At 70.3% G+C, this 56540-nt stretch carries 49 protein-coding genes (1 of these 49 running past the window's edge); 27 read left to right on the top strand and 22 right to left on the bottom strand.

Annotated elements, in window-relative coordinates:
* Positions 1-1596 carry the 3' portion of a peptide MFS transporter gene (locus Q0R13_RS05935; protein ID WP_293900918.1) on the top strand. Its footprint begins 228 nt before the window's first position, so only the last 1596 of its 1824 coding nucleotides appear in the window; its start codon lies off the left edge, out of view; it ends in the stop codon at positions 1594-1596.
* Positions 1597-1608: 12 nt separating this feature from the next.
* Here the strand turns inward: Q0R13_RS05935 and Q0R13_RS05930 are convergent, their stop codons facing one another.
* The gene (locus Q0R13_RS05930) at positions 1609-3621 is read right to left on the bottom strand and encodes a TonB-dependent receptor (RefSeq protein WP_293900915.1); all 2013 of its coding nucleotides are present in this window, start codon (positions 3619-3621) and stop codon (positions 1609-1611) included.
* Positions 3622-3773: 152 nt separating this feature from the next.
* Between Q0R13_RS05930 and Q0R13_RS05925 the strand changes: the two genes are divergently transcribed.
* A complete protein-coding gene (locus Q0R13_RS05925) occupies positions 3774-5057 on the top strand; it encodes a PQQ-dependent sugar dehydrogenase (protein WP_293900912.1) in 1284 nt (427 codons plus the stop codon).
* 147 nt (positions 5058-5204) lie between these two features.
* Here Q0R13_RS05925 and Q0R13_RS05920 read toward each other — a convergent pair whose 3' ends face one another.
* Together Q0R13_RS05920 and tldD are read right to left on the bottom strand one after the other, a co-directional pair.
* The gene (locus Q0R13_RS05920) at positions 5205-5612 is read right to left on the bottom strand and encodes a GFA family protein (protein ID WP_293900909.1); all 408 of its coding nucleotides are present in this window, start codon (positions 5610-5612) and stop codon (positions 5205-5207) included.
* Positions 5613-5614: 2 nt separating this feature from the next.
* Positions 5615-7045 carry a metalloprotease TldD gene (gene tldD, locus Q0R13_RS05915; protein WP_293900906.1) on the bottom strand — a complete coding sequence of 477 codons (1431 nt, stop codon included), beginning with the start codon at positions 7043-7045 and terminating at the stop codon, positions 5615-5617.
* 344 nt (positions 7046-7389) lie between these two features.
* On the opposite strand from tldD, the gene coxB reads away from it, so the two are divergent.
* From coxB to Q0R13_RS05865, 10 genes are all read left to right on the top strand, one after another.
* Positions 7390-8376, top strand: a complete 987-nt coding sequence (gene coxB / locus Q0R13_RS05910; RefSeq protein WP_293900903.1) for a cytochrome c oxidase subunit II — start codon at positions 7390-7392, stop codon at positions 8374-8376.
* An 18-nt stretch (positions 8377-8394) separates the two neighbouring features.
* Positions 8395-10053, top strand: a complete 1659-nt coding sequence (ctaD, locus tag Q0R13_RS05905; RefSeq protein ID WP_293900900.1) for a cytochrome c oxidase subunit I — start codon at positions 8395-8397, stop codon at positions 10051-10053.
* Between the two features lie 189 nt (positions 10054-10242).
* Complete coding sequence (cyoE, locus tag Q0R13_RS05900; protein WP_293900898.1) at positions 10243-11241, top strand: heme o synthase; 999 nt, start codon at positions 10243-10245, stop codon at positions 11239-11241.
* The gene (locus Q0R13_RS05895) at positions 11238-11387 is read left to right on the top strand and encodes a hypothetical protein (RefSeq protein ID WP_293900895.1); all 150 of its coding nucleotides are present in this window, start codon (positions 11238-11240) and stop codon (positions 11385-11387) included. The genes cyoE and Q0R13_RS05895 overlap by 4 nt, the downstream gene beginning before the upstream one ends.
* Positions 11374-11976 carry a cytochrome c oxidase assembly protein gene (locus Q0R13_RS05890; protein WP_293900893.1) on the top strand — a complete coding sequence of 201 codons (603 nt, stop codon included), beginning with the start codon at positions 11374-11376 and terminating at the stop codon, positions 11974-11976. The genes Q0R13_RS05895 and Q0R13_RS05890 overlap by 14 nt, the downstream gene beginning before the upstream one ends.
* Before the next feature lie 178 nt (positions 11977-12154).
* Positions 12155-13027 carry a cytochrome c oxidase subunit 3 gene (locus Q0R13_RS05885; protein ID WP_293900890.1) on the top strand — a complete coding sequence of 291 codons (873 nt, stop codon included), beginning with the start codon at positions 12155-12157 and terminating at the stop codon, positions 13025-13027.
* Between the two features lie 12 nt (positions 13028-13039).
* On the top strand, positions 13040-13399 hold the full coding sequence (locus Q0R13_RS05880) for a DUF983 domain-containing protein (protein WP_293900887.1): 360 nt from the start codon (positions 13040-13042) through the stop codon (positions 13397-13399).
* The gene (locus Q0R13_RS05875) at positions 13389-14120 is read left to right on the top strand and encodes an SURF1 family cytochrome oxidase biogenesis protein (RefSeq protein WP_293900884.1); all 732 of its coding nucleotides are present in this window, start codon (positions 13389-13391) and stop codon (positions 14118-14120) included. The genes Q0R13_RS05880 and Q0R13_RS05875 overlap by 11 nt, the downstream gene beginning before the upstream one ends.
* On the top strand, positions 14121-15509 hold the full coding sequence (gene thrC / locus Q0R13_RS05870; RefSeq protein WP_293900881.1) for a threonine synthase: 1389 nt from the start codon (positions 14121-14123) through the stop codon (positions 15507-15509).
* 4 nt (positions 15510-15513) lie between these two features.
* Complete coding sequence (locus Q0R13_RS05865; RefSeq protein ID WP_293900878.1) at positions 15514-16776, top strand: pitrilysin family protein; 1263 nt, start codon at positions 15514-15516, stop codon at positions 16774-16776.
* Between the two features lie 13 nt (positions 16777-16789).
* Here Q0R13_RS05865 and Q0R13_RS05860 read toward each other — a convergent pair whose 3' ends face one another.
* Together Q0R13_RS05860 and Q0R13_RS05855 are read right to left on the bottom strand one after the other, a co-directional pair.
* Positions 16790-18826, bottom strand: a complete 2037-nt coding sequence (locus Q0R13_RS05860) for a PAS domain-containing hybrid sensor histidine kinase/response regulator (protein WP_293900875.1) — start codon at positions 18824-18826, stop codon at positions 16790-16792.
* 105 nt (positions 18827-18931) lie between these two features.
* On the bottom strand, positions 18932-21241 hold the full coding sequence (locus Q0R13_RS05855) for an ATP-binding protein (RefSeq protein ID WP_293900872.1): 2310 nt from the start codon (positions 21239-21241) through the stop codon (positions 18932-18934).
* A gap of 164 nt (positions 21242-21405) precedes the next feature.
* Between Q0R13_RS05855 and Q0R13_RS05850 the strand changes: the two genes are divergently transcribed.
* Positions 21406-22017 (top strand): GNAT family protein, encoded by a 612-nt coding sequence (locus Q0R13_RS05850; protein WP_293900869.1) that lies wholly within the window; start codon positions 21406-21408, stop codon positions 22015-22017.
* 40 nt (positions 22018-22057) lie between these two features.
* Complete coding sequence (locus tag Q0R13_RS05845; protein ID WP_293900866.1) at positions 22058-23716, top strand: bifunctional diguanylate cyclase/phosphodiesterase; 1659 nt, start codon at positions 22058-22060, stop codon at positions 23714-23716.
* 86 nt (positions 23717-23802) lie between these two features.
* On the opposite strand, the gene Q0R13_RS05840 is transcribed toward Q0R13_RS05845, so the two are convergent.
* A complete protein-coding gene (locus Q0R13_RS05840; RefSeq protein WP_293900863.1) occupies positions 23803-24366 on the bottom strand; it encodes a YqgE/AlgH family protein in 564 nt (187 codons plus the stop codon).
* A gap of 136 nt (positions 24367-24502) precedes the next feature.
* Between Q0R13_RS05840 and Q0R13_RS05835 the strand changes: the two genes are divergently transcribed.
* Positions 24503-24985: a peroxiredoxin gene (locus Q0R13_RS05835; RefSeq protein ID WP_293900860.1), complete on the top strand. Its 483-nt coding sequence runs from the start codon at positions 24503-24505 to the stop codon at positions 24983-24985.
* Between the two features lie 74 nt (positions 24986-25059).
* On the opposite strand, the gene Q0R13_RS05830 is transcribed toward Q0R13_RS05835, so the two are convergent.
* Positions 25060-25656, bottom strand: coding sequence for a DNA-3-methyladenine glycosylase (locus Q0R13_RS05830; protein ID WP_293900857.1), 597 nt, complete (start codon positions 25654-25656; stop codon positions 25060-25062).
* A 16-nt stretch (positions 25657-25672) separates the two neighbouring features.
* On the opposite strand from Q0R13_RS05830, the gene Q0R13_RS05825 reads away from it, so the two are divergent.
* On the top strand, positions 25673-26854 hold the full coding sequence (locus Q0R13_RS05825) for an amidohydrolase family protein (RefSeq protein WP_293900854.1): 1182 nt from the start codon (positions 25673-25675) through the stop codon (positions 26852-26854).
* Between the two features lie 4 nt (positions 26855-26858).
* Here the strand turns inward: Q0R13_RS05825 and Q0R13_RS05820 are convergent, their stop codons facing one another.
* Positions 26859-28730, bottom strand: a complete 1872-nt coding sequence (locus Q0R13_RS05820; protein ID WP_293900851.1) for an ATP-binding protein — start codon at positions 28728-28730, stop codon at positions 26859-26861.
* A gap of 80 nt (positions 28731-28810) precedes the next feature.
* The gene (locus Q0R13_RS05815; RefSeq protein WP_293900848.1) at positions 28811-30553 is read right to left on the bottom strand and encodes an acyl-CoA dehydrogenase; all 1743 of its coding nucleotides are present in this window, start codon (positions 30551-30553) and stop codon (positions 28811-28813) included.
* A 190-nt stretch (positions 30554-30743) separates the two neighbouring features.
* On the opposite strand from Q0R13_RS05815, the gene Q0R13_RS05810 reads away from it, so the two are divergent.
* The 3 genes from Q0R13_RS05810 to Q0R13_RS05800 are packed head-to-tail and all read left to right on the top strand — an operon-like array spanning position 30744 to position 33553.
* Positions 30744-31367, top strand: a complete 624-nt coding sequence (locus Q0R13_RS05810) for a YceI family protein (protein WP_293900845.1) — start codon at positions 30744-30746, stop codon at positions 31365-31367.
* A gap of 3 nt (positions 31368-31370) precedes the next feature.
* A complete protein-coding gene (locus Q0R13_RS05805; protein WP_293900842.1) occupies positions 31371-32654 on the top strand; it encodes a YceI family protein in 1284 nt (427 codons plus the stop codon).
* Positions 32585-33553, top strand: coding sequence for an L-threonylcarbamoyladenylate synthase (locus tag Q0R13_RS05800; RefSeq protein WP_293900839.1), 969 nt, complete (start codon positions 32585-32587; stop codon positions 33551-33553). Before Q0R13_RS05805 ends, Q0R13_RS05800 begins: the two co-directional genes overlap by 70 nt.
* Positions 33554-33669: 116 nt before the next feature.
* Here the strand turns inward: Q0R13_RS05800 and Q0R13_RS05795 are convergent, their stop codons facing one another.
* From Q0R13_RS05795 to Q0R13_RS05785, 3 genes are all read right to left on the bottom strand, one after another.
* Entirely contained in the window at positions 33670-34167 is a 498-nt protein-coding gene (locus Q0R13_RS05795; protein WP_293900836.1) for an N-acetyltransferase, read from the bottom strand.
* 255 nt (positions 34168-34422) lie between these two features.
* Complete coding sequence (locus tag Q0R13_RS05790; RefSeq protein WP_293900833.1) at positions 34423-34827, bottom strand: type II toxin-antitoxin system VapC family toxin; 405 nt, start codon at positions 34825-34827, stop codon at positions 34423-34425.
* Positions 34824-35099 carry a type II toxin-antitoxin system VapB family antitoxin gene (locus Q0R13_RS05785; RefSeq protein ID WP_293900831.1) on the bottom strand — a complete coding sequence of 92 codons (276 nt, stop codon included), beginning with the start codon at positions 35097-35099 and terminating at the stop codon, positions 34824-34826. The genes Q0R13_RS05790 and Q0R13_RS05785 overlap by 4 nt, the downstream gene beginning before the upstream one ends.
* Before the next feature lie 67 nt (positions 35100-35166).
* On the opposite strand from Q0R13_RS05785, the gene Q0R13_RS05780 reads away from it, so the two are divergent.
* A complete protein-coding gene (locus Q0R13_RS05780) occupies positions 35167-36576 on the top strand; it encodes an FAD-binding oxidoreductase (RefSeq protein ID WP_293900828.1) in 1410 nt (469 codons plus the stop codon).
* A 263-nt stretch (positions 36577-36839) separates the two neighbouring features.
* Here Q0R13_RS05780 and Q0R13_RS05775 read toward each other — a convergent pair whose 3' ends face one another.
* Positions 36840-38696, bottom strand: a complete 1857-nt coding sequence (locus Q0R13_RS05775; RefSeq protein WP_293900825.1) for a CHASE3 domain-containing protein — start codon at positions 38694-38696, stop codon at positions 36840-36842.
* A 100-nt stretch (positions 38697-38796) separates the two neighbouring features.
* Between Q0R13_RS05775 and yaaA the strand changes: the two genes are divergently transcribed.
* The gene (gene yaaA / locus Q0R13_RS05770) at positions 38797-39600 is read left to right on the top strand and encodes a peroxide stress protein YaaA (RefSeq protein WP_293900822.1); all 804 of its coding nucleotides are present in this window, start codon (positions 38797-38799) and stop codon (positions 39598-39600) included.
* A gap of 1 nt (position 39601) precedes the next feature.
* Here the strand turns inward: yaaA and Q0R13_RS05765 are convergent, their stop codons facing one another.
* The 3 genes from Q0R13_RS05765 to Q0R13_RS05755 form a co-directional block, all read right to left on the bottom strand.
* Positions 39602-40459 (bottom strand): pyridoxamine 5'-phosphate oxidase family protein, encoded by an 858-nt coding sequence (locus Q0R13_RS05765; RefSeq protein WP_293900819.1) that lies wholly within the window; start codon positions 40457-40459, stop codon positions 39602-39604.
* Positions 40459-41064 (bottom strand): glutathione S-transferase family protein, encoded by a 606-nt coding sequence (locus Q0R13_RS05760; protein WP_293900816.1) that lies wholly within the window; start codon positions 41062-41064, stop codon positions 40459-40461. The genes Q0R13_RS05765 and Q0R13_RS05760 overlap by 1 nt, the downstream gene beginning before the upstream one ends.
* A 126-nt stretch (positions 41065-41190) precedes the next feature.
* Entirely contained in the window at positions 41191-41964 is a 774-nt protein-coding gene (locus Q0R13_RS05755; protein ID WP_293900813.1) for an SDR family NAD(P)-dependent oxidoreductase, read from the bottom strand.
* A gap of 155 nt (positions 41965-42119) precedes the next feature.
* Here Q0R13_RS05755 and Q0R13_RS05750 point away from each other — a divergent pair, with 155 nt between their 5' ends.
* Complete coding sequence (locus Q0R13_RS05750) at positions 42120-43103, top strand: nitronate monooxygenase family protein (RefSeq protein WP_293900810.1); 984 nt, start codon at positions 42120-42122, stop codon at positions 43101-43103.
* Here the strand turns inward: Q0R13_RS05750 and Q0R13_RS05745 are convergent.
* Together Q0R13_RS05745 and Q0R13_RS05740 are read right to left on the bottom strand one after the other, a co-directional pair.
* The gene (locus tag Q0R13_RS05745; protein WP_293900807.1) at positions 43100-44635 is read right to left on the bottom strand and encodes a DUF1501 domain-containing protein; all 1536 of its coding nucleotides are present in this window, start codon (positions 44633-44635) and stop codon (positions 43100-43102) included. The genes Q0R13_RS05750 and Q0R13_RS05745 overlap by 4 nt on opposite strands.
* A gap of 8 nt (positions 44636-44643) precedes the next feature.
* The gene (locus Q0R13_RS05740) at positions 44644-46335 is read right to left on the bottom strand and encodes a DUF1800 domain-containing protein (RefSeq protein WP_293900804.1); all 1692 of its coding nucleotides are present in this window, start codon (positions 46333-46335) and stop codon (positions 44644-44646) included.
* 192 nt (positions 46336-46527) lie between these two features.
* Here Q0R13_RS05740 and Q0R13_RS05735 point away from each other — a divergent pair, with 192 nt between their 5' ends.
* Positions 46528-47547: a calcium-binding protein gene (locus Q0R13_RS05735; protein WP_293900801.1), complete on the top strand. Its 1020-nt coding sequence runs from the start codon at positions 46528-46530 to the stop codon at positions 47545-47547.
* Positions 47548-47609: 62 nt separating this feature from the next.
* Positions 47610-48191, top strand: coding sequence for an acyloxyacyl hydrolase (locus Q0R13_RS05730; protein ID WP_293900798.1), 582 nt, complete (start codon positions 47610-47612; stop codon positions 48189-48191).
* Here the strand turns inward: Q0R13_RS05730 and Q0R13_RS05725 are convergent.
* Positions 48188-48775: a hypothetical protein gene (locus tag Q0R13_RS05725; RefSeq protein WP_293900795.1), complete on the bottom strand. Its 588-nt coding sequence runs from the start codon at positions 48773-48775 to the stop codon at positions 48188-48190. The genes Q0R13_RS05730 and Q0R13_RS05725 overlap by 4 nt on opposite strands.
* A gap of 317 nt (positions 48776-49092) precedes the next feature.
* Here Q0R13_RS05725 and Q0R13_RS05720 point away from each other — a divergent pair, with 317 nt between their 5' ends.
* Entirely contained in the window at positions 49093-50385 is a 1293-nt protein-coding gene (locus Q0R13_RS05720) for a hypothetical protein (protein ID WP_293900792.1), read from the top strand.
* Between the two features lie 102 nt (positions 50386-50487).
* On the opposite strand, the gene Q0R13_RS05715 is transcribed toward Q0R13_RS05720, so the two are convergent.
* Both Q0R13_RS05715 and Q0R13_RS05710 read right to left on the bottom strand, forming a co-directional pair.
* The gene (locus Q0R13_RS05715; RefSeq protein ID WP_293900789.1) at positions 50488-52029 is read right to left on the bottom strand and encodes an acetolactate synthase large subunit; all 1542 of its coding nucleotides are present in this window, start codon (positions 52027-52029) and stop codon (positions 50488-50490) included.
* Positions 52029-53804 carry an AMP-binding protein gene (locus Q0R13_RS05710; protein WP_293900786.1) on the bottom strand — a complete coding sequence of 592 codons (1776 nt, stop codon included), beginning with the start codon at positions 53802-53804 and terminating at the stop codon, positions 52029-52031. Before Q0R13_RS05710 ends, Q0R13_RS05715 begins: the two co-directional genes overlap by 1 nt.
* 441 nt (positions 53805-54245) lie before the next feature.
* Between Q0R13_RS05710 and Q0R13_RS05705 the strand changes: the two genes are divergently transcribed.
* Positions 54246-54788 (top strand): hypothetical protein, encoded by a 543-nt coding sequence (locus Q0R13_RS05705; protein WP_293900783.1) that lies wholly within the window; start codon positions 54246-54248, stop codon positions 54786-54788.
* 204 nt (positions 54789-54992) lie between these two features.
* Positions 54993-55358 (top strand): helix-turn-helix transcriptional regulator, encoded by a 366-nt coding sequence (locus Q0R13_RS05700; protein ID WP_293900781.1) that lies wholly within the window; start codon positions 54993-54995, stop codon positions 55356-55358.
* Between the two features lie 6 nt (positions 55359-55364).
* Here Q0R13_RS05700 and Q0R13_RS05695 read toward each other — a convergent pair.
* A partial coding sequence (locus Q0R13_RS05695; protein ID WP_293900778.1) for a DUF6596 domain-containing protein occupies positions 55365-56540 on the bottom strand: 1176 nt, incomplete at its 5' end.

Below are 56540 nucleotides of genomic sequence, written 5' to 3'. Positions count from 1 at the left end.
GTGTACCTGCTGCCGCTGGTGGGCGGGTTCCTCGCCGACCGGTTCCTGGGCACCCGCAAGGCGATTGCGTTCGGGGCGCTGCTGCTGGTGGCCGGGCACCTGACCATGGCCTTCGAAGGCAAGCCGGTCACCCAGGTGCTGCAATACCAGAACGCCAAATACGAGTTCGTGGTCACCGGCCGGGGCGCCGCGCGCGACGTGAAGCTGAAATTGGGCGAGGCGACTTACGGCTATGGCCCGTCCGCCGACGGCGGGCTGCAGATCACGGGGTTGCCGCCGGGCGCCGCCCTGCCCTCCGTTCTGCCCAAGGGCTCCTACGCACTGACCACGCGCGACGACACGCCGATCTTCAGGAACGTGCTCTACCTGGCGCTCGCCCTGATCATCATGGGCGTCGGCTTCCTGAAGGCGAACATCTCCTCGCTCGTCGGCCAGCTCTATCCGAAGGGCGACCCGCGGCGCGATCCCGGCTTCACCCTCTATTACTACGGCATCAACCTGGGCTCGTTCTGGGCCGGCATCGCCTGCGGCTGGCTGGGCCAGAACCTGGGCTGGAACTGGGGCTTCGGCGCCGCCGGTGTCGGGATGCTGGCCGGCTACGTGGTCTTCACGATCGGCAAGCCGCTGCTGCAGGGGAAGGGCGAGCCGCCGGATCCGGTAAAGCTGGCGGCGCCCGTGGCCGGGCCGCTCACCCTGGAGCACCTGATCTACGTTGGCGGTCTGGCGGGCGTGGCCCTGGTCTGGTTCCTGGTCCAGCGCAACGCCGTGGTCGGCTACCTGCTGGCCGCCGGTTCGATCGTCACCCTGGGCTACCTTGCCTTCTTCATGGCGACCAAGTGCACCCGGCAGGAGCGCGAGCGGATGATCCTGGCTCTGGTGCTGGTGGCCGGCGCGGTGGTGTTCTGGACCCTGTTCGAACAGGCCGGCTCGTCGCTCAACCAGTTCGCCGAGCGCAACACCGACCTGGCTATCGGCTTCGGCCAGTCGATCACCCCGGCCCAGACCCAGTCGTTCAACCCGGGCTTCATCCTGCTGTTCGCGCCGGTGTTCGCGGCGATCTGGGCGTTCCTGGGCACGCGCCGGCTGGACCCCAACCCGGCGCTGAAGTTCGGTCTGGGCCTGGGCCAGGTGGCGGCCGGTTTCTTCGTCCTGGTGCTCGGCGCCCACTTCGCCGGGCCGGACTTCAAGGTGCCGGTGGTGTTCCTGGTCCTGGCCTATCTGCTGCACACCACGGGCGAGCTCTGCCTGTCGCCGGTGGGCCTGTCGCAGATGACCAAGCTGGCCCCCGCCGCGGTGATCTCAACCATCATGGCCACGTGGTTCCTGGCCTCGTCCTGGGCCCAGTGGATCGGTGGGCTGATCGCCCAGATGACCGCCACCGAGACCGTCGCCGGCCAGGTGCTGGACCCCGGCAAGGCGCTGGCCACCTATGTCGACGTCTTCAAGCTGATCGGCTTCTGGGGCCTGGGCGCCGCCGCGCTGATGCTGGTCGCCTCGCCGATCCTGAAGAAATGGGCCCACGGCGCCAGCGACACCTATCCTCAGGCGACCGTGGAACCCCCGGTCGACGGCCAACGCCAGACCGTGCCGCTGTAGGGCGCGCCGCGGCTACCCGCCGAACGTCTTTCGCAGGCGGAAGTAGAACACCCGGCCGGGCTCGTAGGTGCGGTCGTCAAGGGACGGCGCGCCGCCGGCGCTGCGCGGGCCGGGATAGGACAGGTACTGCTTGTGCAGCTGGCGGGCGGTGACGTTCGGCAGCTCGATGCGCAGGCTGAGGTCTGGTCGGGGCCGCCACTCCGCGAACGGCTTGACGTAGGTCCTGAGCTTGTCGACCTCGATCAGGTTGAAGCGGTAGTAGCGCTCCCGCCAGCCACCGAACATGTCGACGCCATAGCTGAACCGCCACTTCGGGATGTCCTGGGTGAAGTTGAGGTTCCAGTCGGTCGGGTGCAGGCCCGAGATTTCGCGCTTACGTCGCGTGGTCGGGTCGGTGACGCTGGACCAGCGGCGGGTGGCGTCGCCCTTCAGCACCGCGCCCTTCAGGCCCAGGCGGTCCAGCGGCAGGCTGTATTCGACGATCAGCTCGTCCTTGGTCCCGTCGCCGATGTTGGTGGGCTGGTCGAATACCCCGGTGGCGGTGAACACCGGCCCGCGGTCCACCGCGTCGGTGAGCTCCGAGTGGCGGTAGGTCACGGTGACCGAGGCCGAGCCCCAGAACCGCTGCTCCACCGCCGCCTCGCCGACCCAGGCCTGCTGCGGGTTGAGGTCGGGATTGCCGGCGGTGATGCCCGACGCGGTGTTGAGGCCGCCGCTGGCCACGAAGTCGTTGAAATTGAGCTGGCCGACCTCGCGCTCCAGCCGCAGCCGCACCTGGGTGGAGGCCCGCGCATCCCAGCTGACCGCCACGCGGGGCTTCAGATACTGCAGCGTCTTGCCCAGCATGACATCGCCGGCCGAGGTGATCCGGGTGTGCTCGTAGCGCAGGCTCGCATCGACCGTCCAGGCGGTGGCCGGCCGCCAGGTCCCCTTGGCGAACGCCTCGCTGCGACGCTCCTCGACCTGCACATTGGCGGCCGGCAGGGCCACGGCCGCGCCGTCCGACGACAGCCGCGTGGCGCTGTCCTGCCGGTTGATCGCCGTCTCGGCGCCGCCTTCCAGGGAGAGCCGGTCGCCGAACCGGTACTTCGCCACCGAGCGCGCGATCGTCTCGCTGGAATTGCGGTCTAGGTCGAACAGGCTGGATTCCCGGTCGGTGAACAGCGACTCCAGCCGCACGTCGTGGGTCTGGCGAAGCCCGACCACCTCCAGCGAGGCCCGCGGCCCCAGCGCATGGGTGTAGTTGCCGCCTATCTCGCGGTCGTCGGTGTAGAACAGGTCGACCTCGTGCTCGGTGGTGGGGACCGCGCCCATGACGTCCTCGGTCTCCTCGCCCTTGTACTTGTCGCTGTAGGCCCGGACGTTCAGGCGCAGCTTGCCGCCCGCCACCGGGGTCTCGATCCCGCCGGTCAGCTGGCCGTTCAGAATGTCGCCCTCGCCCTGGCTGATGCGTACGGGGGTGATGTGGCCCTGGGCGTCGATCCGCTGGCTGGGACCCGGGCCATAGCCGCCGTCGAGCCCCTTGCCGACCAGGGTCGAGGCCTCCCACTTGGTCTTGCCCAGGGTCCCGGACAGCTCGACCCGGCCGGCCGGCAGCTGGCGGTCGTCGTAGGTGCTCTGGTTGGAGGCGGAGATCAGGGCCTTGAACCCGCCGCCGGCCTTGCGCACCACATTGGCGATCACCGTCTTGCCCTGCATGTCGATGCCGGGGGCGCCGCCGCGGATCACCTCGATGCGGTCGACGCTGCTGGCCTGGATGCGGCGCAGGACCTGCTCCAGGTCGTCGGTCTTGGTGGTCGGACGCTGGCCGTCGATCAGCACATTGCCGGCCGAACTCTCATAGCCGCGCGCGCCTGACCCGCGGTCGAAGGTGAAGCCGGGAATCCGCTCCACCATCTCCGAGGCGTTGCCGGACTGGTAGGGTGCGAAGAACGCCGCCGGATAGCTGGTCACCCCCGGCTGCGGCGGTGCGGCCTGTGGCGTCGCTGCGACGGCGGCCTGCGCCAAGAGGCTGGCGATCAGCATGCAAGAACTCTCCCCAATGTACGCACGTAAACTGCGCTCGGGGCGTCGCGCCAATTAATTGACCGTAACCTGGATTAAATCGCATAACCCGCCCCCTGGCTCCCGGCTGGCGGCGCGCGCTATGGTCCGCGCCAAAGCCGGGGAGAACACGCGTGCGCGCCACCAGAACCACCATGGGCCTTTCGCTGGCCATGGCCCTCACCAGCCTGACCTCAGCCTGGCCGCAGACGCCGCCCGCGCCGGCCTATCCGCCAGGCCCGGGCTACGCCGGCGTCGCCGGGTCGCCCGAGGAGAACGCCCGCATCACCGCGCTCTGCGGCAAGAACCGCAACGCCGCCGACGGCTATGCGCCCGCGCCGGCCTTCCCTGGCCAGACCCGGGCGCCCAAGGCCCCGGCCCGGCAGCCGTTCACCGTCGAGACGGTGGCCAAGATCGACCGCCCCTGGGGCATGGCCATCCTGCCCAACGGCCAGCTGCTGGTGGCCATCCGGGCCGGCGGCATGCGGATCGTGGACCCCGACGGCAAGGTCTCCGAGCCGTTGGCCAATGTGCCGGCGATCCAGAACGCCCGGCTGTCGGCTCTATACGACGTCAGCCTCGACCGCGACTTCGCGAAGACCCGCACGATCTACTTCGGCTACGTGACCAAGGCCGACACCGGGACCGCCGCAGTCGGCCGGATCGCCAAGGCCCGGCTCTCGGCCGACGAGAAGAGCCTGGAGAACGTCACCACCCTGCGCGAAGGCGCCGATATCGTCCCGCGCCGGATCGTCCAGGCGCCCGACGGCACCCTGCTGATCCCCTCGGCGGTGATCGATAGCGGCGGCCCCAATCCCCAGGCGCTCGACAGCCAGCTGGGCAAGATCCTGCGCATCAATACCGACGGGACCATCCCGAAGAACAACCCGTTCCTGAAGGACCCCAAGGCCAATCCGGCGCTCTATGCGCTGGGCTTCCGCGACGTGCACGGCGCGGCCTTCGACCCGAAGACCGGCAAGCTCTGGGTGGCCGAGAACACGCCCATGGGCGGCGACGAGCTGAACCTCATCAGGGCCGGCGGCAACTACGGCTTCCCGATCATCAGCTACGGCCGCGAGAACAGCGGCGCCCTGATCGACGGCGGCAAGACCGCAGAGGCCGGCATGGAGCAGCCGGTCTACTACTGGAACCCGTCGATCGCGCCGTCGGGGATGCTGTTCTACACCGGCGCCGCCCTGCCCGGCTGGAAGGGCAGCGTGTTCATCGGCGGCCTCTCTGGCCAGCAGCTGGTCCGGCTGGAGATGAAGAACGGCAAGGTGACCGGCGAGGAGAAGCTGCTCATGGACACCTGCCACCGCATCAAGACCGTCGCCCAGGGCCCCGACGGCCTGATCTACCTCGCCACCGACGAACCCAAGGGCGCCGAAATCCTGCGCCTCAAGCCGGCGAAGAAATAGGCCCCAATACTCGGCTCATCCCGGCAAATGCCGGGACCCGGATCGTAAAGGGCAGATTGCGCCTGGAAGGGCGCCGCGCTCAGCGAACCCTTCGCTCCGCCATCCGATCTGGGTCCAGGCCTTCGCCGGGATGAGCGGATCAAGCGACTAGCTGGGCCACGCGTCGAACTGCGGGGACCCGTCGGCGATCACCTCCCAGCGCGCCTTGGAGCCCACGAAGATGTGCCCCGAGATCGCCAGGTCCGGGTCGCCGTCCAGCGCGCCGGCCGGGATCAGCACCCGCTGGCCGTCGGACAGGATGTGCGGGACCGGGCAGCCGCAGGTGCGGCAGAACAGGCTCTTCCAGCCGGCGGGGGTGGCGTAGACCTGCACCTGGTCCTCGCCCGACAGCCATTCGAAGCGGTCGCGACGAATGTTCAGCACCGCGTTCGAGCCCGTGCCCGATACCCGCCGGCACCGCGAACAGTGGCAGAAGCCCACGGGCGCGAGCTTCTCCTTCACCCCGAACCGGACCGCCCCGCAGAGGCACCCCCCGACGGCAACGAACTCGGACATGGCTAGACCGCCGTCCCGCCCACCGTCAGGCCGGTGATCTTCAGCGAGGGCTGGCCGACGCCGACCGGCACGCTCTGGCCGGACTTGCCGCAGACGCCGACGCCGGGGTCGAAGTCGAAGTCGTCGCCGATCATGGTCACCCGCGTCAGCGCCGAGGGGCCATCACCGATCAGGGTCGCGCCCTTCACCGGGGTGGTGATCTTGCCGTCCTCGATCAGGTAGGCCTCGGTGCACTGGAACACGAACTTGCCGTTGGTGATGTCCACCTGGCCGCCGCCGAAGTTGGCGCAGTAGAGGCCGCGCTTGGTCGACGCGATCATCTCCTCCGGCTTGTGCGATCCGCCCAGCATGGCGGTGTTGGTCATCCGCGGCATCGGCATGTGGGCGTAGGACTGCCGGCGTGCGTTGCCGGTCGCCGCCATGCCCATCAGCCGCGCGCTCATCCGGTCGTGCATGTAGCCGACCAGGATGCCGTCCTCGATCAGGATGGTCCGTTCGGTCGGCGTCCCCTCGTCGTCGACGGTGAGCGAGCCTCGGCGGCCCGGCAGCGTCCCGTCGTCGAACACGGTCACGCCCTTGGCGGCCACCCGCTCGCCGAGGCGGCCGGAGAACGCCGAGGTGCCCTTGCGGTTGAAGTCGCCCTCCAGGCCGTGGCCTACGGCCTCGTGCAGCAGCACCCCGTTCCAGCCGGGACCCAGCACCACGTCCATCTCGCCGGCCGGGCAGGGCACGGCGTCCAGGTTGACCAGCGCCTGGCGCAGCGCCTCGTCCACCTGGGCCTGCCACTTCTCCGGCGTGATCCAGGCCTCGAAGCCGGCCCGGCCGCCGGCCCCGGTGTAGCCGTTCTCCCGCTTGCCATCGCGCTCGACGGTGACCTGGACGTTGATCCGGCTCAGCGGCCGCACGTCGCGGATCAGCCGTCCGTCGGCGCGCAGGATCTCCACCGTGCGCCGCTCGCCGGCGATCGAGGCCATCACCTGCACGATGCGCGGGTCGCGCGCCCGGGCCCAGGCGTCGATCTCCTGCAGCAGCGCGACCTTGTCGGAGAAGTCGGGCGAGGCCAGCGGGTTCTCCTCGCCATAGAGCTTGGCGTTGGTGGCCCGCGGGCTCTCGGCCGCCACGCCGGAATAGCCGCGCTTGGCCAGCCGCGCCGAATCCGCCGCCCGCCGGATCGCCGCCTCGGAGATCTCCGAGGCATGGGCGTAGCCCGCCGTCTCGCCGGCCACCACCCGCAGGCCGAAACCCTCGGTGGCGTCATAAGCCGCCGACTTCAGCCGCCCGTCGTCGAACAGGAAGCTCTCGCTCTCGGAGCGCTCGACGAACAGCTCCCCGTCGTCGGCCCCGATCAGCGCTTCATTGAGGATTTCCTGGGCGCGGGCGGGATCGACTCCAGAGGCGTCGAGGATCGAGGGAGCGGGGACTGGGGCGTTCATCGCATCAAGATAGGGACTCGGGCGGCGGGCGTCACGTGCGGCATCCTTCCTGTCCTATTCTTCGCCCGCCGCGTTGCAGGGAGCCGCCATTTCACTGGGTCATGCCCCCGGTTCATCTGCCCTGTCTTCGGGGCTCGGGCGCCCGGAAAACGCGCTCGGCGAACCGGGTGTCGTGGCTGCCCGCGGCGTAAGGGCCCCGAACGCCTTGGCAAGCTCCTGGGATGCGCGTATGCACCCGGCGAAGGGGCCGGTCGGGCGTCGCGCAAGCGTGTCCGCGCGGCCAGTTCCGAAGTCGGCGGAGGTGGTCCGAGTTGGGCGCCGTCGGCCTAGCAGACCGAGGGGACATGAAGTCTAGCTTTCACGGATTGCGGACGCGGGCGGCGGGGGCCTTCGCGGGCGCCGGGGCCGCGTTCTGGAGCGCGACCGCCTGGGCCGCCGACAAATACGGCCAACCCACGGACGGCGCGATCGGCATGCAGCCCGGCGTCACGCCGCTGCGAGAGGACGCGATCTGGTTCCATAACGTCATCCTGATGCCGATCATCACGTTCATCGTGGTGTTCGTGGCCGGCCTGCTGGCCTGGGTGGTCATCCGCTACAACAAGAAGTCGAACCCGGTGCCGGCCAAGTGGAGCCACAACACCCTGGTGGAGATCGTCTGGACGGTGGCGCCGGTGATGATCCTGATGGTCATCGCGGTGTTCTCGTTCCGCCTGCTGTTCGCCTACAACGACATGCCCAAGCCGGACGTGACCATCAAGGCCACGGGCTACCAGTGGTACTGGGGCTTCGAATACCCCGACCAGAAGATCGGCGAGTACGTCTCCAACATCCTGCCGGAAGACAAGGCCCAGGCCGCCGGCGTGCCCTACAAGCTGGCCGTCACCGAGCCGCTCTACGCGCCGGTCAACAAGGTGGTCCGCGTCCAGGTGACCGGCGCCGACGTCATTCACGCCTTCGCCATCCCGGCCTTCGGGATCATCACCGACGCCGTCCCGGGCCGCCTGAACGAGACCTGGTTCAAGGCCGACCGCGAAGGCATCTACTACGGCAACTGCCGTGAGCTGTGCGGGGTCAACCACGCCTTCATGCCCCTCGAGGTGCATGTGGTGAGCCAGGCGGCATTCGATGCCTGGGTGGCCAAGAAGGGCGGCCACACCGGCCCGGCCGCCGCTGCGCCAGCCGCTGCGGCTCCGTCCGCCGCCGCCGCCGGTCAGACCGCCGCCGCCATCGCGCCGGCTGCGGCGACCCCGGCCGCCGTCGCTCCGGCGGCTGCGCCCGCGCCTGCCGCCGCAACCCCTGCCGCGCCCAAGGCGCCGGCCGCGAAATAGAGTTGGGACCCGCGTAAGATGGCTCAAGCCGCCGCTCACGATCACCACGATGACGACCACGGCCACGTGCCGGGGTTCTTCACCCGCTGGTTCTTTTCCACCAACCACAAGGACATCGGCACGCTCTACATCCTGTTCGCCATCGTGGCGGGCCTGGTGGGCGGCGCGCTTTCCGGCCTGATCCGCCTGGAACTGGCCGAGCCCGGCATCCAGTACTTCAAGGCCGGCAGCTTCCTGGCCCGGAGCGGGCTCGTGGAGGCCTCGAACCACGGCTACAACGTCGTCGTGACGGCCCACGCCCTGATCATGATCTTCTTCATGGTCATGCCCGCCATGATCGGCGGGTTCGGCAACTGGTTCGTGCCGATCATGATCGGCGCGCCGGACATGGCCTTCCCGCGGATGAACAACATCTCCTTCTGGCTGCTGGTGGCGGCCGGCGGGATGCTGGTGACCTCGATGTTCGTGGACGGCGGGCCGGGCCGCGGCTTCGGCGGCGGCTGGACGCTCTATCCGCCGCTCTCGACCTCAGGCCACACCGGCCCGGCGATGGACTGCGCGATCCTCTCGGTCCACCTGGCCGGCGCCAGCTCGATCCTGGGCGCCATCAACTTCATCACCACGATCTTCAACATGCGCGCGCCGGGCATGACGCTGCACCGCATGCCGCTGTTCGTCTGGTCGATCCTGGTGACCGTGTTCCTGCTGCTGCTCTCGCTGCCCGTGCTTGCCGGCGCGATCACCATGCTGCTCACCGACCGCAACTTCCACACCCACTTCTTCGATGCCGCCGGCGGCGGCGACCCGGTGATGTTCCAGCACCTGTTCTGGTTCTTCGGTCACCCGGAAGTGTACATCCTGATCCTGCCCGGCTTCGGGATGGTCAGCCACATCGTCTCCACCTTCTCGCGCAAGCCGGTGTTCGGCTACCTGGCCATGGCCTACGCCATGGTGGCGATCGGCTTCATCGGCTTCGTGGTGTGGGCGCACCATATGTACACGGTGGGCATGGGCATCCAGCTGCGGGCCTATTTCGTCGCGGCGACCATGGTCATCGCGGTGCCCACCGGGGTGAAGGTGTTCTCCTGGATCGCCACGATGTGGGGCGGGTCGCTGGACTTCAAGACGCCCATGCTGTGGGCGATCGGCTTCATCTTCCTGTTCACCGTGGGCGGGGTGACGGGCGTGGTCCTGGCCAACGCCGGCGTCGACTACAGCGTGCACGACACCTACTACGTGGTCGCCCACTTCCACTATGTGCTCAGCCTGGGGGCCGTGTTCGCGATCTTCGCCGGCTTCTACTACTGGTTCGAAAAGATGTGGGGCGTGAAGTACCGCGAGTGGATGGGCTGCGCCCATTTCTGGATCACCTTCGTCGGCGTGAACCTGATCTTCTTCCCGCAGCACTTCCTGGGCCTGCAGGGCATGCCGCGCCGCTATGTCGACTACCCCGAGGCCTATGCCTACTGGAACAAGATCTCCTCGATCGGCTACGCGGTGACGCTGGTCGGCGTGGGCGTCTTCCTGCTGGTGCTGCTCGACGCCATGGTCTTCCGTCGCAAGGCCGAGGCCAATCCGTGGGGCGAGGGCGCGACGACGCTGGAGTGGACCCTGTCCTCGCCGCCGCCGTTCCACCAGTTCAACGAACTGCCGGTGGTGCAAGCCGACGTCCACTAGCTGCCTAGTTCCTCCCCCGCCCGGCGGGGGAGGGGGACCGCGAAGCGGTGGAGGGGGCGCAAAGCCACAGGCTCCGAGCTTGAGGCCTTGCGCCCCCTCCGTCTCGCGCCAAGGGGCGCGATCCACCTTACCCGTCGTCTTCGCGGCGGCTGAGGCGCGGCGCTTGGGACATTCTGAGAGTATGATCCGATGACCATGGCTACGGTCGATACCCCCGCGCGCCTACCCGCCCGCTGGCAGGATTACGTGCTGCTGATGAAGCCGCGCGTCATGTCGCTGGTGGTGTTCACCGCGCTCACCGGCCTGGTTTGCGCCAAGACCCCGCTGCACCCGGTGCTGGCGGGCGTGGCGATCCTCTGCATCGCGGTCGGCGCCGGGGCCTCGGGCGCGCTCAACATGTGGTACGACGCCGACATCGACGGCCAGATGCGCCGCACGCGCGGCCGGCCGGTGCCCTCGGGCCGGGTGCAGGGTGCCGACGCGCTGACTCTGGGCGTGGTGCTGTCGCTGTTCTCGGTGATGCTGATGGGGATGGCGCTGAACTGGCTGGCGGCCGGCCTGCTGGCCTTCACCATCGTCTTCTACGCCGTGGTCTACACCATGTGGCTGAAGCGCTGGACGGCGCAGAATATCGTCATCGGCGGCCTCGCCGGCGCGCTGCCGCCGGTGATCGGCTGGGCGGCGGCCACCGGGACCGCTCCGGCCAACGCCTGGCTGCTGTGCGCGATGATCTTCATGTGGACCCCGCCGCATTTCTGGGCGCTGTCGCTCTACACCTCGGAGGACTACGCCAAGGCCGGGGTGCCGATGATGCCGGTGGTCAAGGGCGCGGCCTCCACCCGCACCCAGATCCTGGTCTACAGCCTGCTGCTGATCCCGGTCTGCCTGGCGCCGGCCGCCACCGGCCTGGGCGGAGCGATCTACCTGGGCGTGGCCGGCCTTGGCGGGCTGGTGTTCCTGCTGCTGGCCTGGCGGCTCTACCGCAGCAAGTCCGGCGAGGCGCCCGACCTGAGCAACCCCGACCCGCGCCCCGACCCGCGCAATGATGACGGCCTCTACGACGTCCGCGCCGGGGCCCGCGACGCCCGCAATCTTTTCGCCTTCTCGATCCTGTACCTCTCGCTGCTGTTCGCCACCTTGCTGGGCGAGCATGTGGCCGGCCTTGCGCCGCTGGAGTTGTTCCGATGAGCGATCCCACCCACGAGGGCGCCGACTTCGCCAAGGCCCGCCGGGGCCGCAACATCGCCATCGCGCTGGGCCTGGTGGTCTTCGTGATCCTGGTCTTCGTCGTCACCATCGTGCGGTTGGGAGCCAGCGTCGTTGACCGGTTCTGATCGCCTGCCCACCCCCCCCGACCCCGCCGCCAGGCGCAACGCCCGTGTCGCGCTCATCTGCGGCGTGGCCATCGTCGCCGTGGTCGGGGCCGCCTATGCCTCGGTGCCGCTCTACCGGGCCTACTGCCAGGCCACCGGCTTCGACGGCGCCACGGTCCGCGCCCAGGTCGCGCCGGACAAGACCCTGGCCCGCACGGTCACCGTCCGGTTCGACGCCAACGTCAACGGCCTGCCCTGGACCTTCTGGGCCGAGCAGGGCGCCCAGAGCGTCAAGATCGGCGAGACCAAGCTGGCCTTCTTCAAGGTCACCAACCACGCCAACAAGCCGGTGACCGCCCGCGCCGTCTACAACGTCGTCCCCGAACAGGCCGGCGCCTATTTCCAGAAACTGCAGTGCTTCTGTTTCAACGAGCAGACCATTCCGGCCGGCGCCACGGTGGAGATGCCGGTGCTCTATTTCATCGATCCCAAGTTCACCGAGGACGTGAACACCAAGGGCGCCACCGAGGTGACGCTGAGCTACACCTTCTACCCATCGGTAAACGGTGCGAAGCAGGCCCAGGCCGCGCCCCCGAAGCCAAAGGGCTAGAACGCCTCTCCCTCTCCGCTTCGCGGGGGGCGAGGAAATCGGCGCCGTCGCTTCGCGGCGCCATCTTGCCCCTTTCCCCCTTGGCGAAGGGTCCAGCGCGGGGCTATAGCGTCGCGGACTATGCGCGACTCTTTGGGGGGGCCGCGCGCCTACGGAACGGCAAGGGATTGGGACCGCGATGGCCGCTGGCGTGAAGCACGACTACCACCTGGTCAATCCGAGCCCGTATCCGCTGATCGGCTCGATCGCGGCGATCGTCATGGCGCTGGGCGGCGTGGCCTGGATGAAGGGCCTGTTCGGCATCCCGCAGCACAATCCGCTGCTGTTCTTCGCCGGCCTGGCCGGCGTGCTCTACACCATGTTCGGCTGGTGGTCGGAGGTGGTGAAGGAAGCCAACCAGGGCGACCACACCCCGGTGGTGTCGATCGGCCTGCGCTACGGCATGGTCCTGTTCATCGCGTCCGAAGTGATGTTCTTCGTCGCCTGGTTCTGGATCTTCTTCGAGATGGCCCTGTTCCACGGCAACCGCGTGCTGGGCCCGATCCCGGAAGTCCAGCAGGCCTGGGCCACCTTCCCGCCCAAGGGCGTCGAGGCCGTGCCGGCCTTCGAACTGCCGCTGGTCAACACCCTGACCCTGCTGCTCTCGGGCACCACAGTGACCTGGGCCCACCACGCCCTGCAGGTCGGCGACCGCCGGAACGCCAAGATCGGCCTGGTGCTGACCATCATCCTGGGCGTGCTGTTCACCTCGATCCAGGCCTACGAGTACAACCACATCCTGACGCACAAGTACTTCTTCGGCGGCGAGGGCCAGGAGAGCTCCGGCCTCTACGGCTCGTCCTTCTTCATGGCCACCGGCTTCCACGGCTTCCATGTGCTGATCGGCACCATCTTCCTGTCGGTCTGCCTGCTGCGACTGCTGGGCAAGGGCTTCAGCCCCAAGCAGCACTTCGGCTTCGAGGCGGCGGCCTGGTACTGGCACTTTGTGGACGTGGTCTGGCTGTTCCTGTTCGCCTTCATCTACGTGATCTTCGGAGCGCACGGTCACTAGGCTAGGAATGCATTGGGCAAGCCCCATCCGCTTTTGGCGGGCCTGGCGGGCCGCTGCCCGAACTGCGGAGAAGGTCATCTCTTCGAAGGGTTCCTGGAGGTCGCCCCGAGCTGCGCGGCCTGCGGCTACGACCTGTCGAAGGCGGATTCGGGCGATGGGCCGGCGGTGTTCATCACCATGATCGCCGGCTTCCTGGTGGCCTTCGCCGCCCTGATCACCGAGTTCACGATCCATCCGCCGATCTGGGTGCACCTGATCATCTGGCTGCCCCTGACCCTGATCCTGTCGCTGGGCCTGATCCGCCCGCTGAAAGGCCTGATGCTGGCCGCGCAGTTCATGAACCGGGCCTCCGAAGCGCGTCATGACGACTGAGCCGACCCGGGCGCGCGGGCGGTTCCCGATCGGCCTGACGATCGCCACCGCCATCGCCTTCGCCCTGCTGATCGGCCTGGGGACCTGGCAGGTGCAGCGGCTGCACTGGAAACAAGGCCTGCTGGCGCGCATCGCGGCCCTGCAGGCCGCGCCCGCCCAGCCGCTGGGGGCGGTGCTGGACCGCGTCGCGGCCGGCGGCGACGCGGACTACACCCGGGCCAAGGCCGTCTGCCCGGGCCTGGCCAAGGCGCCGGCCGTCCAGTTCTACACGCTGCGCGACGGCCAGGCCGGCGTGCGGCTGATCTCCGCCTGCCGGACCGCCAGCGCCAAGTATCGCTCCGTCCTGGTGGACCGCGGCTTCCTCCCCGACACCGTTGCCGCCCGCCCGGCCGTCAACGCCGCCGACACCACGCCCCTGGAGATCGTCGGCGTGCTGCACAGGCCCGACCGCGGCAACGCCTTCACCCCGCCCGACAGCCCTCGCCTCTGGTATCGTCGCAACCCGGTGACCATGGCCGCGGCCCTGCAGGCGCCCGACCCCGCGCCGCTGTTCCTGATGGCCGAGACCGCGACCAATCCGGAGTTCAAGGCGCTGATCCCGGTCCCGATTCCGATGGATATTCCCAACAACCACCTGGAATACGCCATCACCTGGTACGGCCTTGCCCTGGCATTGCTCGGCGTCTATGCCGCCATGCTCCTTCGCTGGCGGAAATCCTAGATGCGTTACGTCTCGACCCGCGGGCAGTCGCCCGCGGTCGGTTTCACCGATGCGGTGCTGGGCGGGTTGGCCCCGGACGGCGGGCTCTATGTGCCGCAGACCTGGCCGACGATCCCGCCCGACGAGATCGCCGCCTTCGCCGGCCAGCCCTACGCCCAGGTGGCGGCCCGGGTGCTGGGCGCCTTCGCCGGCGATGAGATCGCGCCGGCCGACCTGCGGGCCATGTGCGAGGAGGCCTACGCCACCTTCAGCCACCGGGCCGTGGTCCCGATGGTGCAGATCGGGCCGCAGACTTTCATCGCCGAGCTTTTCCACGGCCCCAGCCTGGCGTTCAAGGACGTGGCCATGCAGATCCTGGCCCGGCTCTACGACCACCTGCTGGGCCTCCAGGGCCGCCGCCAGACCATCCTTTGCGCGACCTCCGGCGACACCGGCGGCGCGGCGGTCGAGGCCTTCCGGGGCGCGAAGAACGTCAAGCTCGTGGCGATGTTTCCCAAGGGTCGCATCTCCGAGGTGCAGCGCCGCTTCATGACCACCGCCACCGAGCCCAACATCGCCTGCGTGGCGGTGGACGGCACCTTCGACGACTGCCAGGCGATCCTCAAGGACGCCTTCCAGGACCAGGTGTTGAAACAGGCCGTGGACCTGGCCGCGGTCAACTCGATCAACTTCGCCCGCATCGCGGCCCAGGCGGTCTACTACTTCACGACCGCCGCGGCCCTGGGCGCGCCGGATCGGGCGGTCAACTTCGTGGTCCCGTCCGGCAACTTCGGCGACGCCTATGCCGGCTATGTGGCGACGCGGCTGGGCCTGCCGATCCGGCGCATCGTGGCGGCGACCAATGCCAACGACATCCTGGCGCGGGCCTTCCAGACCGGCCGTTATGCGCGCGGCGCGGTCCAGGCGACCCTGTCGCCGGCCATGGACATCCAGTCGGCCTCCAACTTCGAGCGGCTCTATTTCGAGGGCGTCGGCCGCGAGCCTGTGGAAACCACCCGCGCCTTCCAAGCCTTCGCCAACGCCGGCGTCGTCGACATCCCGCCCGCCGCGCTCGCCACGATGCAGGCCCTGTTCACCGGCGTGGCGATCGGCGAGGCGGAGACCGCGCGAACCATCCTCGTCACCCTGAACGAGACCGGCGAACTGATCGATCCGCATACCGCCGTCGCGGTGGCCGCCCTGCGCCACGTGGCCCTGGAGGGGCCGGTCGTGGTGCTCTCCACCGCCCACCCGGCCAAGTTCCCACAGGATGTGGCCAAGGCCTGCGGCGTCACGCCCGACCTGCCGCGCGGGGTGGCGACCCTGGCCGGGCGCCCGGAACGGTTCGACCACCTGCCCGGCGAGGCTGCGACGATCAAGGCCTACGTCCGCGCCTTTGCGGAGGCCTGAGCCCGTGACCCCCAAGGTTCATACCCTGTCGAACGGCGTCCGCGTGGTCTGCGATCCGCTGCCGGGCTGGCAGACCACGGCGCTGTCGGTGGTGGCCGGGCGCGGCGCGCGGTTCGAGGACGCCGGCCACTCCGGCTGGTCGCACCTGCTTGAGCACATGGTGTTCAAGGGGGCCGGCGGCCGCTCGGCCAAGCAGATCGTCGAGGCGATCGAGGCCGAGGGCGGGCACATCAACGCCGCCACCGGCTATGAGCGCACCAGCTTCCAGATCCGCGCCCTGAAGGGCGGCCTGGACCTGGGCTCGGCGGTGATCGCCGACCTGGTGCTGCGCCCGGCCATGGACGCCGCCGACCTCACCCGCGAGAAGCAGGTGGTGGGCCAGGAGATCGCCGAGGCCGCCGACACCCCCGACGACCTGGTGTTCGAACTGGCCCAGGAAGCGGCCTTCGCCGGCCAGCCGCTGGGCCGGCCGATCCTGGGGACGCCCAAGTCCATCGGGACCGCGACGCCGGAAACGCTCAGCGCCTGGCGCGCCGCCCTCTATGCGCCGGGGACCCTGGTGGTCAGCGCCGCCGGGGCGGTCGACGAGGAGGAGCTGCTGGCCCTGGCCGAGCGGGATTACGGCGGCGCGGCGGGGGCGGATCTCGCGGCGCCCGAGCCGGCCGCGTTCGCCGGCGGGACCAAGACGGTCGCCAAGAAGCTGGAGCAGGCCAACCTGGTGCTGCTGCTGCCGGCCGTCGGCGTGATGGACCCGGACTATTTCGCGCTGCGCCTGCTGGCCGAGATCCTGGGCGGCGGCATGGCGTCGCGGCTGTTCCAGGAGGCCCGCGAGGTGCGCGGCCTTGCCTACGCGATCGACGCCTATTCCGAGACCTATGCCGACACCGGCGTGCTGGGCGTGTTCGCTGGCTGCGCGGCCGGCGACGCCGTGGAACTGGCCGAGGTCACCGCCAACGAGCTGAAGGGCCTGACCGAGCCGGTCGGCGCGGCCGAGCTGTCGCGCGCCAAGGCCCAGCTCAAGGGCGCGATGTTCATGGGCCGCGAATCCGCCCTGGCCCGCGCCGAACAGGCCGCCGGCCAGGTGCTGCTGTTCGGCCGCACGCTGGACCCGGTCGCCGTGGCCGAGCAGATCGACGCCGTGACCCCGGCCCAGCTCGCGGCCCTGACCGTGCGCATCCTCGAGCCCCGCAAGGCCGCAGTCGCCATCCTCGGCCCCAAGGCCGCCCTCGCCGCCGCCGACCGCTTCGAACGGACCCTGTTCGGGTAGGCAAGAGAGACGCTCAGGCCGCTTCCGCGACCCCCGCCCCGTCCAGGATCGCCTGCAGGGCCCCGAACAGCTCTTCGACCCGGATTGGCTTGGCCACCACGCCGTCCATGCCGGCGGCGAGGTAGTCGGCGACCTGATGGGCCATGGCGTTGGCGGTGAGCGCCAGGATCGGCGTGCGCGGCCGGCCGCCGGCCAGTTCCGCGGCGCGGATCGCTCGGGTGGCGGCGGGGCCGTCCATCACCGGCATCTGGACGTCCATCAGGATCACGTCCCAGTCCTGCGTGCGCCAGGCGGCCACGGCCTCGGCGCCGTCGCTGACGATGTGGGGATCGATGCCCACCCGCTGCAGCAGGGTGCGCAGCACCAGCTGGTTGACGCTGTTGTCTTCGGCCGCCAGCACGCGCAGGCCGCCGCCGGCCTCGAGCGCGACGTCCGCCGGCGCGGGCGCGTCCGCCGCCGTGCCTTCGTCGCCGATCCAGGGCAACGGGACCACCAGCCGGAACTGGCTGCCGACGCCGGGTTGGCTGGCGACCTCGATATCGCCGCCCATCAGGGTGGCCAGGTCGCGGCAGATTGCCAGGCCCAGGCCGGTGCCGCCGAACCGGCGGGTGGTGGATGCGTCGACCTGCTCGAACTTGTTGAACAGCTGCGGCAGGCGGTTGGCGGGAATGCCGATGCCGCTGTCGACCACCGCGAACACCAGGGCCTCGCCGCGGCGGCTGACCTGGAGCCGCACCTCGCCCACCTCGGTAAACTTCAGGGCGTTGGACACCAGGTTGTAGAGCACCTGGCGCAGGCGCCCGCAGTCGCCGCGATACCGGCCGCGCGCGGTGGGGTCGATCTCGGTTACCAAGCCCAGGCCGCGCCCGGCGGCCACGGCGGCGAAGGCGTCGTGGGCGGTCCTGACCAGGCGCGAGAGCTCGAAGTCCACGACCTCGAGCTGCAGCTTGCCCGCCTCGATCTTGGACAGGTCGAGGACGTCGTTGAGCACGGTCAGCAGCACCTCGCCGGACTGGCGGATGGTGTCCAGCCGCGCGCGCTGGCGACCGACCAGCTCGTCGGCGGCCATCGCCTGGGCCATGCCCAGCACGCCGTTCAGCGGGGTGCGGATTTCGTGGCTCATGGTGGCCAGGAAGGCGCTCTTGGCGCGGTTGGCGGCCTCGGCGTCGTCCCGGGCCTGGACCAGCGCCGCCTCGGCAAGCTTGCGCTCGGTGATGTTCTGCATGGCGCCCAGCAGGCGCATCGGCTCGCCCGCCTCGTCGCGCAGCAGCCGGGTCGTACACGCCGCCCAGACTTCCTTGTCGTCGGCCCGGTTGATCCGGTACTCCGGCCGGTAGGGCGTGTCGGTCTCCAGGGACGCCGCCCAGAGGTCGGCGATCCGCGCGCGGTCCTCCGGATGGATGGTGATGTTGAGGTCGGCCGCGATCTCTGCATCGCTGAGCGAGCCGTCGAAGAAGGTCTCGTTGGCGCCCACGGCGATGATCTCGCCGGTGGCGTAGTCCAGCTCCCAGACGTGCAGGTCGGCGATCTCCACCGCCATCTGCAGGCGCTGTTCGGAGCGCTCGCTGGCGCGCAGGGCCTCGGTCATGTCGGTGATGTCCACCGACACCGAGATCGCCCCGGCGATCCGGCCCGCTGAATCGAACCAGGGGCTGATCTGGGTGCGCAGCCAGATATCCGACCCGTCCGGCTCGCGGGCCCGGACCCGGGGTGCGGAGAAGGTCTCGCCGGCCAGGCAGCGGTCGAGGATCGCGCGGTAGGGGCCGAAGTATTCGGGGTCGATGTCGAAGATGCAGCGGCCGGTGAAATCGGCTTCCTCCCCACCCATGCCGCCTGCCGACGACTTGCTCGCGGCCAGGACGCGGGTCGCCCGATCGACCATCAGCACGCGCAGGGGCAGCGAGCCGATCAGGGTGACCAGGGCCGCCTGGCGCGGATCGACCACGGGTCGCGCGGCGGGGTGGGTCCGTCGCGTCAGGCGCGCGAAGCGCGTCGCCGCGTATTGTGCGCCGGCATAGCTGCTCCCCTGGCCACCTTGACGCTGCCGCAAGACACCCCTCCGATATTTGCGACCGATCCTGCGCGACACAGGCTTAAGGCCGATGCAACGGCGTCATGCGGCCCCTTGCGGCATCGTGGCGCAGGAGCCGCCGGCTCAGGCCGCCTGTGAGATCTCCGCCTCGTCGAGGACGGCCTGCAGGGCGCCGAACAGCGCCTCGACGCGGATCGGCTTGGCGATCACCCCGTCCATCCCGTCAGCGGTGTATTCGGCCACCTGGTGGGCCATGGCGTTGGCGGTGACGGCGACGATCGGCGTCCGCGCCCGCCCGGTCTCGGCCTCGAGCGCGCGGATGGTGCGGGTGGCGGTGGGGCCGTCCATCACCGGCATCTGCACGTCCATCAGGATCAGGTCCCAGGCCTGGCCGCGCCAGGCGGCGACCGCGGCGGCGCCGTCGTCGACGATCACCGGCTCGACTCCCATCTGCTGCAGCAGGGTGCGCAGCACCAGCTGGTTGATACTGTTGTCCTCGGCTGCCAGCACCCGCAGCGGCGTCTCCGCTTGGAACCCGGCGGTCTCCGGCGCAGCCTCCGCACAATCGGCGGGCGCCTCGTCGCCGACCCGCGCCAGGGTGACGGAAAGGTGGAACTGGCTGCCCTCGCCCTCGCGGCTCGCCACTGCGATGACGCCCTGCATCATGGCGGCCAGGTCGCGGCTGATCGCCAGGCCCAGGCCCGTGCCGCCGAACCGGCGGGTGGTGGAGGCGTCGGCCTGCTCGAACTTGTCGAACAGCCGCGCCAGCCGGTCGGCGGGGATGCCGATACCGGTGTCGGTGACGCTGAATACCAGCGCCTCGCCCTCACCGCGCGCCTCCACGCGGACCTCGCCGCGCTCGGTGAACTTCAGGCTGTTGGAGACCAGGTTGAACAGGATCTGCCGCAGGCGGGTGGCGTCGCCGCGATAGACCCCTGGCGCATCGGCCCCGGCCTCGACCGTCAGGGCCAGGCCCTTGCTGGCCGCCAGATCGCCGAACGCCGCCTGCACGCTCTCCAGCAGCGGCGTCAGCGCGAAGTCGGCCAGCTCCAGCTCCAGCTTACCGGCCTCGATCTTCGACAGGTCCAGCAGGTCGTTGAGGATCACCAGCAGGGCCTCGCCCGACTGGCGGATGGTCCGCAGGCGGCTGCGCTGCGGGCCGGTGAGGTCGTCGGCGGCCATCGCCTGGGCCATGCCCAGCACGCCGTTCAGCGGCGTGCGGATCTCGTGGCTCATGGTCGCCAGGAACACGCTCTTGGCCCGGTTGGCGGCCTCCGCCTGTTCCAGGGCCCGGACGATCTCGGCCTCGGACTGCTTGCGGTCGGTGATGTTCTGCATCGCGCCGATCAGGCGCAGCGGCTCGCCGGCGGCGTCGCGGATCATGCGGGTGGCGCAGGCCGCCCAGACCTCCTTGCCGTCCGCGCGGTTGATCCGGTACTCGGGACGGAACGGCGTGTCGTTGAGCACGGCCTCCTCCCAGGCGGGTCCGATCCGCGCGCGGTCGTCCGGATGGATGGTGATCTGGGCGTCGGCGACGATCTCCGCGTCGCTCAGCGAGCCGTCGAAGAAGGTGCTGGTCGCCCCGCCCGTGGTCAGCGCCTGGGTGGCGTAGTCCAGCTCCCAGACGTGCAGGTCGGCCAGTTCCAGGGCGATCTTCAGCCGCTGTTCCGACAGCTCCACGCCGCGGATCGCCTCGACCGTCTCGGTGATGTCGACGGCCACCATGATAATCCCGGCGACCCGGCCATTGACGTCGCGCCAGGGGTGGACCTCGGTCTGGAACCAGTGGACCGGCCCGTCGCCGATCTGCGAGCGGAACCGCGGCGTGCGGATGGTCTCCCCGGCCAGGGCGCGGTCGAGCACCTTGCGGAAGCGGCCGAACACCTCGGGCCGAAGCTCGGCAAGCGACCGGCCGATGAACTCGGCCTCGGGCACGCCCATCTCGGCGGCGGAGACCGGGCTCGCGGCCAGCACCCGCAGCTCGCAGTCGGTGAACAGCACGCGCAGCGGGATCGAGCGCACCACCGAGACCAGGGCGGCTCGGCGGGCAGCCGTCTCGTCGGGCGCGGCGGGGGAGAAGCGGGCGAGGCGCGCCAGCCGGGCGAGGCGCTCCAGCACCTCGACCTGCGGCCGGGCGGCGAAACTGACCACCAGCACCGCGGCCACCGCGTCGTCCTCCAGCCGGATCGGCACGGCGGCGGCGTAGCGGTCGCCGACCGCGAGGTCTTGGGGCGCGTCGGCGTCCAGCGCCAGGGTCACCAGGGGATCGCTGCGCAGCGGCGCCACCAGCCGCGCGCTGGCGCCGGGCAGCATGTCCTCGGCCGACCGCCGCACGTCCTCCAGCGCGGCCCAGACGGACTCCATCCAGGCCGTGGTCGCAGACGTGCCGCCGGCCGAGGGACGGTCGCCGGCCGATGGATCGCGAGCTTGCACCGAGACCTCCGGATCTTGCCGATCTTGCCGTCACCGTGGCGGCCGGGCGCTTAACGCAAGGTGACGAGCCGAACAAACGGTATGCGGCCTTCTGGCGCGGGGCTGGTCGCAGCCCCGCGTCGCACCCCCTTGACCCGGCCGCGAATTACGCGACGCTTCGACGCATGGCCCTGCTGGACTGGATTGCGCCGGAGAGCGGACTTCGCGTCGAGGGTGAGGGGGTCTGGCTGCGTCCGCCGCGCGCCTCCGACTTCACCGACTGGCGCGAGCTGCGCGCCCACAGCCGGGCGTTCCTGCAGCCGTGGGAACCCACCTGGCCGGCCGACGACCTGAGCCGCGCCGCCTTTCGCCGCCGCCTCCTGGCCTATGCCCGCGACCGCGAGGCGGGGCTGGCCTATCCGTTTTTCGTGTTCCGCGCCTCGGACGACGCCCTGACCGGCGGCATCACCCTCTCCAACGTCCGCCGCGGCGTCGCCCAGATGGGGTCGGTGGGCTACTGGTGCGGCCGGCCCTTCACCCGCCAGGGCCTGACCCTGGGCGCCGTGCGCGGCTTGAGCGAGTTCGCCTTCCGCACCCTGGCGCTCCACCGGCTGGAGGCGGCCTGCATTCCCGACAACGCACCCTCGCGAAAACTGCTCGCCAGGGCCGGGTTCGCCGAGGAGGGGTTCGCCCAGGCTTATCTGAAAATTAACGGCGCTTGGCGAGACCATGTCCTGTTCGGTCGGCTGTCGCCCTACGGGGGACATGACGGGCCGGACGAGGGGGTATCGGTCTGAGGCCGAACCTCGGTGGTGTGGGCTCGGGCTTCGGGACGGAATGGCCAACGAACGTTGGATCTGGGACGCGACGGCCACGCTTGAGGCCCTCGGCGCGGCGGAAGTCGCCCTGTGGGTCTGGGAGCCTGAGAAGGACCGTCTGCGCCTGACCGGTTCCACCCGGCCGCTCGGCCTGGGTCCGTTGGCCCCCGACTGTTCCTCCGCCGCCTTCCGCGCCCTGGCCCTGCCCCAGGACCGCGCCATCGCCGAGGATATCCTGCGCCTGCAGCCGCCGGGCGGCGAGGTGGCCGTGCGCCTGCGGCTGCGCGGCGGGGCCCCCTGCATCTGGCGCGGCGTCTGGCTGGAGGAGGGCGTGCGCGCCGCCGGCGTGGTCGCCGCCGAGGTGCGGTTCGCGGCCTCCGGCGTCGATACCCTGACCGGACTCGCCAACCGCGAAAGCTTCATCACCCTGGCCCGTGAGCGCCTGCAGACTCCGGGCGAGCACGAGCTGATCGTCGCCGACCTGGACCGCCTGCGCCGGCTCAACGAGGCGCTGGGTCACGAGCGGGCCGACCTGGTGCTGGCCGCCCTGGGCTCGCGCCTGGCCGCCGCCTTCCCGCCCGGGGCCCTGCTGGCGCGGATCGGCGAGGACGAGTTCGCCGCCATGGCGCCCCTGGGCGCCTCGCCCGGCGCCGAGACCCTGCGCCACGCCCTGGAACAGCCGCTGCGGGTGGCCGGCTTCGACATCCACCCGACCCTTTCCATCGGCGCCGTGCGCGCGCCCGGCGGCGAGGAGGCTCCGGAGGCCACCGAACTGCTGCGCCGCGCCGAGCTGGCGGTGGAATCGGCCAAGCGCCACGGTCGCGGCGGCGCCGCCGCTTATGGCCGCGGCCTGGAGACCGACGGCCTGTCCCGCCTGGCCCTGGAAGGCGACCTCAAGGGCGCGCTGCGCCGTGGCGAGCTGATGCCCTTCTACCAGCCGATCGTGCGCCTCTCGACCGGCGCGCTCTCCGGCTTCGAGGCCCTGGTCCGCTGGCGCCACCCGCGCCGCGGCCTGGTGATGCCCGACGACTTCCTGCCGCTCTGCGAAGAGATGGGCCTGATGCCCGAGCTGGGCGCGATGATGATGCGCGAGGCCTCCAAGCAGCTGGCCATCTGGCGCAAGCGCCACCGCGCCGCCGGCGAGCTCACCGTGGCCGTGAACCTCTCCACCGGCGAGCTCGACCGCCCCGACCTGGTCGCCGACGTCAAGGCGATCCGCGCCGAGACCGGCCTGCCGCCGGGCGCGCTGAAGCTGGAAGTTACCGAGGGCGACGTCATGCGCGACCCGGACCGCGCCGCCGTGGTGCTGCACGAACTGCGCCAGGCCGGCGCCGCCCTGGCCCTGGACGACTTCGGCACCGGCTTCTCGTCGCTCAGCTACCTCACCCGCCTGCCGTTCGACACCCTGAAGATCGACCGCTACTTCGTGCGCACCATGGCCAGCAACCCGGGCTCCGTGAAGATCGTCACCTCGGTGGTCAAGCTGGGCCAGGACCTCGATATGGAAGTCGTCGCCGAGGGCGTCGAGAACGCCGGCATGGCCCGCCAGCTCCTCTCGCTGGGCTGCGACTACGGCCAGGGCTTCGGCTATGCCCCCGCCCTCTCGGCTCAGGAAGCCGAAGTCTACCTCAACGAAAGCTACGTCGACGGCGCGGCCCCGGTAAAGGCGCGCGGCTGACCCGCGCCCAGTCGCGAAGGTCCTACCCCCGTTGGGGGAGGAATTGGGCGCCCGCGACTGAGCCCGAGCTCGACCCCGACGACGCCCTACGCCCGCCCACCCTCGGCGCTCAGGAATTTCGGGTCGATGCGCAGCTTGGCCAGCGCACGGGTCCACTTGCTGTGGTAGTCGTCGTCGAACACCAGGGCCTCGTCGGCGTCGCAGGTGAGCCAGACGTTCTCGCGGATCTCGTGCTCCAGCTGCCCGGCGCCCCAGCCTGCGTAGCCCAGCGCCAGGATCGCCCGGCGGGGCTGCGCATTGCGGCGGCCCATGGCCTCCAGCACCTCGCGGGTGGTGGTCAGCGCCAGGCCGCCGTCCACCTCCAGGCTGTGCTCGGCGCGGTAGTCGTCGGTGTGGAGCACGAAGCCGCGCTCGACCTCCACCGGCCCGCCCACCAGCACCAAGTCGTCGTCCAGCTTGCCGCTCGTCCGGATCTTCAGCCGCTCCAGCAGGTCGGGGATGGTCAGGCCCTCGACCGGCCGGTTCACGGCGATGCCCATGGCGTGGTCGCCATCGTGGGCGCAGACCAGGATCAGCGACCGCTCGAAGCGCGGGTCGCCGATCCCCGGCATGGCGATCAGCATCTGGCCGTTGAGGAACGCGCCGTCCATGACCGAAAGATTCCGCCGGATCGTGGCGACATCAAGGGGCTGTGTTCGCCAGCCGGAAATCGAGGTTACCGTCCGGCCGTCCGATCGGCTATCAGCGTCATTTCCTGTTCCCCCCAAAGCCAAGGAATTCACCGCCATGACCATCAAAGTGGGCGACAAGGTCCCCGACGTGACCATCAGCCAGGCGACCGCCGAAGGCCCCAAGCCGGTCCAGACGGGCGCGTTCTTCGCCGGCAAGACCGTGGCCCTGTTCGCCCTGCCGGGCGCCTTCACCCCCACCTGCTCGGCCAAGCACCTGCCGGGCTTCAAGCAGCTCGGCCCCGAGCTGAAGGCCAAGGGCGTCGATGTGATCGCCTGCCTGTCGGTGAACGACGCCTTCGTGATGAAGGCCTGGGGCGAGGACCAGGCGGTCGGCGACGACATCGTCATGCTGGGCGACGGCAACGGCGATTTCACCGCCGCCGTCGGCCTGGAGATGGACGGCAGCCGCTTCGGCCTGGGCAAGCGCTCGCAGCGCTACTCCATGGTGGTCAAGGACGGCGTGGTGACCGAGCTCAACGTCGAGCAGGGCGGCGAGTTCAAGGTCTCCGCCGCCGACTACATGCTGGCCCAGCTGTAGGCGCCATACCCACCCCCGTAGATCGTCATCCCGCGGACAAGCCGCGGGATGACGGTCAGGGTGCTGGCAGGCGCTCACACCTTGGGAAACGGCCGGCTCAGGAACTTCGAGCCGGCCTCTCCGAACCGCCACGGGACCTCTGCCGCCTTGGTCAGGCCGATCCGAGGACCGGCCACGACCGCGCCGGCCCGGCCCTCCCGCAGCGCGAACGGCGGCGCCTCCAGCGACAGGCCATTCTGGGCCTGGGTGACGGCCAGCGCCTGGCACAGCTTGCCCGGGCCGGAGCACAGCGCGCGCGCCGGCTCAAAGCCGCGCCGGGCGCGCATGATCTCCAGCCCGGCGGTCGGCTCCAGCGCCCGGATCAGCACCGCCCCGCCGGGCTCCGCGCCGCAGACGAAGTTCATGCACCAGTGGAGGCCGTACGACCGGTAGACGTATAGGTGCGCCGGCGGCCCGAACATCACCGCGTTGCGCGGCGTCGGCCCCGGGAAGGTGTGCGAGGCGGGATCCTCGGGGTGATAGGCCTCGGTCTCCACGATCCGCCCGCCGACCCCATCCACCAATACCTCCCAGCCGATCAGATCGGGCGCCACCTGCGCCGGATGGCGAGTCCAGAACCCTTGACGCGGCGCTTTCGAAGGTCCGGAATGTCCGGCGCTGAACGAAGTCATCTGGGGAGGATGCGCCATGGCATATGTCGAGGGCCAGACCGTGCACGACGCGGACAGCCACGTCATGGAGCTGCCGGGCACCATCAACCGCTACCTCGACCCCCGGTTCCGCGACGACTTCGTGGCCAAGACCGGCCGCAAGGACGTGCTGCCCGAGTGGTTCGCGAAGGCCGCCGACAAGGCCCGCGACCCCGAATTCCTGGCCGGCGCCGAGGCCAATATCCTGCTGCGCAAGAACTACGAGGCGCTGGGCGCCTTCAGGGCCGACGACCGGCCCCGGACCCTGGACTACCTGGGCTTCGCCAGCCAGCTGGTGTTCACCACCGCCTGCCTGTCGAACTTCGGCCTGGAGCAGATGGGCGAGGTGGAACTGGCCGTCGAGGCCGCCCGCGCCCACAACCGCATGATGACCGAGTTCTGTTCGGTCGACCGCCGGCTGCTGGCCACCGGCTATGTGCCGCTGGTCGACCGCGCTCGCGCGCCGGAAATCGCCCGCGAGGCCATCCGCCTGGGCGCCAAGGGTCTGGTGGTCCCCTCCCGTCACCCGCCAGGCTTCTCAGCCAGCCATCGCGAGCTCGACCCGCTGTGGGCGGTGGCCCAGGAGGCGGGCGTGCCGATCCTGTTCCACGTCGGCGGCGAGGAGAAGATGCACAAGGACTACCTGGAGAACGGCCTGCCGTTCGTGAAGGACTTCCACGGCGGCGACGAGAACTTCACCTCGCTGACCTTCATGGCGATCCCGCTCAGCCTCTGGCAGACGCTCTCGGCCCTGGTCATCGACGGCGTCTTCGACCGCTTCCCGAAGCTGAAGTTCGGCGCCATCGAGCTGGGCGCCTCCTGGCTCCCCAGCCTGATGAAGTTCCTGGATAGCGGCGTCGCGGCGTTCGGCAAGGAGGAGCGCCTACAGACCCTCTCCGGCACGCCCAGCGAGATCCTGCGCCGCCAGCTGCGCGTCACCCCCTATCCGCACGAGGACGTGCGCTGGATCCTGGAGAACTCTGGCGAGGACACGGTGCTGTTCTCTTCCGACTTCCCGCACGTCGAGGGCGGCCGCAACCCGCTGAAGCGGTTCAACGACAACCTGGCCGGCGTGGACGAGGTCCTGAAGCGCAAGTTCTACCGCGACAACTTCATCGACCTGATGGGCGCAGGCCTGGACCGCACCCTGCACGACCTGCCGGCGCTGGCGGCGGCCTAGGCTCTCAGGCCACCCGCTCGGCCCGGTCCGGTCCGTGGGCGGTGGCGCGGTCCATCGCGGCCAGCAGGTCCTGCAGCTGGATGGGCTTGGAGCTGTGGTCGGTGAACCCCTGGTCCAGATAGCGCTGGCGGCCGCCGGAGGTGACGTCGGCGGTCAGGGCGACCACCGGCGTGAACTGGTTGGGGCCAGGCGTGGCGCGCAGCCGCTGCAGCACCTGCAGCCCGGTCATCCGCGGCATCTGGATGTCGGTGAGCACCAGGTCGAAGGCCTCGTCGGCCAGCCTCTCCAGCGCCTCCTCGCCGCCGGACGCCTTGATCACCACCTGGCCCAGGGCGCCGAGCAGCTGTTCCAGGACCATGAGGTTGATGGCGTTGTCGTCGATGGCCAGGATCTTCAGCCGGTCCAGGGCCACGCCCAGCGGCTCGCCGGCCTCTACCCCCGCGGCCGGCGCCTCGGACCGGACGACCGCCAACGGCAACTCGAGGTGGAAGGCGGAGCCTTCGCCGGGCGTGCTCTCCACCCAGACGCGGCCGTCCATCAGCTCCACCAGCTGCTTGACGATCGACAGCCCCAGGCCGGTGCCGCCGAACCGCCGCGCCTCGGTCTCGTCGCCCTGCGAGAAGCGGTCGAACAGGTGCGGCAGGTGCTCGGCGGCGATCCCCGGGCCGGTATCGCGCACCGCCAGATGCACCCGCGCCGTCCCGCCGTCCTGGGCCGTCAGCTCGGCGGCGATGACCACCGCGCCCCGCTCGGTGAACTTCAGCGCGTTGCCGACCAGGTTGAACAGCACCTGGCGCAGCCGCAGCGCATCGAACATCAGCGCCTGCGGCAGGTCGTCGGCGATCTCCAGCCGGAGCTCCACGCCGCGCTCGCCGGCCCGCGCGCTCCAGAAGCCCGCCACCCTCTGCAGGAACGGCCGCATCGGCTCGGCGGCCGGGGCGATCTCCAGCTTGCCGGCGTCGATCTTGGACACGTCCAGGATATCGTTGAGGATCGACAGCAGGTACTCGCCGGACTCGATCAGCACGTCGATCCGCTCCATCTGGACCGAATCGGCCTCATCGCGCTTGAGCAGCTGGGCCATGCCCAGGACGCCGTTCATCGGCGTGCGGATCTCATGGCTCATGGTGGCCAGGAAGTTCGACTTGGCGTTGCTGGCGCGCCGCGCGACCTCGCGGGCGGCGTCGGCGGCGGTGCGCTCGGCCACCGCCTGGTCGCGGGCCTTGGCCAGTTCGTCGACCGCGGCCAGGCTGTCGATGAAGGCGGTGTGCCAGGTGGAGATGGTGTTGTCCGCCCCCTGGGAGACCATCACCAGCAGGCTGAACAGGATCACCAGGCCCATCAGGATGGCGACGGCGACGGGCAGGGTCGAGAACGCGATCGCCATCGCCGCCATCTCGATCAGCAGCGGCCCGCAGAAGGCCCAGAAGACGGTCCGCGACAGCGCGCCTGCGCCCATGCCCGCCGCCATCAGGGTGGCCAGCTGGAGACCGGCGACGGCGTACTCCCCCAGGCCTCCATGGGCGGCCATGACCAGGTTGGGCGCGGTGTAGACGATCACCCGCGAGACGCACAGCAGAGCCACCTTGGGCATGCCCTCGGCGTCCCCGACGCCGTGCGCGGTGGCGAGCCAGCGCTTTAGCAGGCTCTGCTGGATGACGTCGGCCACGCCGGCGGTGACGAACAGCCAGGTGGCCAGCCACGGGTGGCCCAGCAGCAGCATCGCGCCGGCGGCGACGGCATTGAAGGTCCAGTGCGCCCAGATCGGGAGGCGGAAGGCGAGGAGGACCAGCTGATAGGCGGTCAGGCCGGCGTCTACGGGAATTCCACGCCCCTGCGGGGTCGGCGACCCGACGTTGGCGCTAGCCTCTGACATCTCACGCTTCCCCATCGCAGGATCGTAGGGGTCAGAGATGAATCAACGGCGAACGGGGTCGGTCGCGGACCGCCGCGAACCTAGCCCGCCAGGGCGGCGGCGGTCGTGGTCTCCAGGTCGCCCGCGCCGTCGGCTATGCCGTCGGCCTGGCCGGGGGCCAGGCTCAGCACCTGGCTGGCGTAGAGCCGCGCCAGGCCGCCCTTGGCCACCAGCCACGGGTCGTCCGACCCGGCCGCCGCCAGCGCCTGGCGGCCCAGCACCCAGCCGCCGACCACGTCGCCGGCCAGCTTCAGGAACGGCGTCGCCACGGCCAGCGCCGTGATGTTGTCGGCGGCAACCACGGCGTCCGAGGCTCGCTCCAGCGCCGCGACCCCGGCGGCCAGCCGCTGACCGACCGCGGCCAGGCCCGGCGCCTCCTGGAGCATCTCGGCGGTGGCCTGCATGTCGGCGCACAGCGCCCGGAGCGTCTCGCCGCCGTTCAGCCGCACCTTGCGGCCGACCAGGTCCATGGCCTGGATGCCGTTGGTGCCTTCGTAGATCGGCGCGATGCGGGCGTCGCGGTAGTGCTGGGCCGCGCCGGTCTCCTCGATGAAGCCCATGCCGCCGTGGATCTGCACCCCCTGCGAGGCCACCTCCACGCCGACGTCGGTGGACCACGCCTTGGCGATCGGGGTCAGCAGCTCCTGGCGCGCCCTAGCCGCCGCGCGGTCCGCCTCGCTGCCGGCCAGGCGGGCCAGGTCGGCCAGCACGCCGGTGGTCAGGCAGATGCCGCGCGCCGCCTCGATCTTGGCCTTCATCAGCATCAGGGTGCGGCGCACGTCCGGGTGGCCATAGATCGCGCCGTCGGCGCCCCAGGCGGCGCGCCCCTGCCGGCGCTCCTGGCTGAATTCCAGCGCCTGCTGGAAGGCCCGCTCGGCGATCGCGACCCCCTGGACCCCCACCTGCAGGCGCGCGGCGTTCATCATCACGAACATGTTGGGCAGGCCCTGGCCCAGCTCGCCGACCAGCTCGGCTTGCGCGCCCTCGAACAGCATCACGCAGGTGGGCGAGCCGTGGATGCCCAGCTTGTGCTCGATCGACCCCGCCCGCAGGTCGTTGAGGCCGCCCAGCGATCCGTCGTCCCGGACCTCCCGCTTGGTGGTCAGGAACAGGCTGATGCCCTTCACCCCGGGCGGCGCGTCGGGGGTGCGGGCCAGCACCAGGTGGCAGATGTTGTCGGCCGCGTCGTGGTCGCCCCAGGTGATGAAGATCTTCTGCCCCGAGAGGCGGTAGCCGCCGGCCCCGTCGGGATCGGCGCGGGTGGTCAGCGCCGCCAGGTCCGAGCCGGCCTGTGGCTCGGTCAGGTTCATGGCGCCGGTCCACTCGCCGCTGACCAGCTTTGGCAGCACAAGCCGCTTCTGGCGCTCGCTGCCGTGCAGGGCCAGGGCCTCGATGGCCGCCTGGGTCAGCATCGGGCACAGGCCGAACGCCATGTTCGCGGCGTGGATCATCTCGAACACCGCCAGCTCCATGGCCTTCGACAGGCCCTGGCCGCCGTGCTCCGGATCGGCCGACAGCGAGTTCCAGCCCTGCTCGACGAAGTGGCGGTAGGCGTCGGCGAATCCCGGCGCGGCGGTGACCCGGCCGTTCTCATAGCGCGCGCCATCCAGGTCGCCCTTGCGGTTCAGCGGCGCCAGTTCGTGGTCGGCGAACGCGGCGGCGGCCTCAAGCACGGCCTGCACGGTGTCGTCGTCCAGGTCGGGAAAGGCCAGGGCCAGCAGCTGCGGATGGCCGGCCGCCTTGAGGGCGAAGGCCAGGTCGCGGGTCGGGGCGCGGAAGGTCATGGGCGTCTCTTGCGGTTCGGCCGTTTCTAGAGTGCGTCTGGCGGCAGTTGGACTCGGTTTCGCGTCGGCTGGCCCACTTATTTTGCCGGCCGCCGCGCCCACGCGGCGCGAAGCCGGCATATACTGACGCCAACGGCGCCTGGACGGGGCCGGCCGGCGATGCGTTTTCCGATCCGAAGGAGCGTCCTGGATGCTGCGCCGCGTTTCGCTGGCCCCCGTGTTGGCCCCTATGCTGGCCCTGGTCCTCTTGGCCACGGGCGCCGCGGCCGCCGCGGACCCCACGATCCACGATCCGGCCAAGGTCCCGGCGGGCGCCTATGCGATGGACCCGCGCCACGCCAGCCTGATCATCAAGATCCCCCACATGGGCGGCTTCTCGCACTACACCATGCGGTTCAACACCCTGAGCGGCATGTTCACCTACGACCCGGCCGCCTGGCAGACCACCAAGGTGGCGATCACCGTCGACCCGAGGTCCGTCGACACCGCCGACAACGTGTTCAGCAAGACCATCGCCGGCTACTTCGAGCCAGAGAAGTACCCGACGATCACCTTCAACTCGACCGCCCTGACCTCGGACGCCGAGGGCCACGGCCAGCTCACCGGCGACCTGACCTTCCACGGGGTCACCAAGCCGGTGACCCTGGACGTGGCGTTCAACGGCTATGGATCTGGCTTTCCAGTGAGCGGGCCGCGCATGGGCTTTTCGGGCACAGGCAAGATCAAGCGCTCGGATTTCGGCGTGACGGCCGCCAGGCCTTTCGCCGGCGACATGGTCGACCTAGTCTTCGAAGCCGAGTTCGTGAAGAAGTAGTCCATGTCCGAACAGACCCGCGCCGCGCGCTATTCCGCGCTGGCCATCGCGCTGCACTGGACGATCGCGGCGCTGATCGTGCTGCAGATCGTCATCGCCGGGCGGATGGAGGGTCGCACGCCCGAGGCGTTCGCGGTCGTCCAGTTTCACAAGTCGATCGGCATCACCGTCCTGCTGCTCAGCCTGGCGCGGCTGGCCTGGCGGGTGGTCAACCCGCCGCCGCCCGAGCCGGCGACCCTGGCCGGCTGGGAGCGGACGCTCTCCACGGTGGTGCACTGGGCCTTCTACGTCGTGATGATCGGCATGCCGCTGACCGGCTGGATCATGGTCTCGGCCAGCCGGATCGTGCTGCCGACCCTGCTGTTCGGCCACATCCCCTGGCCGCACCTCCCGGGCCTGCCGGAGCTGGCGCCGGCGGCCAAGAAGGTCTGGCACGACACCGCCCGCGACGCCCACCACCTGATCATCAAGGGCGCCTATGTCCTGATCGCCCTGCATGTGGCCGGCGCCCTGAAGCACCAGCTGTTCACCCGCAACGAGCCGGTGCTGGCGCGCATGGCCCCCGGCGCGGTCGGCGGCCGCTGGCTGGAGCCGCGGCTGTTCGCGATCCTGGCCGGCGTGATCGCGGTGATCGCCTTCGGCAAGCTCTATGAGCCGCCGCGTCCGGCCATGGGCGTGCTGCCCCCGCCGCCGGTCGCGCCCGCGGAGCCTGTCGCACCGACCCCTCCCGCGCCCGTCGTCGCCCCCGCACCCGCCGCAGCCGCCGCGGCGCCGGAGCCCGTGCTCAGCGCGCCGGCGAAATGGGCCGTGACGCCGGACTCCACGCTCGGCTTCGCCACCGCCTGGAGCGGCGACGCGATCCAGGGGCGGTTCGACAAATGGACCGCCGACATCCTGTTCAGCCCCGACGCCCTGGACGGGTCCAGGGTCAGCGTCGCCATCGACCTAGCCTCGGCGAAGACCGGCGACGAGCAGCGCGACGCCAGCCTGCCCTCCGGCGACTGGTTCGACACCGCGAGCCATCCCAAGGCCACCTTCACCGCGACCAGGTTCAGCAAGACCGGCGAGGGCCGCTTCGTGGCCCACGGGACGCTCAGCCTGCGCGGGGTCAGCCGGCCGCTGAACCTGCCGTTCCGGCTCAAGATCACCGGCGACAGGGCCGAGGTCAGCGGTGTAACCAGCCTCGACCGGACCGCGTTCGGGGTTGGGCAGGGCGAGTGGAAGAGCACCGATCAGATCCCGGCCAAGGTGACCGTGACCATCGCCCTGAAGGCGAAGCGGATGTAGCCGCCGCGGCCGCCGCGCTCGCCGCCGGCGGCCTGGTGCTGATGCCCACCGAGACGGTCTACGGCCTGGCCGCCGACGCCGCCAATGCGCGGGCCGTCGCCGCCGTCTACGAGGCCAAGGGCCGCCCCAGCTTCAACCCCCTGATCGCCCACGTGACCGATGTGGCCATGGCGCGCCGGATCGCCCGCTTCGACGCCCGGGCCGAGGCCCTGGCCGCGCGGTTCTGGCCGGGGCCGCTGACCCTGGTGCTGCCGGTGCTCGACCCCGAGGCGGTCTGCGACCTGGCCCGCGCCGGCCTGGACACCGTCGCAATCCGCGCGCCAGGTCATCCGCTGCCCCACGCCCTGATCCAGGCCCTGGGCCGCCCCATCGTCGCACCCTCCGCCAACCGCTCCGGCCGGCCCAGCCCGACCACGTTCGCCGACGCCGTGGAGGAGACGGGCAAGGCGGCCGCCGCGGCGCTCGACGGCGGCCCCTGCGCGATCGGCCTCGAGTCGACGGTGGTCGCGTTGCTGGACCAGCCCCGCCTGCTGCGCCCCGGCGCCGTCACCCGCGCCGAGATCGAAGCGGTCATCGGCCCGCTCAGCGAAGCCGAAGCCGACGCGAAACGCTCCCCCGGCCGTCTCGCCCGCCACTACGCGCCCAACGCCCCGGTGCGTCTGGACGTCGAGACTCCTAGGCCCGGCGAAGCCTGGTTGTCCTTCGGCCCCGCCGGCCAGGGCCCCTGGAACCTCAGCCCTTCCGGCGACCTCCACGAAGCCGCGACTAACCTCTTCGCCTACCTCCGCGCCGCCGACCGCTCACAGCCCACGGCCATCGCGGTCGCCCCGATCCCGCACGGCGGCCTGGGCGAAGCGATCAACGACCGGCTTCGTCGGGCGGCGGGGTTTGTGGGCTAAGGCTTTTGCGAGGAGACCCGGTCACACGCGCGATGATCGACCCGAGAACGGACGGCTCGGACGTCCGCAACGGTTGGAGGACGGCCCCCGAGTGAGGGGCCGCTCTTTACCTTCTCCTACGAAACCTCGAAGGCAGGGTGAAAGCTGACTTCGCCTCTTGGTCGGGAGCTGTTGAGGGGCAGGCGCTGGAAGGCCCCTGGCGGCGCGTCAACGTCGTAGAGGTCCGGATCGCTCTCAAACCCAAACCGACGATAATACGCCGGGTTGCCGAACAGAACGCACCCGCCTGCGCTGAGGGATCGGAGCCGTCGGATTCCGTCGCGGATCAGGGCCTGACCGATGCCCGTGCGCTGGCGGTCCGGCCACACGGACACAGGTCCGAGGCCGTACCAGTCGCTGGCCTCTCCGTTGATCTTGACGGGCGAAAAGGCGACGTGGCCGACAATTTCGCTGCCCTCTGTCGCCACGAGCGAAAGGGTCAACGCGCCTGCCGCTCTCAACGCATCGATGACTTTAGCTTCGGTTTGATTGCTGAAAGGCATGCCCTTGAACGCCGCGTCGGTGAGCGCGCGGATAGTGGGCGCGTCCTCGGGACGCTCCAGTCGGATTCGCATGATGGTGAACCTGTAGGAAACCTAGGTGTGCAGCCGACCGAGGGACCGCGATCCCCGCGGCCCTCGCAGCTGCTGCGAGATGTCTCTGTCGTTCGAGACGCTCAGCGGGTTCCCACAGTCTCTGACATGATCCTGCCGTAGCGCGCCTGCCACAAAACGCAAGCACTCGCGGAGTCGGCCGGGGGTCGAAAGCCGCGATCGTCCGACCGCCCAGAACCGGCCGCCCGCGGGCCCAAGCCCCGACGATGACCTGCGCTATGAATACGGCGCCTCGATCGCCGACCGGATGTCCGTCTTCGCAAAGTCATCGCCCTTGTAGAGAAGGGGCAGATCAAGCCTGCTCGCGAGCGCGTAGGCAAAGCAGTCCGCCAAGTTTAACCGCGCCGGGTGCAAGCGCTTGCCGAACCGCAGGTAGGCTTCGAGAGCGGCGGGGCCAAGCTCGACGTCGTCTCGCAATTCCACCCTCAGCGATTCAAGCCAAAGGTCCAATCGGCCCTGGGTGGTGATCAGGCGTTGGCGAATGAGGATGATGCCTGTCTCAAGATAGTTCGCTGGTGACAGATAGGCCGCGTCAGTCGCGGCCAAGGCGTTCTGATATCGGCGGCGGTCGGGTTCAAACCGCGCGATGGCGATGAGCGCAGAGGCGTGGACGACGATCAATCGCCGTCCTCGTGGAAGCCGGGGATCTCGTTGATCTCATCCCATTCCGCCTTGGTCACCGGCGGCAGAGGGCCTTTGATCCCCGCCTCCTGCCAAAGCCGCTCAGTGGCCGCCTCAATCTCATCGACCGTGGGCCGGCGCCGCTTCGGCTGCGCTTCCGCCGGTGCGACGTCCAGCGCCCCGTCGATAACCGCGGTGATGCTCTGTCCGCGCAGGCTGGCCAGTTCGCGTGCCTTGCGTTCGGTCTCGGGCTTCTTGATCAGGATCGCCATGGCCAGGCTCCGGTATATATCGGAGTACATATTGGCGATCGGTCGGGCGGAAGCGTAGGTTCCGCCGATGAACGCCGCTGTCCCCGCTGACGTGATCTCGCGCCTGAAGGCGGTGCTGGGGGAGGGCGGTTGGAGCGAGGATCCGGAGCGGATCGCGCCGAAGCTGGTCGAGTGGCGGGACCGCTGGGTGGGCACCACGCCCTTTCTGGCCTTGCCGAAGACCACCGCCCAGGTCGCCGCCGTCGTCGGCGTCTGTTTCGAGGCCGGCCAGCCGATCACCACCCAGGGAGGGAACACGGGCCTGGTCGGCGGCCAGATCCCGCAGGGCGAAATCCTGCTGTCCACCGAGCGCCTGCGGGCGATCCGCGAGGTGGACGCCTATGACGACGCCCTGGTCGCCGAGGCCGGCGTGACGCTGTCGGCGGTGCATGAGGCGGCGGCGGGCGTGCGGCGGCGGTTCCCGCTGGGGCTGGCGTCGGAGGGCTCGGCGACCGTGGGCGGGGTGGTCTCCACCAACGCCGGCGGCACCCAGGTGCTGCGCTACGGCATGACCCGCAACCTGGTGCTGGGCCTGGAGGCGGTGCTGCCCAACGGCGAGGTCTGGAACGGCCTGAAACGCCTGCGCAAAGACAACACCGGCTATGACCTGAAGCAGCTGCTGATTGGCGCCGAGGGCACCCTGGGCGTGGTCACCGCCGCGGCGCTGAAGCTGTTCCCGGTGATGGCGTCGCGCGCCGTGGCGATGATCGGGGTGGCGACGCCGGAGGCTGCGCTGGAGCTGCTGTCGCGCGCCAAGGACGAGACCGGCGGGGCGGTGGAGGCCTTCGAGCTGATGGGCCGGCTGGGGGTCGAGTTCGCGCTGCGCAACATCGCCGGCACCCGCGACCCGCTGGGCGAGCCGCACCCCTGGTACGTGCTGGCCGAGTTCTCGTCCGGCGAGCCGGGCTCGGCGGAGGCGGCGATGGAGCGCTTCCTGGCGGCGGGCCTGGAGGCCGAGCTGGTCCGCGACGCCGTGGTCGCCCAGACCGAGGCTCAGTCGAAGGCGCTGTGGGCGATCCGCGAGAACCAGTCGCCGGCCCAGAAGCCCGAGGGCGCCACCTGGAAGCACGACATCGCCGTCCCGGTCAGCAAGGTGCCGGCCTTCCTCGCCGAGGCCACCGCCGCCATGGCCGCCTTCGCGCCTGGCGCGCGCATCGCCGCCTTCGGCCATGTGGGCGACGGCAACATCCACTACGACGTGCTGCGCCCCGACGGCGGCGTCGACGCCGAGCATGCGGCGCGGCGCGACGCGGGTTCGCGGATCGTGCACGACATCGTGGCGCGGCTGGAGGGCTCGATCAGCGCCGAGCATGGCCTGGGCTCGATGAAGACCGCGGAAGGCGCCCGCTACAAGAGCGAGACGGAACTGGCCGCCCAGCGCGCCATCCGCCACGCCCTGGACCCCAGGCGGATCCTGAACCCGCGGGTGCTGTTCTAGGGCGCCGTCCATGGGTCCCGGCTCTCTGCTTCGCTATGACCGGGGTGATCGCGGCGTCCACACCCTCTGGCTCGTCATCCCCGGCCTCGTGCCGGGGATCCATCGTGCCGCCGCCCAGGTCGCGGGAGCAGGCCGCGCTGCGCGGCCTGCCGCAAGGACTCGCGCAAACTGGGGCATGGATCCCCGGCACAAGGCCGGGGATGACGATCGAAGGCGGAGGAGAACGCCAAACGCCCTGAATTATCCCGACGGTCCGAGCACCCCTACCCGTCCAGCACCTGGCGCACTTTCACGGCCAGCTGTTCGACCGTGAAGGGCTTGGCCAGGAAGGCGACGTCGGCGTCCAGCATGCCATTGTGGACGATGGCGTTCTTCGTATAGCCGGTGGTGTAAAGCACCTTCAGTCCCGGCCGCGCCTCGCGGGCCTTATCGGCCAGCCGGCGGCCGTTGAGGTCGGGCATCACCACGTCGGTGAACAGCAGGTCTATCCGGCGGTCCTGGGTCAGCACCGACAGGGCCCGCCTGGCGTCGCCGGCGTGGACCGCGGTGTAGCCAAGCTCGCGCAGCGCATCGACGCTCAGGCGCCGGACCCGCTCATCGTCCTCGACCACCAGCACGACCTCCCCGCTGCGGCCGCGGGGCAGTTCGCCCAGGGTCCGGGCCGGCCCCTCGGCGGCGTCGAGCTCGCCGGTGTTGCGGGGCAGGTAGATCTTGATGGTCGTGCCGACGCCGGCCTCGGAATAGATCTTCACGTGGCCGTGGGTCTGCTTGACGAAGCCGTGCACCTGGCTGAGGCCCAGCCCCGTGCCGCGGCCGACGCCCTTGGTGGTGTAGAAGGGCTCGAACGCCCGCTCGATCACCTCGGCGGGCATGCCCGCGCCGGTGTCGCTGACCGAGATCATCACATACTGGCCCGCCGCCGCATCGGCGTTTGCCTGGGCGTAGGCGTCGTCCAGGTGGGCGTTGGAGGTCTCGATGGTCAGCCGGCCGCCGTCCGGCATGGCGTCGCGGGCGTTGACGCAGAGGTTGACGATGGCGTTCTCGAGCTGGGCGGCGTCGACGTTGGTGCGCCACAGGCCACCGGCCAGCGCGGTCTCCATCTGCACGTCCTCGCCGAGCGTGCGGCGGAGCATCTCGGACATGCCGCCCACCAGCTTGTTCACGTCCAGCACGCGCGGCGCGAGCGGCTGCTGGCGCGAAAAGGCCAGCAGGCGGGCGGTCAGTTCGGCGGCGCGGCTGGCCCCGTCCAGGGCGTTGTCGATGCCCTGCTCCGCCTTGGGGAGGTCCGTGTGCAGCCGCCGCTTGGCCAGATCCAGGGAGCCGATGACGATGGCCAGCATGTTGTTGAAGTCGTGGGCGATGCCGCCGGTCAGCTGGCCGATGGCCTGCATCTTCTGGAACTGACGGACCTGGGCCTCGGCGGCCTCGCGGCTGGCGGCCTCGGCCTGGAGGCGGGTGTTGGCCTGGGCGAGCGAGTCGGCGGCGGCCAGGGCCTCGCCCAACCGGCGGCGCCCGTCCCGGTAGGCGAAGGTCGCGAGGGCGACGACGGCCAGGCCGCTGAGCAGCAGGGCGATCCGCGTGAGGTTGCGCTCGGTCCTCGCCTGATCGGCGCGCAGGGTGAGCAGGCGCGTCTCCTCGGCCTTCATGTCCGCCACGATCGCGCGCAGGCCATCCATCAGCCGGCGGCCCTCTTCAAGGCGCCCCACCCTGGCGGCGGCGGGATCGCCCTGACGATAGCTTTCGAGGTTGGTCTGCAGGTAGGCCTTGCGCCGGTCCGCCTGGACGCGAAGCCGCGCCGCCTGGCGCATCTGGCGCGGGTTGTCGGCGACGGCCTGTTCGAGGGCGGCCATCTCCGTGTCCAGGTGCGCGAGGGCGTCGTCATAGGGGACGAGGAATTGATCGCGGCCCGTGAGCAGGTAGCCGCGTTGCCCGGTCTCGGCGTCCTGCAGGCGTGAGAGCACGTCGCTCAGCCGGTTCTCGACTTCGAGCGTATGGCGGACCAGCCGGTCGCTCTGCGCCTGCCGTTCCGTCAGCCAGATGACGCCCAGCACCGCGACCGCCAGGGCCGCGAAACCGATCAGCAGCGCGATGAGCGCGCGGTCGTTGCGAGGCCCTGCCATGCCCTGTCATCGCCGACCCTGGAACCGCGCGCAAGGCTGCCCGCTCGCCCCGCATCATCGCGGCTTGGCGCCGGGCTGAAGTCACGGCAAAGGATCGGCCATGCTGATCGTGCTTTCCCCGGCCAAGGCGCTGGATTTCTCCGCGGCGCCGCCGCAGGCCGCGGTGAGCCTGCCGGAACTGGCCGACCAGACCGCCGAACTGGCCAAGACCACGCGGCGGCTCAGCGTGCGCGACCTGAAGCGTCTGATGTCGCTGTCCGACAACCTCGCGAAACTCAACCGCGAGCGGTTCCAGGCCTTCGACCCCCAGTCCGACGACGGCCTGCAGGCCGCCTTCGCCTTCAACGGCGACGTCTACGCCGGCCTGCGGGCGCGCGAGCTGGACAGGAAGGCCCTGGCCTGGGCGCAGGATCACGTCCGCATCCTGTCGGGCCTCTACGGCGTGCTGCGGCCGCTCGACGCCATCCAGCCCTATCGCCTGGAGATGGGTACGCGCCTGAAGACCCGCCGCGGCCAGAGCCTATACGATTTCTGGGGCCCGCGGGTGGCCCAGGCGCTGGACCGGGCGGCCGAGAGCCACAGGGAGCGCGTGGTCGTCAACTGTGCGAGCGGCGAGTATTTCGGCGCGGTGGACCGCAAGGCGCTGAAGGCCCCGGTGGTCGCCTGCCGGTTCCTGGAGGAGAAGGACGGCGAGGCGCGCATCCTGTCGTTCTTCGCCAAGCGGGCGCGCGGCGCGATGGCCCGCTACGCCATCGACAACCGCATCGAGGCGGTCCGGGACCTGCGCAGCTTCGACCGCGACGGCTACCGGTTCCAGCCGCATCTCTCATCGGACGAGGAGATGACCTTCTCGCGGCCGCAACCGCCGCCGGTGGCGCAGACCAGGGTCGGGAAGAGCGCCTGACCTAGACTCCGGTCAGTTGAAGGCCCGAGGCCCGGCGGAAGCCGCGGGTCGGGCGGAAGCGCCAGGTGCGCTCGGCGGCGGGCAGGTCGTGGGCGTCCCAGAGCACCTCGGCGGTCCCCTGCAGCTGCAGCAGGCGACCGGTGGCGAAGTCCACGAACAGCAGGGCCGCGCGCGGCTCGAGCAGCAGATTCCCCAGGGTGTTGAAGTAGCGGTTGCCCCGGTAGTCGGGGATCACCAGCGCGTCGCCCTCGATCCGCACGAAGCCGGCTGGCCCGCCGCGATGCGAGACGTCGACACCGCCGCCCTCCACCCCCGCGCCGCTGGAGGTGGCGACGAAGAAGGTGTCGGCCGCCGCGATCTGGGCGCGAGCGACGTCGTTCAGGCCTTCGAAGGTCTCGACCGGCCCCGCCACGTGCGGATCGACCGTGAGGCCGCGCCGATGGATATATTGCGGACAGTTGCCGAAGCTCTGCTCGACCGTGACGATCAGGCCAAGCTCGCCGGCGAAGGCGATGCGGCCGTTGGCGCGGTTGCGGCGCCGGGTCTGCGGATCGAGGCCCAGCAGGCCGACCGGCGCTCCGGCCACCAGGCGCCGCCCGGCCGGGTCGGGGCTGACCGCGGCGATCGCCAGCGTCTCCGGATCGGGGCTGGCGACGAAGCCCTCGCCGCCGGTCAGCGGGGTGGCCATCGGCGCGCCGGCGTCGTCCACCGTCGCGGCCACCAGGAACGGCAGCTGGGCGAAGAACAGCCGCTGCTGGTCGGGCATGAAATCACGGATGCCCCCGCCGCCCGGGGCATAGTCGCCGCCGGCCAGCACATGGGCCCGCAACTCGCCCACATGCCAGGGACCCGCATCCATCACGCCGCGCTCGGCATGGGCTTGAGACCGGGCAGGGCCTCGACCCGGGCCACCCAGTCGGTGACGGCGGAATAGGGGCCCAGGTCGATGCCGCCCTCCGGCGCGCGGGCGATGTAGGGATAGCAGGCGATGTCGGCCAGGGTCGGGAACGCGCCCGCAAGCCAGGGCTGGGTCGCCAGGGTCTGGTCCATGAAGGCTAGCAGCCGCGCGGCGACCGCATGGGCGTCGGCGAGGTCGGTCTTGAGGCCGAACAGGTGGACGGCCCGCGCATTGGCCGGGCCATACTTGATCTCGCCGGCCGAGATCGACAGCCAGCGCTGCACCCCGGCGGCGGCGGCCGGGTCCTGCGGCAGCCAGGAACCCTCCGGGTCGTAGCGGCGGGCCAGGTAGACCAGGATGGCGTTGGAGTCGGCCAGCGCCAGATCGCCGTCCTCCAGCACCGGAATCTGGCGCAGCGGGTTGAGCCGGGCGAAGGCCTCGGCCTGCCGCTGCGGGGCGCCCGCGTCCACATTGTCGAACGGCAGTCCCAGCAGGCGAAGGAACATCTCCACCTTGTGGCTGTGGCCGGAAAGCGCGAGGCCGTGAAGGCGGATAGAGGCGGGCATGGTCGGCTCCGGGAGGCTGGTCCCGGGAACTTAGGCGTCGCGTCCGGAGACGATAAGCGGCCAACGCCGCAAATCAGAATTCCATCGGCGGCAATGATCGGCGCGATGAACTGGCGTGTCCCTCGCCTAGCGCCGGCCCTGGCCGTCGTCGACGCGGATGCAGGTGCCGGTCACCGCGTCGGAGGTCGGGCCGACGAGGTAGAGCAGGGTGCTGTCCAGCTGCGCCGGGTCGCCGATCCGCTGGCGGGGGAACGACTTGGAGATGTCGCCGACCCTGGCCAGCATCCCGTCCATCATCTCGGAGGCGAAGGCGCCCGGGGCGATGGCGTTGACGTTGATCTCGTAGCGGGCCCATTCGACGGAGAGCGCCTCGGTCATGCGGACCACGGCGGCCTTGCTGATCGAGTAGAGGGCGGCCCCGCCGCCGCTGTAGTCGTAGGCGGCGGCCGACGAGATGCTGACGATGCGGCCGGGGGCCTTGGCCGCGATCAGCCGGCGCGCCACCTCGCAGGACAGGATGAAGGGCGCGCGGACGTTGATGTCCAGCACCCGGTCGATGAGCTCCAGCGGCATCTTGTGGGCCCGTTGGGCGTCAGGGATGCCGGCGTTGTTGACCAGGATGTCCACCAGCCCGAATTCGGCCTGCGTCGTCTCCACGGCAGCGACCAGCTGGTCGGCGTCGGTGGCGTCCATCGCAACTGCACAGGCCTGGCCGCCGCCCGCGCGGATCTCGGCGGCGAGCTCTTCCAGCCGGTCGACGCGGCGCGCGGCCAGGGCCACCCTGGCCCCGCACGCCGCCAGCACCCGGGCGAAGCGCAGGCCCAGGCCCGACGACGCGCCGGTGACGAGCGCGGTGCGACCCGAGAGGTCGGTGGAGAGGTTGGGAAGCGGGAAGCTCATGGATCGGCCCTGCCTGTTGCGTAGCTGGCGCAGACCGTGCGGCGGGTGACGCAACGCCAGTCCAGCGGCGGCGGCGATTGCGGCGAATGACCTCGCGTCACGGTTTCCACGGGCGACCCGCGGCGCCATGGTTCGGCAAAATCCGGGAGGCCTCCATGACCCTGCACACCCCGCTCTGCGACCTGCTTCAGGTGAAGCACCCGATCATGCTGGCCGGCATGGGCGGGGTCTCCTACGCCGAGCTGGCGGCGGCGGTGTCGAACGCTGGCGGCTATGGGGTGCTGGGCATGGCCGGACGCAGCCCCGATTTCATCCGCGACGAGATGCGCAAGGTCCGCAAGCTGACCGACAAGCCGTTCGGCGTCGACCTGCTGGCCGCCAGCCCGGAGAGCCTGACCGCCGCGGTGGAGATCATCATCGAGGAGGGCGCCTCGTCCTTCATCGCCGGCCTGGGCGTGCCGATGCCGATCATGGAGAAGCTCAAGAACGGCGGCCTGAAGGTGATGGTGGTCTGCGGGGCGGTGAAGCACGCGGTCAAGGCCGAGCAGGCCGGCTGCGACGCGGTGATCTGCCAGGGCGGCGAGGGCGGCGGGCACACCGGCCTGGTCGGCACCCTGCCGTTCGTGGCCCAGGCGGTGGAGGCCGTGAAGATCCCGGTGGTGGCGGCCGGCGGGCTCTATGACGGCCGCGGCCTGGCCGCGGCGCTGGCCCTGGGCGCCGTTGGCGTGTGGATGGGCACCCGGTTCATCGCCTCGGTGGAGGCCCACGCCGGGCAGATGTACCGGGACGTCATCGTCGAGGCGACCGACGAGGACACGGTGCGCACCAAGAGCTATTCCGGCAAGCCTATGCGGGTGAAGAAGAACGCCTACGTCGCCGACTGGGAGACCCGTCCGCAGGACATCCAGCCCTTCCCGCAGCAGGCGATGCTCTCCAGCCGCGCTGGGGTGATGGGCGGCATCGGCGGCCAGATCGAGGGCCTTGACATCGACAGCTCCGCCTTCGCCATGGGCCAGTCGGCGGGCGGGGTGAAGGACGTGCTGCCGGCCGCCGAGATCGTGGCCAGGATCATGGCCGAGGCGGAGGCGGCCATCGACCGCGTAGCGGCGATCAGGGGCAAGGCGGCGATCCCGGCCTAGACAAACCCCAGGTAGCGGGTGGGGAAGTTCCGGAGGCGGGGGAAGATCACGTCGATGTCGCTGTCGGAGACCCCGAACCAGCGACCCAGCGTCGCGCCGTACTGGTCCACCGAGGTGGTCGGGATCAGCGCCCCGTTGATGTTGTCCGGGTTGTTGAAGCCGCCGATGTCGACGCCCAGGGTCGGGTACTGGCCATAGATGTCGCCGCCGTTCACCGCCCCGCCCATGATGAAGTGGTGGGCGCCCCAGGCGTGGTCGGTGCCGTCGCCGTTGGTGGTGAAGCTGCGCGAGAAGTCCGAGGCGGTGAAGGTGGTCACCTGACCGCGCCGGTCAATGCCGCCGATATTGGCCAGCGCCCCGTCGAAATAGGCAAAGGCGTGGGCCACCTTGGCCAGCAGGTTCGGCTGGGTGGTGTTCTGGAAATCGTGGGTGTCCCAGCCGCCCAGGCTGACGAAGAACACCTGCCGCTTCACGCCCAGCGTCGAGCTGGCGGCGATCATCCGCGCCACCGTCTGCAGCTGCAGCGCCAGGGTGTTGGTCTCGACCTTCTGGCTGATCGGGTTGGTGTAGGCCGAGGCGGCGGGCACCGCGGTCACGATGCCCTGCGCGAAGGCGGTGTTGACGGTCGTGGCGGCCGAGATGGAGCGGGCGACGACGCTGGAGTAGTCGGCGGCGAAGTTGCTGGGCAGGCTGGTGTCGGTGATCAGGTCCTTGACCCGCGACGGCCCCAGAGAGGAGCCGAACAGGCTGGTCCCCTGCTGGCCGGTGATAACGACCGCCGGCTGGGCGCCGGTCGAGAGCTGGTACTGCACGACGGATTGACCGGAGAGGAACACGGCGTTGCCCGCCGCCGATACCGCCGTGAACAGGGTATTGGAGCCGTTCGACGCGGCCATCAGGTCGGCGAAGCGGCCGCCCCAGCCGGTCCGCGCTCCCTCGGTCGAGAGCGCCTGCCAGGTCGACTGCTGGTCGTTGTGCGAGAACAGGCTGGTGGGCAGGCCTACGGACTTGGCCTGGTACTGCGCCTTGCTGGTCGGCTGGATCAGGGTGCCGACATTGGCCAGGATCGCCAGCCGTCCCTGGTTGAACAGCCCCTGCATGGGGCCCAGGAACGGGTGCAGGCCGAAGGTCCGGGTCGAGGCGCTGGTGCCGTCCGGAATCTTCTGGACGGTCCGGGGCGCGATCGGCAGCACCCCGCCCCAGGCCTCCGGCGAGCCGAGGTCCGACACCCGGCCGGTGACGGGATTGACCTGGCCCGGCGGGGTCGGCGCGGTCCCCACCGGCAGCAGGGCGATCGGATCGCTGCCGGTGTTGCGGGTGGTGAAGTAGCGGCCAAAGCTGTCCGGGTCGGTGGCCAGCACCGTGTTGTGGGAATCGTTGCCGCCAAACAGGAAGACGCAGACCAGCGCGCGATAGTCCGGCGCCGACTGCCCGGCCGCCGAGCCGGCCGCCGCCAGTTGCAGGGCGAAGGGCGCGCCGACCCCCAGGGCCGACATCGCCCCGCCCAGCTTCAGCAGATGCCGGCGATCCATCGGCCCGCTCATCGCTGCACCAGGTATTCGGAGGAGGCCATGGTCATGAACACCGCCAGCTTGGCGCGGTTGAGCAGCGCCGCGTTCACCGCCGTGCCGCTGGCCGGCACGGCGATCGCCCCCACGGCCTCGACGATGCGGCCACGCAGCGTCGCCGACATCCGGCCATTGAGCAGCAGCAGGTTCATCCGGTCGGCCAGGGCGCCGGTGTCGTTGGCGATGGCGATCTCCGCGGGATAGGCGGCGCGCACGTCGCGGACCCCGCCGGTGGCGTTGCCGATCCCGGTGTCGATGGTCGTCTGCATGGTGTTGAGGTAGCCGGCGACCGTGACCTCGTCGACGATCTGGAATTCCGGGGCCAGCAGGCCGGCGGTTCCGACGCGGGTGTTGGGCGGCGAGTAGCCGGGCCGGAAGAAGTTGAACACCGACGGCGCGGTCAGCGCCGACTGGCTGAGCGAGGTGTTGGCGCTGGTCGAGGCGATCAGCCACTCGCCGCTCTGCGAGGTCGCCCCGAACGCCCGGGCCCAGTTGGTCACCCGCACCATCGGCTCACGCAGCTTGCCGAAGTTGAGGCCGCCGGCCGTGGTGGCGCTGCGCGCCTCGTCGTCCAGCAGGATCGCCCGGACCACCGCCGACATGTCACCCCGCACGCCCTTGCCGTTGTCGTTGAACACCGCCGCCACCCGGCCGACGTAGGCGGGGCTGGGATTGCTGGTCACCAGCCGCTGGATCAGCTGCCGGGAGACGAAGGGCCCGACGTTCGGGTCGTTGAACAGGGTGTCCAGGGCGATCTTCAGGTCGCCGGCCGGATTGGAGACCGTCGAGGCGGGGATGGTCGTGCCCAGGAAGGTCTTGCCGCTGAGCGAGTGGAAGTTCGGATAGGGGATCATCGAACGCACCGTGGCGTCGACGTTCTTGGCCCCGCCCCGGAAGGTGCCGTTGGTGGGGGTCGGCGAATAGTAGCTGTAGCCGGTGAACACCTTGGCCAGTCCGCTGATGTCGTCGGCGGTGTAGGTGGGCAGCGGCCGGCCGGACGGGTCGGTCTTCACCGTGCCGTCCAGGTTCAGCTGATAGAGGCCGATCGTCATCAGTTGCATGACCTCGCGGGCGTAGTTCTCGTCCGGATGGGCGCCGGTGGCCAGGTCCTCCTTCTGGTTGCCCAGCCAGGTCAGGTAGACCCCCATCATCGGGTGCAGGGTCACCTGCTCGAGCAGGGTCCGGAAGTTGCCAAAGGCGTTGGCGCCCAGCATGTCGTAGTAGGCCGCCGCCCCGCGCGGATCGACGTTGGTGTCCGTCAGCGAGACCACGAAGATCTCGGACAGCGCCAGCTTCATCCGTTGCCGCAGCTGGTCGGGCCCGGTGACCGCCTGATCCCAGTACGAATAGTAGAAGTCCACCGGGTTGAGGGTCGCCATCGGATTGACGGCCTTCAGCGCCACCAGTCGCGCCTCGACGTCTGACTGGTGGCTGGCCGGCGCCGGCATGACGATCTGCTGGTCGATCCAGGCGGAATAGCCGCTGGCGCGAACCTGGCCGATGGTGGGGTCGGTGGCGCCGTAGGTGGCCTGGGTCAGGAAGCGTGCGGCCTCGGCGGCGGTCGGCGCTGCGCCGCCGCTGCTGCTTCCGGTTCCTCGGGCCCCGCTGCAGCTGGCGAGCGCCAGGGCAGCCAGGACACCCAGCCAGCGCGGGGTGCGCGGCATCTAGTCCCCCAGTCTTGGACGCTCCTCGCGTTATCCGGAGCTTGTCCACTTGCACGTCGCATGTCTATCCGATCCGTCGTCCCCGCGACCCACAACCCCCGCGACATATTTACACGCGTTGCACGTGTGCTGGCGGTTGCGATTGTACGCCGGCCCGGTCCGGGTAACATCGCCGCGTCAGGGGAACGCGGCATGGCCACCTTCACTGCCGGGGACGTCGGCGTCGATTTCGACCTGCTCGATATCGGCCCGCTGATCGGCGGCGCGCCGTTCGGGACTACGCCGACCTCCTCGGGCCTGACGGTCGGCGGGATCTCCACCTCGATCTTCGGCGTGGATTTCCAGTTTGGCGCAGGCGGTCCGCCCACTGCCGGGACCATCAACCGGATCGTCGTCAACGAGGGCGGCGCGCGGGTCTATGACATCGACGGCCTGCACCTCGCGGCGGCGACCTTTCGCGGCTGGGTGATCGCCGACGACAACGCCTCGGCCGAGTCGGGGATCTTCTCCGGCTCGGACTCGATGACCGGCTCGGCCTTCGACGACCGCCTGCGCGGCTTCGCGGGCGACGACAGCATGGTCGGCGGCGCGGGCTCGGACGACCTGGACAGCGGCGACGGCAACGACAGCGTCGCCGGCGGGGTCGGCAACGACACCATTTCCGACCCGACGGGCGTCAACTACCTGCGCGGCGAGGAGGGCGACGACAGCATCGTCGGCGGGGTCGGCTTCGACGACGCCAATGGCAACATGGGCAACGACACGATCTCGACCGGACCGGGCGACGACTATTGCGTCGGCGGCAAGGACAGCGACCTGCTGTTCGGCGACGACGGCGCCGATTTCGTCTACGGCAACCTGGGCGACGACACCTGCAACGGCGGCGCCGGGAACGACATCGTGCGCGGTGGCCAGGGGAACGACACGCTCTCCGGCGGGGACGGCGCCGACTTCGTCTCCGGCGACCGCGGCGACGACACCATGATCGGCGGCGCCGGGGCCGACATCTTCCATTCCTCGAGCGACGCGGGCATCGACCGGGTGCTGGATTTCAGCCTCGCTGAGGGAGACCGGGTGCAACTCGACCCCGGCACGACCTACAGCGTGGCCCAGGTGGGCGCCGACACGATCATCACCATGAGCGCGGGCCAGGTGGTGCTGGTCGGCGTGTCGATGTCCAGCCTGCTCTCCAGCAGCATCTTCATCGCCTAGGCGCGGGAGAGATCGCCCTGGCCCGCTCAGCTCCGCCCTGTTCGGCTCTGCCCAGTTCAGCTTTGATCGTCATCGCCGCGGCGACCGCCCTGGCGGCCGGCTCGGCGCGGGCCGGCGAGGTGTTCCTCGGCGGCTACTATCACGACGTGGACGACGGGATTTCCTATGGCCGCTTCGAGAAAGGCGCCCAGATCGTCGCCGGCGTCCGCACCACCGCGCTGGACGAACTGGCGTTCCTCGGCAAGCCGCGTGTGCACCTGCTGATCGGCGTCAACTCCGCGGGCGGGACCGACTATGTGGCCAGCGGCCTGTCCTGGCGCTTCAGGCTGACCGAGCGGATCTACATCCAGCCGGGGATCGGGGTGGCGATCCAGGACGGCCCGGTCAACCTGCCATCCCCGGACGAGCCGGGACTCAGCCCCCAGGAGCGCCTGAACCGGCTGCACGACTTCAAGACGAAACTCGACCTGGGGTCGCGAGTGCTGTTCGAGCCGGAGCTTTCGGTGGGCTGGAAGGCGACGCCGCGGATCTCGGTCGAGGCCTCCTGGATCCACCTGAGCCACGCCCGACTGGCCGGCCACTACAACCCCGGCGTCGCCGACGTCGGCCTGCGGCTGGTCTATCGCTATGGCCTGGATCGCTAGACCGCGTTGGCCAGATAGGCGACCGGGTCGCGCAGGAAGTCCGCGGCGTCGGCGAGGCAGCCCTGCCAGGCCAGCAGGTGGGTCGCGACGTCGTCGCGGGTCATGCTCTTCAGCAGGATCGCCGAATAGACCACATGCGCCTGGCCGGCCCGGTCCTGGTAGACGCGGCACATCACCGAGGTCTGGTTGAAACCGTTGACCTGAGCGCCGGTCACGGTGGCCGACCCCTGGGCGTGGTCCAGGAGTACGGCGCCACAGGCGCGTCCCTGTGGATTGCAGCCGGCGAACTGCATCGAGAACGTCGCGGCCGAGGAGGTAACCGCCACGAACACCGCATCGTCCTCGCGGCGGCTGGTCTGGGCCTTGGCGCCGGCCGCGTCGAGGATCGACATCAGGCCCTGGGGGTTGGTGGCGTCGAAGGTCCCGGCGGTGGTGGTCGCCGGGGGCTTGGCAGGCGCGGGGGCGGCCTTCGCGGTCACCGCCTTCGCGGCCGCGGGTCTGGCGGGTGGTGTCTTCGGCGCGGGCGCGGCGGCCAGGCACAGCAGGGCGGCCGGCAGCAGGAGAGCGGATCGGGACAGGGTCATATCGGATCGCTAACAGAGCCGGAAGTCTGGCGCGAGTATGGCCATCGGGTTTCCGTTACGGGCGCCGGGACCATGCTTGCCGCAGCTGAGACGGCGACTCGCGCGACCGGGGTATTAGATCCTGAGGCTCAAGCTAAGCCTTTGGAACTATTTCACACTTCAGCCTGCATCGCCCTACATCTTGACCGCCGCGGCATCGCAGCGTCTATGTGCGCGCAAAGTCACGGCCGCAGGGCCGAGACCGCAAGAATCAGGTCCAGGAGAAGACAACGGTGAAGACGCCCAAAGTAAGCGGCTTGGGAGCCCTTCGGCTGGCCATGGCGATGCTAGCCATCCTGATGGTTCCGGCCTCGGCGATGGCGAAGGACAAGCCGCCCGCGCCGGCGGTCTCCGCGGAAGCGCGCAAGGCGGGCATGGCCAAGGCGCCGGCCGTCGTCACGGCCGCGGGCCTGCCCTGCCAGGTCTCCGATGCTCGCCTGATCGGCGAGGATAAGAAGGCCAAGCAATCCTATTACGAAGTGGCCTGCGGCGCGGGCATGATGGGCTATGTGCTGCAAGCGCCCGAGGCCGGGACGCCCACCGCCTACAGCTGCATCGAGGCCAACACGCCGCCGGCCCCCGGCCAGCCGGCGTCGGCCCCTTGCCTGCTCAGCGGCAACGCCGAGCCGAAGGCCCTGCTGGGTCCGATGATGAAGGCGTCCGGCGTGGACTGCGTGCCGACCCAGGCGCGCGGCATCGGCCAGACCAAGGCGAACACCTACATGGAAGTCGTCTGCCAGAGCGGCGCCGGCTACATCCTGCTCGGGAGCGTGCCGTTCGACAGCGCCAAGCCGCTACAGGCCCAGAACTGCCTGATGTACGACGACGCCGAAACCAACATCAAATGCAACCTCAGCGACAAGGCCACGCGTCTGGCGTTGATCGACAAGATCGCCGTCGCCGCAAACAACGGCTGCGCCGTGAAGGACCGGCGGTTCGTCGGCATGTCGAAGGACGGCTCGACCTACTACGAAGCCTCCTGCCAGGACGGGAAGGGCTACATCTACAAGGCCGACAACACCGGCGCCCTGAAGGAATCCTATGAGTGCGCCAAGGCCACCCAGATCCTGGGCGGCTGCGAACTGACCGACGCGCGCGCGGCGCTGACCGAACAGGCCGGCCTCTACACCAAGCTGGCCAAGGCCGCGGGCGGCAGCTGCGACGTCGACAAATATGCCCTGTTCCCGCCGAAGCCCGGCGAGGAAGACGTCGAGCTGGTGTGCAAGGACGGTTCGGGCGCCATCGGCGTCTTCAAGTCCGGTGGCAAGGGCAGCATGGTGCTGGACTGCGGCCACGCCCCGGTGGCCGGTTTCAAGTGCTCGATGAGCAAGGACGGCGGCCTGGGCGCGCTCACCGCAGACCTGAAAAAGTTCAAGGCGGACACGACCTGCGTCGTCTCCAACAGCCGCCTGGTCGGCAAGACGGACAAGGGCACGACTTATGTCGAAGTGGCCTGCGCTGACAAGCTGAAGGGCTACATGGTCGAATACCAGAGCCAACCCACCGTCAGCCCCATCGCCGTCACCGGCTGCGCGCTGGCCGGTGGCTGCAAGCTGCCGGGCAACATCTAGACCTCCAGTCCGGGTTGGACCTGAGGGCCCGCGGAGCGATCCGCGGGCCTTTTCGTTGCGCCACCCAAAGCGTTGCTGGCGCGCCTGTGCGCGTCGCCCGACCTAAATCTTCGCCTCGATGAACATGGGGCCGCGCTGGGCCATGGCGCCGGCGAAGGCGGTTTCGAAGGCCTCGGCGGTTGAGCAGCTGACCGCCGGGAGGCCCAGGCCCTTGGCCACCGAGACGAAGTCGATGTTGGGGTCGCCCAGCTCCAGCAGCTTGCGGGCCGAGGGGCCGGCGTCGCCGGCGCCGGTGCGCTGCATCTCGATGTTGAGGATCCGGTAGGTATAGTTGGCGAAGATCACGACGGTGATGTCGAGGTTCTCCCGCGCCATCGTCCACAGCGCCTGGATCGTGTACATCGCCGACCCGTCGCCGTTGAGCGATAGCACCTTGCGGTTCGGCGCCGCCACCGCCGCGCCGATGGCCAGCGGCAGGCCGATGCCGATCGCGCCGCCAGTCAGTGCCAGCACCTCGTGCGGCCGTGCGGTCGCGGCCGCCGCGGCGACCCCCGCGCCGGAGGTCACGGCGTCGTCGCAGACGATGGCGCCCTCCGGCATGTGCCGGGCGATGGAGGCGCCGACCGTATAGGCGGTCAGCTTGCCGGTCGGGGCGGCGTCCGGCAGGGCCAGCGCCTGGGTGGGGCCTTCCTTGGGCGCGCCCAGGGCGTCGGCCAGGGCGGCGAGGCCGGCGACCGAGTCCTCGCTACGCTCGACCAGGGTCAGGCTGGCGCAGCCTTCCGGGACCAGCACGCTGGGGCGGTTCGGATAGGCGAAGAAGGCCACCGGCATGGCGGTGCCGGCATAGACCATCAGATCGACGCCCTGGAGCTCGGCCAGGGCCATCTCGCCGAAGTACTGCATGCGCTTGGGCGCGAAGGCGCCGGCGCCGCGCGGCGTGCGGGCGATGAAGGTGTCGCTGTAGACGGTGACGCCCACGGCCTGCAGGCGGGCGGCTTCCCGGACCCCGGCCGCGAGGCAGGCCTGGCCGCCGATCAGCACCACGGGATTCCTGGCGGCCTTGATCGCCTTGGCGGCGGCCTCGATGGCGGCGGCGGCCGGCGCGGGCCGCACGGGTGTCTGGGCGATGACGGGTTCGCCCTGAGCTGGCAGCCAGGCGCTGTCGGCCGGCAGGATCAGGCTGACCGGGCCGCCCGGCGGTCCATAGCTGGCGGCGACCGCCTCGGCGGCGAGGCCGGCCACGCTGTCGGGGCTGTCCGCCGACTTCGCCCAGATCGAGTTGGGCTTCACCAGGGTGGCGATGTCGGAGTTCAGCGGCGCGTCGTACTGGCGGTGATAGGTGGCGTGGTCGCCCACCACGTTTACGATCGGGGTGTAGGCGCGCCGCGCATTGTGCAGGTTGGCGACGCCGTTGCCGTAGCCGGGCCCCAGGTGCAGCAGGGTGCAGGCGGGCTTGCCGGCCATGCGGCCGTAGCCGTCGGCGGCGCCGGTGGCCACCCCTTCGAACTGGCACAGCACCGGGCGCATGGCCGGCACGCCGTCAAGGGCGGCCACGAACTGCATCTCGGAGGTGCCGGGGTTGGCGAAACAGGCAGTGACCTCATTGGCCACCAGGGTCGCGATCAGGGCGTCGGCGCCGTTCATCAGAACACCATCACGTCAGGAGAGGGGGGATCGGCGAACAGGCGCTCGACGGCGTCGGCTCGGCGGCTGCGGGCGAGGCTCTGGGCGATGTAGCCCTTGTCGGTGATCTCGCCCGAGGCAGGGTCGGGGGCGTCCGGCAGCATGAGGGCGCGGGCGACCCTGCCGCCGCTACCCTGGGCCCTGGCGTTGAAGGCCGCGAGCCCGGCGCGGACGGCGGCGTCGATCTCGGCGCGCGGCATCGTCGGGTTGGGATAGAGCAGCAAGCCGACCTGATCCCCGTTCTCGCCGCACACGACCGCATCGGTGGCCGCGCTGCCGATGGCGTTGAGGGCGCTGATCCTGAGGTCGCCGACCATGACAAAGGTGCCGGAGGCCAGCTTGAAGTTCTCGGAGATGCGGCCGTCGAACACCAGGCCCGCATGGGGGTCGGCCGGGTCGGCGAAGCGCGCCGCGTCCCCCAGGCGGTAGAACCCCTCATCGTCGAAGGCGGCGGCGGACAACTCCGGCTGGTTCAGGTAGCCCGGCGCGATCTGCGGCCCCTTCACCCGGAACTCCATCTTGCCGGCCTCGGGCAGCAGGCGCACCGAGGTCCCGGGCAGAGGAAGTCCCATCAGGCCCATCCGGGTGTTGGGCCAGTGCACGTTGGAGGCGGTGGGCCCGGTCTCGGTGGCGCCATAGCCTGACCCGAACGAGATGCGCTCGCCGACCGTGCGCACGGCCACCGCCTGGATGCGGTCCGCATAGGCCTGGCCAAGCGCCGCGCCGCCGTACTGCAGCAGGCGCACCCGGGCGAAGAAGGTGCGGGCCAGGGCCTCATCCTGTTCCAGCGCCTCGGCGAACAGCATCCAGGCTGCCGGCACCATGTTCTGGTAGGTCGGCGAAATCTTTTTGAGGTTCCGCACCGTTTCGCCGAACCGCGCGGCCGTCGGCTGGCCCGCGTCGATGTAGAGCGTGGCGCCGCGGTGCAGACCGTAATGCAGGATGGCGTTGGCGCCCAAGGAGTGGCTCCAGGGCGCGGAGTGCACAAGCACCGGCGGGTCCGGATCGTCGAACACCGCAGTGATCTGGGCGGCGTTGCAGGCCATGTTCCGGTGCAGGCAGATCACCGCCTTGGGCAGGCCCGTCGAGCCAGAGGTCAGCAGGTACTTGGCGTGCTGGTCGGGCTGGGCCGTCGGCTCGGCCGAACCCGCGTCGTAGAGGCGCGCCAGGGCGATATCGCCCGGCCGCGGGTTGGCGGCGGCGATCACCGGCAGGCCGGCCAGGATCTCGGCGCCCAGGCCCTCGGCGAACAGCGCCGCATCCTCGGTGTAGACCGCCGCGGGGCTCAGCACCTGGCAGGCGTGGGTCAGGCGCGCGAGGTTGGCGCCCGGCATCCCGTACTGGGGCGAGACCGGCGCCACCGGCATGCCCTGGCCCATGGCGGCGTAGGCGATGAGGGCGTGGTCGATGTTGTTGCGCGCCAGGATCAGCAGCGGCCGATCGCCGACCACGCCCAGGCTGCGCAGGCCGGCGGCCAGCGCGCAGACCCGCTGCCACCCCTCCGCGTAGGTCAGGGTCCGCCAGCCGTGGCCGGAGCGTTCGGCCAGCCAGACGCGGTCCGGCGCCGCGGCCGCCCAATGGGCGAGCGGGGCGATCGTCGTCTGGAACGCGGTCGAGAACGTCGCGGGGTTGGAAAGAATCACCTCGCCGCCGGGCCGCTCGATGACGTCCAGCCGGCGCGGCGCATAGCGCGGGTCCCGGAACGGGGCAGTCGAGGGGCGGCGCTCGGCGTCCATGACCGCGAGGGTTACGGGCGCGCGGCCAGAAAGGGAAGTCCCCGCGCCGCGCGGGCTCAGCCGCCGAGAGACCGCTGGCGAGGACGGCGAGGGCGAAAGCGCGGCCGATCCGGCCAGCGGCGATCGATGGCGTACCTGACTTCATTTTCGACGACTCCACGCGAACAACCCGCCGCGGCAAACCTCGCGCACGGCAGAATCCGGCCCGCAGTGGTCCACGGGCCCTCAAGCCGTGTCGCATGGGCCAGCGGTGGGCCGCGTCATCCACCTGGATGAGACCAGGTGATTTTCGCGGGCCGGCGGCGGGTTGGCTCACGCCCGTTCAACCCCGCGGGTTCGCCTCCAGGGCGAAGTGGCTTGAGGTCTATCGGCCCTGTGCCGATGATGATCGCGGGTGTGGGTTCGACCCGCTCACCTTGATGGCAAGACTCGGTGGGCGTCATGACAAGCCGCGAAGCCTTTCTGGACGACCTCTATGAAGCCGCGGTCGACGCCACCCTGTGGCCCCGCCTGCTGCGGCGTTTCGCCGAACTGGCTGGCGGACACGATGCGGTGCTGCGGTCCTACGACCTGTTCACCGAGGCGGGGACCGTGGTCGCCGGACACCTCGACGCCTCGGTTCTGGAAGCCAACTTCCGCCAGTTCACGACGCAGAATCCGCTGAAGACGCCTTTGGACCAGCTCGCCCAGTCCAAATGGTATCCGGGATACAAGCGCGACATCGACTGGCTGCCCAAGGAAGACTTCGTCCGAACCGCGTACTACAATGATTTCTATAAGAAATTCGACATCTACTCCGATGTCTCCATCGGATTCGCCAGCGTGAATTCCCACTGGACCGGCGTGGATATCTATCGGTCCGAGAAACAAGGGCCCTTCACCGGCGACGACCTGGCGCTCTGCATGTCGCTGGATCCGCATATGACCCGGGCGATGCGGCTGGCCCGCACGGTTTCGGGCGCCCGCAGCGTGGGGAGAGCCTAGCGGAGCTCGTCGACAGAAGCCCCAACAGCCTGTTCCTGCTGAACCGCGCGGGTGTGGTCCGGCACATGAATGCGGCAGGACATCGTCTGATCGCGCGCGGGCGGGGCGTGGGGGTGCGGGGGGACCGCCTCACCTGCGCCCGCGCACGGCGACACCCAGTGCCTGCAGCGGCTGATCGATCGGGCCGGGGATGCCGACCGGCGCATGGGCGGGTCCATGGGCCTGGCCGCCGCGGGGGGACAACAGCGGCTGTTCATCGAGGTCGCGCCGCTCGCCGCCCGCCACGCCTGGCCGATCACGGACGGGCCGGCCGTCCTGGTGAGCATCGCCGACCAGGACGCCCACGGCGAGCTTTCGGAACCGATGCTGCGGGACCTGTTCGACCTGACCCCGGCTGAAATCCGGGTGGCGGCGGCGCTGTTCGAAGGCCTGGAGCCGGCCAAGGTGGCGGAACGCCTGAAGGTCGCCATGCCGACGATCCGGAGCCACTTGGTCCACATCTACGCCAAGACGGGCGCGACGGGCCAAAGCGACCTCTGTCGGCGGCTCGCCCGGCTGGCGCGTCACTGAGCGAGTTCAGCAGGGCGCCGCCGCCCTGAGGGCGAGTTGACGCTCGAGGTAGAGCCGTTCAGCCGGCGCGGGATTGAGCGCGAGCGCGGCGCGCCAGGCCAGTCTGGCGGTGGCGCGGTCTCCGGCCATGATCGAGAGCCCGGCCAGCGCCGCCTGGTAGGGCAGCCAGGCTTCGACCCCCTGGATGGCGCGGAGCGCGGCGAGGCCGGCTTCGGGCCCGTGGGCCTCGCCGAGGGCGACGGCGCGATTGACGGCGGCGGCGGCGTGGGGGCGGAGCTCGACCAGGATGTCATAGAGGGCGGCGATATCGGGCCAGGGGGTGATGCCGGTCTCGGCGCGGCTGCAATGCGCCGCATGGATAGTGGCAAGGATCTGGCGCGGGCCGCTGTGGCTCAGGGCGGCGGCGCGCTCCAGGAGGGCGGCGGCTTCGGCGATCAGGTCGGGGCGCCACAGGGCGGTGTCCTGCTCGGGCGGCGGAACCATGGCGCCGGCGTCGTCCAGGCGGGCGGGGCGCCGCGCCTCGGCCAGCCGGACCAGGGCGGCCAGGCCCAACACCTCGGGTTCGGCCGGCATGAGCTCGGCCAGCAGTCCGGAGAGGCGCAGGACCTCGGCGGCGAAGCCGGCGGTCTCGTCGGCCAGGGCGGCGTCCTCATAGGCCTGGGCGTAGGCGATCTCCAGGGTGGTCAGCACCGCTTCCAGCCGGTCGGGCCATGCCTCGCGGCCCGGGACCTCGAAGGGCACGCCGGCGGCGGCGATCTTCTTCTTGGCCCGCGTGATCCGCTGCAGCATGGCCGGCTCGGCGACGAAGAAGGCGCGGGCCAGACGCGGCGTGGAGAGGCCGCAGACCACCTTCAGGGTCAGGGCGGCCCGTGAGTCCGGGGCAATGGCGGGATGGCAGCACACGAAGATCAGCTTCAGCCGCTCGTCGGGGATCGGATCGTCCGCGGCCATCAGCGCCTCCTCGGGCGTGGGCAGGGGGTCGGGCGGATCGAGCTGGGCGCGGGTGCGCACGGCGGCGCGGCGCTTCGCATCGATGGCGCGCCGCAGCGCCGCGCGCCACAGCCAGGCGGCCGGGTCGCGCGGCGGCTGGTTCGGCCAGGCGACAAGGGCGGCGGCGCTGGCGTCGGCGAAGGCGTCCTCGGCCAGGTCCAGGTCGCGCAGCCGCGCGGCCAGCGCGGCGAC

Origin of the sequence: Phenylobacterium sp., assembly GCF_025351295.1 — a bacterium.
Classification (GTDB): Bacteria; Pseudomonadota; Alphaproteobacteria; order Caulobacterales; family Caulobacteraceae; genus Phenylobacterium.
This window is presented reverse-complemented; position numbering and strand designations above follow the sequence as displayed.

Excerpts from the sequence above, each read along its gene's own strand:
- Q0R13_RS05700 (WP_293900781.1), top strand. The coding sequence starts at position 54,993 with ATGGGCGGGTCCATGGGCCTGGCCGCCGCGGGGGGACAACAGCGGCTG.
- Q0R13_RS05760 (WP_293900816.1), bottom strand. The coding sequence starts at position 41,064 with ATGCCCGCCTCTATCCGCCTTCACGGCCTCGCGCTTTCCGGCCACAGC.
- coxB (WP_293900903.1), top strand. The coding sequence starts at position 7,390 with ATGAAGTCTAGCTTTCACGGATTGCGGACGCGGGCGGCGGGGGCCTTC.
- Q0R13_RS05815 (WP_293900848.1), bottom strand. The coding sequence starts at position 30,553 with ATGACCTTCCGCGCCCCGACCCGCGACCTGGCCTTCGCCCTCAAGGCG.
- Q0R13_RS05725 (WP_293900795.1), bottom strand. The coding sequence starts at position 48,775 with ATGACCCTGTCCCGATCCGCTCTCCTGCTGCCGGCCGCCCTGCTGTGC.
- Q0R13_RS05765 (WP_293900819.1), bottom strand. The coding sequence starts at position 40,459 with ATGGATGCGGGTCCCTGGCATGTGGGCGAGTTGCGGGCCCATGTGCTG.
- Q0R13_RS05805 (WP_293900842.1), top strand. The coding sequence starts at position 31,371 with ATGTCCGAACAGACCCGCGCCGCGCGCTATTCCGCGCTGGCCATCGCG.
- Q0R13_RS05850 (WP_293900869.1), top strand. The coding sequence starts at position 21,406 with ATGGCCCTGCTGGACTGGATTGCGCCGGAGAGCGGACTTCGCGTCGAG.
- cyoE (WP_293900898.1), top strand. The coding sequence starts at position 10,243 with ATGACCATGGCTACGGTCGATACCCCCGCGCGCCTACCCGCCCGCTGG.
- Q0R13_RS05795 (WP_293900836.1), bottom strand. The coding sequence starts at position 34,167 with ATGCGAATCCGACTGGAGCGTCCCGAGGACGCGCCCACTATCCGCGCG.
- Q0R13_RS05785 (WP_293900831.1), bottom strand. The coding sequence starts at position 35,099 with ATGGCGATCCTGATCAAGAAGCCCGAGACCGAACGCAAGGCACGCGAA.
- Q0R13_RS05755 (WP_293900813.1), bottom strand. The coding sequence starts at position 41,964 with ATGAGCTTCCCGCTTCCCAACCTCTCCACCGACCTCTCGGGTCGCACC.
- Q0R13_RS05845 (WP_293900866.1), top strand. The coding sequence starts at position 22,058 with ATGGCCAACGAACGTTGGATCTGGGACGCGACGGCCACGCTTGAGGCC.
- Q0R13_RS05750 (WP_293900810.1), top strand. The coding sequence starts at position 42,120 with ATGACCCTGCACACCCCGCTCTGCGACCTGCTTCAGGTGAAGCACCCG.
- Q0R13_RS05710 (WP_293900786.1), bottom strand. The coding sequence starts at position 53,804 with ATGGACGCCGAGCGCCGCCCCTCGACTGCCCCGTTCCGGGACCCGCGC.
- Q0R13_RS05735 (WP_293900801.1), top strand. The coding sequence starts at position 46,528 with ATGGCCACCTTCACTGCCGGGGACGTCGGCGTCGATTTCGACCTGCTC.
- Q0R13_RS05840 (WP_293900863.1), bottom strand. The coding sequence starts at position 24,366 with ATGGACGGCGCGTTCCTCAACGGCCAGATGCTGATCGCCATGCCGGGG.
- Q0R13_RS05745 (WP_293900807.1), bottom strand. The coding sequence starts at position 44,635 with ATGGATCGCCGGCATCTGCTGAAGCTGGGCGGGGCGATGTCGGCCCTG.
- Q0R13_RS05875 (WP_293900884.1), top strand. The coding sequence starts at position 13,389 with ATGACGACTGAGCCGACCCGGGCGCGCGGGCGGTTCCCGATCGGCCTG.
- Q0R13_RS05715 (WP_293900789.1), bottom strand. The coding sequence starts at position 52,029 with ATGAACGGCGCCGACGCCCTGATCGCGACCCTGGTGGCCAATGAGGTC.
- Q0R13_RS05820 (WP_293900851.1), bottom strand. The coding sequence starts at position 28,730 with ATGTCAGAGGCTAGCGCCAACGTCGGGTCGCCGACCCCGCAGGGGCGT.
- Q0R13_RS05825 (WP_293900854.1), top strand. The coding sequence starts at position 25,673 with ATGGCATATGTCGAGGGCCAGACCGTGCACGACGCGGACAGCCACGTC.
- thrC (WP_293900881.1), top strand. The coding sequence starts at position 14,121 with ATGCGTTACGTCTCGACCCGCGGGCAGTCGCCCGCGGTCGGTTTCACC.
- Q0R13_RS05705 (WP_293900783.1), top strand. The coding sequence starts at position 54,246 with ATGACAAGCCGCGAAGCCTTTCTGGACGACCTCTATGAAGCCGCGGTC.
- Q0R13_RS05780 (WP_293900828.1), top strand. The coding sequence starts at position 35,167 with ATGAACGCCGCTGTCCCCGCTGACGTGATCTCGCGCCTGAAGGCGGTG.
- Q0R13_RS05830 (WP_293900857.1), bottom strand. The coding sequence starts at position 25,656 with ATGACTTCGTTCAGCGCCGGACATTCCGGACCTTCGAAAGCGCCGCGT.
- Q0R13_RS05930 (WP_293900915.1), bottom strand. The coding sequence starts at position 3,621 with ATGCTGATCGCCAGCCTCTTGGCGCAGGCCGCCGTCGCAGCGACGCCA.
- Q0R13_RS05740 (WP_293900804.1), bottom strand. The coding sequence starts at position 46,335 with ATGCCGCGCACCCCGCGCTGGCTGGGTGTCCTGGCTGCCCTGGCGCTC.
- Q0R13_RS05885 (WP_293900890.1), top strand. The coding sequence starts at position 12,155 with ATGGCCGCTGGCGTGAAGCACGACTACCACCTGGTCAATCCGAGCCCG.
- Q0R13_RS05920 (WP_293900909.1), bottom strand. The coding sequence starts at position 5,612 with ATGTCCGAGTTCGTTGCCGTCGGGGGGTGCCTCTGCGGGGCGGTCCGG.
- Q0R13_RS05895 (WP_293900895.1), top strand. The coding sequence starts at position 11,238 with ATGAGCGATCCCACCCACGAGGGCGCCGACTTCGCCAAGGCCCGCCGG.
- Q0R13_RS05810 (WP_293900845.1), top strand. The coding sequence starts at position 30,744 with ATGCTGCGCCGCGTTTCGCTGGCCCCCGTGTTGGCCCCTATGCTGGCC.
- yaaA (WP_293900822.1), top strand. The coding sequence starts at position 38,797 with ATGCTGATCGTGCTTTCCCCGGCCAAGGCGCTGGATTTCTCCGCGGCG.
- Q0R13_RS05720 (WP_293900792.1), top strand. The coding sequence starts at position 49,093 with ATGGCGATGCTAGCCATCCTGATGGTTCCGGCCTCGGCGATGGCGAAG.
- tldD (WP_293900906.1), bottom strand. The coding sequence starts at position 7,045 with ATGAACGCCCCAGTCCCCGCTCCCTCGATCCTCGACGCCTCTGGAGTC.
- Q0R13_RS05775 (WP_293900825.1), bottom strand. The coding sequence starts at position 38,696 with ATGGCAGGGCCTCGCAACGACCGCGCGCTCATCGCGCTGCTGATCGGT.
- ctaD (WP_293900900.1), top strand. The coding sequence starts at position 8,395 with ATGGCTCAAGCCGCCGCTCACGATCACCACGATGACGACCACGGCCAC.
- Q0R13_RS05835 (WP_293900860.1), top strand. The coding sequence starts at position 24,503 with ATGACCATCAAAGTGGGCGACAAGGTCCCCGACGTGACCATCAGCCAG.